Source organism: Clostridium sp. UBA2485 (assembly GCF_002341865.1).
GTDB lineage: Bacteria > Bacillota > Clostridia > Clostridiales > Clostridiaceae > Clostridium_J.
Window position 1 is genome coordinate 57,672 of the sequence record NZ_DDOV01000074.1, and the last position, 57,671, is coordinate 115,342.

Genomic DNA, 57,671 nt, shown 5'->3' on the forward strand with positions numbered 1-57,671 from the left:
AGTATATTTAATGTGTATTTAAATATAGCAAATTCAGAAAAATTAAGAGCACTTATGGGAAAAGATGCTTTAGGAGTTGCGAGTCTTCTATTTAATTTATGTTCTTATGTAATCATTCTTTTTTCAGTAATATTCATGTGGAACTCCACTTCGTTTTTTATAAAAAAAAGAAAAAAAGAAATAGGCATATATGCTTTATTAGGAATGAAAAATAAAGATATAGCAAAGATGATGTTTATGGAAACTTTAATAATAGGAATATTTTCATTAGGTATTTCTATAGTAATAGGAACATTATTGTCACAAATATTTGCTAGGGTATTTATGAGTTTTATAAAGGCTACAGGAGATATAGGAATAGTATTCAGTTTTAAGGCACTAAAAAATACATTAGTTAATTTTAGTATAGTATTTATTATCATTTCTATAAGAGCTTATAGAATAATATATAAGTTTAAACTTATTGAGTTATTTAAAGGGGAAGAAATTAATGAAAAAGAGCCTAAAAATAAAACTTTAAAAGGCATATTATCAATAATATTGCTTATCTTAGGATATTTCTTTGGAAGTTTAACAGGAATAAAAATTTTAGGTGCAGCATCACTTTTTTTAGCTTTAATATCAGTAATAGTAGGAACATATTTATTTTTTAATAGTTTCTTTGCTCTCTATGTAAGTTTAATGAGAAAAAGAAAGAATAGTTATAAAAATGTGGAGAAACTGCTTGCATTATCTAATATTAGAAGCAGAATAGGAAGCAATGCTAAATCTTTAGCAGTCATATCCATATTAAATGCATCTATAATAGTTGCTGCTAGTACTACAATGATTGTAACTGGATTATTAGAAAAAGATATTTCTAATCATAGGTTTTCTTATGTTTATCATTCTAATAAAGGAGCAGATGAAATTGTAGATAAGGTTTTAGAACAACATAAAGATAATAAGATAAAAAATGATATTTTCATTCATTCTTTAAAATTTAATGAAAATGAAATTTTAAAGGATGGTAAAGAAGGCAAAAATATTTATGTTATTAAGGAAGAAGATTATAACAAGCTTTGTGCCATAGCAAATATAGAAGAAAAATTAAAACTTAAAAATAAAAATAATATAGCAATACTAGATGAAAATGAGATTTCTAGTGAAAGAGTATGGAAAATAGGCGCAAGTAAGATAAAAAGTGTAAAAGTAAATGAAAACATAAATATGCTCTTTGGAGACAATGAAGAATCTATGAATTTACTTGAGTATAGAGAAGAAATTATAAATCCAGAGGTAGGAGGAAAAACTGTAGTTGTAACATCAGAATCTTTTGAAAGATTTAAAACTTTTGGGAAGCCTCTTAGCCTTAGATTTATCAATGTAGAAGATCAAAATAAAAGTAAAGAACTAACAGAAGACATAAATAATAGTTTACATGAGAAAACAAAAATATCCAGCTATTATCAGTCTTACGAATCAGTAAGTAATATCAGTGGTACTTTTAAATTTATAGCACTTTTTACATCACTTATATTCATGATATCTAGCTTGAGCGTAATTTATTTTAAAATTGTGATGGAATGTGATGAAGAAATTAAGAGATATTCCATAATGAAAAAGATTGGTTTCTCATATAAAGATATTAAAAAAAGTATGGGAAAGGAACTCGCTATAATATTTATGCTTCCATTAATTCTATCAATACTTCATGCTCTAGCTGCATTAAGTACAATAATTTTTCTTCAAGTTGAAGGGGCTATAATATCAATAATTATATTTATAATAATATATTTAATCTTTTATACAGTAAGCAATAAATCACATTTTAAATTTATAATAGGTATGATATAGAAGAAAAGGCACTTTAGTTATTGAAGTGCCTTTTGTAATAAATCAATAAAAATATGAAGAGAAATACTTATATATAATTTAATTTAAAATATATTTAACTTTAGATAAGTTTATTTTCATGATTATAATCAAACTCTTCAGGATTTTGATTATAAACGCCTTCTTTGAAATTATCTAACCCTAATCTTTCTATGAAATCACTGATTTTTTCACCAAAATTTGCTGTCTTTTGATAGAAGGTTAAAATCTTCTCTACTAATTCATATGCTTCATTCTCAGTAATATCAATAGCTATTATGTCTGCAATTCTAGGATTAAACCCAGAGGACCCTCCAGCAGTTACTCTAAAGCCTGTAATGTCTGCAATTACACCTACATCTTTTGAATAAACTCCTCCACAAGCATTTCTACATCCAGCAACTCCTATTTTAGTTCTATTTGGCATAGAGGCGCCATGAAATTTATTTAAAATTTTCATGCCTACATTCATAGTATTAGCTTTAGATCTTTTACAAAAACCAGCAGGGCAAATCTCTACATTTTTTACTGAATAAATATTTTTAACAGCAGGTTCCATTTCAAGCTCAGCCCATATATTTTCAAGATCCTCTTCCTTTAAATTTGTTATCATAATTCTTTGGCCAGAGGTCATCTTCAGAACTCCATTATATTTTTTAGCTACTTCACCTATCTTTATAAGCTTATCAGCACTTATAAATCCACCGGGGATGTGAGGCGTTATAGCAAAAGTTCTCTTGCCATCTCTAACCTTTTGCAAATTACCGTAATGTGCCATAAATAAACACTCCCTATCTATGTAAATTTTATATTTTCTTATTAATAAATATATTTTAATATTTAATAGAGCTTTTGTCAGTAACAAAGGTTACAGATAAATTAGTTAGATAATAAGTTATTAACCATTGAAATTGGATATTTTTATATAAATAGTTAAAAACACTTGTCCAATTTATATTTTAGTATCTTAAAAAATAATAAGCCGGTAAATTAATCTACCGGTTTATTATTTTTCAAGATGCCTTAAATTAAATTTTCCGCTGTAAAATTCTTAGCTATTTTCTGTAATAATATATAATCTATTATAAATATAATGGTTCCAATTATAATTAGCACCATATTAGTTAAAAGTAATATACCAGTTATTTGACCAACTGCTAAGAGAATTATAGGGAGAACAATAAGACCAGCTAACTGCTGAGCTTCTTGAAAGGTTTTAGACTTTGCCGATATTAGAACAGTAAAAGTTAATCCAAGAATTGCTACAGCAGGAGTAAGATATAATATAAGAATTACCCATTTTATATTAGGGAAAATAAGCTTATGAAAATATAATAATCCACCTATATTTATAATTATTCCAAATATTATGCTGCATATTAAAGTTATTACATAAGTAGGAATGAAAACTCCTAAGAGTTTAGCTTTAAATAGTTCTTCTATTGAAATTGGCGTATATAATAGTGTTTCCATAGTTTTATGCTCTTTTTCTCCCACAAAGCTACTGGCACCAAGTAAAGTCGAACACATTATAGGTATTAACAGAAAAAAAGAAGGGAATAAATAATTAGTAAGTATAGTTAATACCATTTGCTCAGTGGTAAGAGCATTATAAGTTTGCGGCAATCTGCTTATTAAAGAATCAAAATCTTTTAGAGTTTTTGCTGCGTCAGAGGAAAAATGAAGAAGCAACAATACTATTGTCGGAAGTATAATCACAAAGATTAATGGAACTATAATCATAGGTATCAATACTTGTTTTGAAGACGTTATATCTTTTACATCTTTATAAATTAATGCTTTGTTTATTTTATTCAAATTTATCACCTCTTACATAGCTGAAATATAAATCTTCTAAAGAAGGTTTTTCCCTTCTAACTTCATATATTTTTCCATTACCACTAAAGATATTGTGCAAAAGCTTAGCTACTTCCTCATCGCTAGATATATGCTTTCTATAGATATTTCTATCAATTTTATTTAATCCAACATTATTAGGAATATTTTCTCCTCTGATTATAATAGAGTCATTAAAATTTTTATCATTGCATAATTTTTCAAAACTACCAAAGCCAAGCAAAGTTCCTTTATTTATAAGAGCATAAAGTGAGCATATATCCTGTGCATACTTCAATTGATGAGTACACATGAATACGGTGCTCTTATTTTCAAATGTCATATTTTTGATAAGTTTAGTAACATTTTCAGCACTTTCAGGATCAAGGCCAGAAGTAGGTTCATCAAGAAATAATATTTTAGGATTATGAATAAGAGCTATAGCAAGAGATATTCTTTTTTTCATTCCAGTACTATAAGCTTTTACTTTTCTATGCTTTACATCCTCTAATTCTAATCTATTAAATAGTTCATCACTTCTCTTTTTTATTTCATTATTGTTAAGACCATGCATTTTACCAAAGAAAATAAGATTTTCTTCACCACTTAAATTTTCATAGCTACATGCTGTTTCTGTCATTACTCCTGATAAACTATGAATTTTTATTTGATCTTTAGTAACATCATGTTCAAATATTTTTACTTCGCCTTCTGAAGGGGTTAGTATTCCATTTAATATCCTTACTGTAGTGGTTTTGCCTGAACCATTAGGACCAAGAAATCCTACAATAGAGCCTTCAGGTATTATAAAATTTATATTATCTAATGCTTTATTAATACCATCATAAGATTTAGTTAAGTTTCTTACCTCAATAGCATTCATTATTATCACCTCTTATATATTAAACTTTAAAGGGATAGAAAAAGTTCACATAAATTAAGAAAAATTTATAAAAGTATACCTTAATAAAAATAGTGAGTGACAAATAATCTGTATGTTTATTATAATCAATATGTAGATTCATAATACTTTGTCATAAGTTTAGATTTCTAACTTTAAATAGGGGAAGAGAAGACTGCTTTATAATGAAATTATAGAATATGGTTATAAATTTAAAATGCTATTTTAAGATTAAAAGTATATTGAATTTTTAAAAAGTGATATATTAATTACATAAGAAGATAAAAATACTGTAAAAGCTAATTATTTTTAATTAACTTTTACAGTATTTATTACTATAGCTTAGAAATTTAATCTATTTCATATATATTTTTTATAAAGAACATTAATGCAGCACTAATGGCTATTTCGTTATCTTTAAATATTCCACCCTTTATTATTTCTACTTTTGTTGAAATATCTTTATTTCTTTTAGACAATGCTTCTTTTACCATATCAAAAAAAATATCAATATTTCTTATAATAGGGCCATTTAAAATAATTATATCTGGATGAAGTAAATTTATATAATTATATATGCCAATAGCAAGAGCTGATGAAGCTTCCTTTATTACAGATATACAAAGAGAATCTTCTTTATTAGCTTTGGCACATATATCACTAAAGGATATGCTACCAGAAGTGTTTATTTTAAAATCTAAATTATTTAGTTTACATAAATTCATATATTTTTTAGTGATTGCAGGAATAGAAGAATATGTAGCTACACAGCCATAATTACCACATTCACATTTATCACCTTGGAAGTTAACTATTTGATGGGAAAAGGAATCAGCCCTATCAATTTTACCTCTTAAAATTATTCCATTACTTATGAAACCAGAAGCTAATTTAGTTCCACAATTAAAATAGGCAATATTTTTATCACCCTTACCATTACCTAGAAGGTATTCACCTAAAACAGCGGTATTAACACCATTATCAATTAGTACTGGTAAATGAAACATATTTTCTAAAGTCTTTTTTAATGGAAAGCCACACCAACTTTTATTATTGAAGTATTCTATATTGCCATAGGTTCCATCTTCCATATTAATAGGGCCAATACTTCCAACACCTATGCCTATAAGATTTTCTTTTTTTATATTTAAGTTTAATATGTGTTTATCTACTATCAATTTTATTCTATTTATTGCATCTTCAGGTAAACTATTAGGTTTTAATGGGAACTTTTCTTGAACTAACATTTTCATTTTTAAGTTAGTAATTACTATATTAGTTCTAGTGCCAGATATATCAATACCTATAAGATAAAAGTTTTCATCATCTAGGCTATATATTCTTGGCTTTCGTCCACCTGTAGATTCAGCTTCACCTACAACTTTAACTATCTTTCGCTCCAATAAGGAATCCATCATTCTATTTAGAGTGGTTAATTTCACATCATATTTTTTTATGATATCATTTTTTGTCATAGTTTCATTTTCTACTAATAGTTTTAAAATTGTTTTTTCTCCATCACTAAATTTGCCTAAAAAACTGTTCATAATTAATGCTGTTCTCCTCTCAGCTTTGATATAAAACCTTAGATTTTCTATTAGTCTTTTTAAATAAAATAACAATTCAAAGATATAATAAATAGTTTGCTTTAGACAAGGTAATACAAACCGCTGAAATTAGAATATGTTGACACAGTATTATGCAAAACACATTATCATATCGGCTAGCTATTTTTTAAAGATGTCTTATAAAACATAAAATAGAAAAATTCCTAAAAAACCAGATACTAATATTATTGTAATAGGATTTAGATTTTTTTTAAAGATTAAATACATAGCTAAAATGGAGATTATTGCCGTAAAACAGTTTTCTATTGAAATTATTTGTCCATTTCCATAAGTTTCTTTCCCAATACAGTAGGCCGCTGAAATTATCATTGCAATTACAATAGGTTTAATGAAATATAATATGTGATCTATAAATTTATTAAATCTTTTATTTTTCATCAGTCTTGATAAAAGTATGGCAAATAAAAATGACGGAAGTATTACTCCTAATGTAGATACTAAACTTCCTAAAAATCCAAACACATTATAACCAACAAAAGTGGCTGAGTTTATTGAAAGTGATCCAGGAGTCATTTCAGCTATTCCTATCATACTAAAAAAATCTTTAGTAGTTATCCAATGATATTTCTCTATTACATTTTGTATTAGAGGAATCATAGAATATCCTCCACCAAAGCTAAGCAAACCGATTTTAATAAAATTAAATAAAAGTGTTAATAATCTTGTCAAGAAAATCCCCCCCTTTTTCTATAGCATTTCTTCTAAAAAAGAAAACTTTAATGTTTTATAGCAAAGCTGAAAGAACCAATGATTATGCCTATAAAAATTATTATCATTGGATTTATGTGAAATAGTATCATAGAGATAAGAGAAATAATCAATATAATCCAATTCAATTTATCTTCAATGGACTCTTTTCTTAAAGATATTGCGGAAAAAAGAATTAATGAAATGATGGCACTTTGTACTCCATGAAGAAAGGCTTGTATACTTCCTAATTGAGCAATGTTAGTAAAAAATAAACTAATGATTAATATAATTATGAATGATGGTAAGACTACACCTAAAGTTGCTATAATAGATCCTTCCAATTGTAAAATTTTATATCCAATCAAGGTTGCTGAATTAATTGTTACTGAGCCTGGAAGGGTTTGGCCTAAGGATAATAAATCACTAATTTCTTTTTTTGTTAGCCATTTATTTTTATTAACTACTTCTTTTTCAATTAAAGGAATCATTGAATAACCACCACCAAAGGTAAAAATTCCTATTTTGAAAAAAGTAAAAAACATTTGTAATTTCTCTCTTAAACTTAAACGTTTTTCTTTCATAAAATCACCACTTTCAACCAAAAATATATAAAGTTTAAGATTTTAATTATATTATATTAAATACACTATATGTTTGTGACTAATATTATATAATCTTTTAACCGAAATGGCAATAAGTTATAAGAATTTTTATACAATTAAGAAATATTATTAAAAAATAGCTATAATGTTCCATAAGTTAAAGACTTAAATTTAATATATTTTAGTATCAGGTTTTCTTTTATAAGAAATTAATAGGAGAATTGGTGAAAATCCACTAGGCTTACCGTTACTATAAAGATTACGAAGCTTTAAGTATATCACTAGAATTTTTCTGGGATGATAAAGAAGTAGATTAAAACTAAGCCAGAAGACATACATAAGGCTAGTTAAATCTTTTGGAGGAAAAGATAACACTATAATAAATTAATAAATATAGGGACTTATGGTTCTATATGTTTTTAAAATAGTGTTTAAATGTGTCTATTTGGAGCTTTTTTATTATATATTGAAAGCCATCTGCTATTAAGGTGAGTTCTGAAAAACTTTAGTAATGAGTAGGACAAAAAAGACCTTCTTTTGTTAAAATAGAAATGGTTTCGTAAGCTAAGTATAAATGCAAAAGAAGGTCATTCAAAATGGAGAGTAATAGTTTATTACATACAAAGTGGAGCTGCAAATACCATATAGTATTCACGCCAAAATTCAGAAGGGAAAAAACATATAGGAAAAAAGCAGAAATAGGGAAGAGATTAAGAGAATTATGTGAATAGAAAAGTGCTGAAATAATAGAAGTAAATACACGTATAGATCATATACATATGCTAGTTTTAATTCTAACAAAAAAGAATGCATCAAATTTTATAGGATTTCTTAAAGGGAAAAGTAGTTTAATGATATTTAAGAAATTTGCAAATTTAAAATATAGATATAGAAATAGTCACTTTTAGTATAGATAGTTTTATGTAGATATAGTAGAGAGTAATAAAGCTACAATAGAAGAATATATAAAAATCCGCAAAAAGAAGATATAATGTCAGATTAAATAAGTATAAGAGAATATATGCCCCTTTTAATGGTAACAAGTAATAAAAGATGAGCTGGTGGAATAATAAAAGCGCCTTAAGGCGCAATGCTAGTAAAATGTCCTTACTTATAGGACCATAGAAATACCACCAGCTAAGCTGGTGGATTCTTATTAAAATATCTTTATAATACTTTTGATAGAAAATCTTTAGTTCGTGGATGCTTTGGGTTTTCAAAAACTTCCTTTGGAGTTCCTTTTTCAACAATATTCCCACCATCAATAAAGAAAATTCTGTCTCCAACTTCTTTTGCGAATCTCATTTCATGAGTAACTATTACCATAGTCATTCCTTCTTTTGCTAAGTCTTTCATAACATTTAGAACTTCTCCTACCATTTCTGGATCAAGAGCAGAGGTAGGTTCATCAAAGAGCATGACCTCAGGTTCCATGGCTAAAGCTCTAGCTATGGCAATTCTTTGCTTTTGTCCTCCAGATAATGAAGATGGGTAGGCTTTAGCCTTATCCTTTAAACCCACTTTTTCTAGTAAAGCCATTGCTTTCTTTTCGGCTTCTTCCTTGCTTAAGCCCTGTACATTAATTGGTGATAGAGTTATGTTATCCAATACGGTTTTGTGAGGAAAGAGATTAAATTGTTGAAACACCATACCCATTTTTTCTCTTATTTTATCTATATTAATTTTTTTATCCGTTATTTCTGTGGATTTAAATGTTATTGTTCCAGCAGTAGGCGCTTCAAGTAGGTTTAAGCATCTTAAAAATGTGCTTTTTCCTGAGCCGCTAGGTCCTATAACCACAACTACTTCACCTTTTTCTATAGTCTCATCTATACCTTTAAGAACTTCATGGTGTCCAAAGTGTTTTTCTAATCCTTTAATGGTTATCACTTATCTTCATCCTCCTCTCAATTACTCCTAGTAATTTTGATAAAGTAAATGTTAATACAAAATAAATAATTGCAACAACAATTAATGGTTCGAAAGGTTGAGCGGTGTTTCCTCTTACTGTATCTGCTTTATACATAAGCTCACCGATTCCTATAACAGATACTATTGAAGATTCCTTTATTATTGTTATAAATTCGTTACCTAGTGCAGGTAATATATTCTTTAAAGCTTGAGGCATTATTATTAGTCTCATAGTTAAAGAATTTGACATACCTAAACTCCTTGCAGCTTCTTTTTGACCCTTATCTACAGCATCTATACCAGCTCGTACAATTTCTGCAATATAGGCAGCACTATTTAAAGATAAGGTTATTATCGCTGCTACCATATCAGGAAAATGAATACCTAATGAAGGTAATCCATAATAGACTATGTATAACTGAACTAATATTGGAGTTCCTCTTACGATTTCTATATAAGAAGATGAGATAAATTTTAAAAAATTATTTTTACTAAGTTTCATAAGGCTTAATATAGAGCCTAAAATTGTACCAAACACAACAGTAAAAAATGCCAGTATTATTGTAAATTTTGTTCCTTCTATAAAGAAAGGATAATATTTGCTTAAAAATCCAAAATCCAAAATGTCTTCCTCCTTTCAAAAGTTCTATAGTAGCAATTATTCGACCATTTTATTTGCTTCAACAATAAACTCAGATATTTTTCCTTCTTTTATAAGTCTATTTAAAGTTTTATTTATTTCTTCTATAAAATCTGCTTCACCTTTTTTAACTGCAATAGCTGCACCTAAGTCTTCCTCTGTTTTAAATTCACAAGTTGTCATTGCTAAATCAGGATTTCTTTCAGTATAAAATTCACCAACTGGTAATTCTATGGCAACTGCATCTACTTTATTGTTTTTAAGTTCCATTATTAAATCAGTGATTTTACTTAAACCTTTAAGATCTGCATCTTTTATTTGAGATGTAGCAAATTGTTGTTGTATGGAACCTTTTTGTACCCCTATCTTTTTACCAGCTAAACTATCTAAATCTGGGTATTTATCTTTATCTTCTTTTCTAACTATTATTCCATGCTGTGCTTTATAATAGATATCTGAAAAATCAACGCTCTCTTTTCTTTCCTCTGAAGGATTCATGCTAGCAAGAGCCATATCTATTTTACTAGTTTTAAGAGCAGGCAATAATCCATCAAAGCTCATATCACTAATTTTTAATTCAACGCCTAAATCTTTTGCAATTTCTTTTGCTATTGTTATGTCAAAGCCTACAATTTCATCCTTACCGTTTATTTCTTTATGAAATTCATAAGGTGGGTAATCGGCACTTGTACCAATAACCAGTTTCTTAGATTCCTTAACTTTCTCTAAAATGGATACTGTTTCTGTATCAGATTCTTTTTTAGTGCATCCTATTAGAGTAAATGTCATTGCACCTACCATAGTTGCTACTATAAATTTTTTAAATAAATTTTTATTCATTTTTAATCCCCCTAAATCAATTTTTACGTTGAGTATAATTATACATATATTTATTATAAATATGCAATACTTTTTTAAAAAAACTTTTAAAAATTGATTTTTGGCACAAAAAAGGGCTATTTTATACGGTTTTCAAGAAAAAATTCAGAAAATAATTTATATTTTAATAATATTTATACATATTATTCATAATTCTATACATTTATTATATTAGATAATTTAATTATAATTTTTATTTTAATCATATTTATATTGAAAATTTATATCTTATTTTTAGTATATTTTAGGAATTTCTCAAATAATTAAATTTATAGGTAGCTTAAATGGAATTTCATTTATGATGTAATATTTGACAATGATTATATTTACTTATAATATGAGGTTGTAAAATTCAATAATTGTTTATTTATAAAATAGTAAAAAATATTATTTGGGAGATAAAATATGAATAGTGAAAGTTTAGAGGAAATATTACATTCAATTAAAGATAACAAATTATCTTTAATTTTAGCTTCAACAAAAGATTGTGGAGTTTGTATTTCTATAGATCCAAGGGTACAATATTTAGTGAATAAATATCCTAATATAAATTATAAACATATATTTATTGACTCAATGATAAAAGCAAGTGGAAAATTTACCATATTTACAGTACCAACTATAATTATGTTTGCACAAGGTAAGGAAATTCATAGAGAAAGTAGATTTATTAACTTTGAGAACTTAGAGTTTGAAATTTCAAGATGGTATGATTATTTATTTAATTAATATTTTTATAAAGTTCTATTTAAATTTAGTTATAAGGGGAAATAGTATATAAACTATAATTTATAGCTCAATATAGCTGCACCTTTAAATATTTCAATTCACAGCTTTAATCAATGGACAATTGTGATGGAAAATAGTTTAATTAAACTATTTTCTTTAATAGACTTTTTTACTAGCAATATAATTGCTAGTTTTTTTACCTCTGGGGAACAGTAGTGAAGCCCTGAAAGGGTTCTCTTGAGGTGCAGTATATCTTGGAGCAAGAATCAATAAATTTAACTAATACTATGGAGAGACTATAGGAATTAAGTATTAAATATGAAGAATTTAAGTGGAATTTAATTCTTTAATTGTGAATTTCCCATTGTAAATTGAAAAAGTTGTGTTTTAAAATAGTTTATAGTAGAATATCATATAAATATAAGCAATTAAGTAAAAAATTACTACCGTTATTACCGTGTTTATCGGAGTTTTATTGTGAGTGAAGCTTTTATAAATATGTAAATACTGGCTTAAGGAGGAGGATATTTTGATAAAACCTAGAAAATTAAAAGAGGGGTCTCGTATAGCAATTATATCACCATCCAATGGTTTACCATTTTTGTTTCCAGATATTTATGAGCTTGGCTTGAAGAATTTAAGAGATATATTAGGGTTTGAAGTAGTTGAAATGAAAACTGCTAGAATGTCACCGGAAGATCTTTATAACAATCCAAGGCTAAGAGCAGAAGATATAAACAATGCTTTTAAAGATGACAGTATTGATGGAATCATAACATCTATAGGTGGATATGAATCTGTCAGAATTTTAAAATATTTAGATAAAGATTTAATAATAAATAATCCTAAATTTATTATGGGATTTTCAGATGCCACTACCTTTTTAACTTATTTAAATCAGTTAGGTATGATTACTTTTTATGGACCTTCAGTTATGGCAGGATTTGCCCAATTAGAAAACCTTCCAAAATCTTATATAAATCATATTAAAGCAATATTGTTTGAGGGAATAATACCTTATTCATATAGACCTTATGAAAAATGGGTAGATGGTTATAAAGATTGGAGAAATAAAGATACAATAGGGCAATGCACAGAATTTAATGATAATAAAGAGGGGTGGAGATTTTTACAAGGAAAAGAAGTTACGGAAGGTAGATTATGGGGAGGGTGTATTGAGGTTTTAGAATTTTTAAAATCAACAGACTATTGGCCAAGTAAAGAGTTTTGGCATGATAAAATCTTATTTTTTGAAACTTCAGAGGAGAAGCCTTCTCCAAGCCAAGTTGGATTCATGTTAAGAAATTATGGTATTCAAGGAATATTTGATAAAGCAAAAGCTATAATTTTTGGTAGAGCTAAAGATTATTCACAAGAAGAAAAAGAAGAACTTAATAATATTATATTAAGAGTTATTAGAGATGAGTTTAAGAATAGTTACATGCCAATAGTTGTAGATGTAGATTTTGGACATACTGATCCTAAAGTAATTTTACCTATAGGAACTAGTATTAGATTAAATCCTAATACTAATGAAATTACTTTAATAGAAAGTCCATTTCAGTCATAAACATATATTAAGATATTTAAAAGTCGTAAATCTTTTTAAGGTATATTGAAAAATAAATGCTAAATATATTCGTATATTTTACTAATTGTTTTCTTTATATACTTAAGTAAAGATATTGATTTCAAAGCATATAAATGTATTTAAATAGGAGGTAATTATGAATAAAGAATTTTTTGTAAAAAATAGAAAGAACCTTAGTGAAAAATTAGAAGATAATTCAGTTTTAGTACTTTTCGCTGGAGATGCTCCATATAAGTCTGCAGATGACAAGTACCCATTTGTACAAAATAGGAACTTTAACTATATAGCTGGTTTCCCAAGAGAAAAAGCTATATTTATGTTAGTGAAACAAGATGGACAAGTATCAGAAAGCCTTTTTATAGAGAGGCAAGACCCTGTTATGGCTAGATGGATTGGAGAAAAGTTATCTATAGAAGAATCTAAAGAGCTAACTGGTATAGAAAATATTAAGTATTTAGATCAATTCCATGAATCTTTCGGTAGAATTGGTGGAGATATGATTATTGAAAATATATATTTGGATCTTGAAAGACAAGAATATAATATGGTCAATAGTGAAGGAGTAAATTTCGCAAAGGAAGTTTTAGAAAGATATCCATTTTTTAAAGTGAAAAATGTATTTGATTATATTGCTAATTTAAGAGTTATAAAATCTGAGGAAGAAATCGAACTCATTAAAAAAGCTATTAATATAACTAAAGAAGGAATATATAACATGATGTCAAATGCTAGAGCAGGCATGATGGAATATGAACTTGAGGCATGTTTTGATTATACTTTAAGAAAAAATGGAGTTAGGGATACGGCTTTTAATACCATAATAGGATCAGGAAAAAATGGTACAGTACTTCATTATGTAGAGAATAACTGTAAAGTTCAAGATGAAACTTTAGTTTTACTTGATTTAGGTGCACAATATGAACTTTATAATGGGGATATTTCTCGTACTTTTCCTATAAATGGTAAATTTACTGAAAGGCAAAAATCTGTTTATGATGTAGTGTTAAGAGCTCAAAAAGCTATTGAAGCAGCTGTAAAACCAGGAGTTATGTGGAAGGATATAAATGAGTTATCTAAAAAAGAACTTGCAAAAGGATGCAAAGAACTTGGATTGATAAAAGAAGATAATGAATTATCGAATTATTATTTCCACTCCTTTGGACATTTTTTAGGATTAGACACTCATGATGTTGGACATTATAATATTCCACTACAACCAGGTATGATTTTAACCAATGAGCCAGGTCTTTATATTTCAGAAGAAGGCATTGGAATTAGAATAGAGGATGACTTACTTGTGACAGAAGATGGCTGCATAAATCTATCTAAAGACATTATAAAAGAAATAGATGAAATAGAAGAATTTATGACAAAAAATAAAAGATAATAAGAGATAAAAATAAAGTATAAAATCGGCTTACTTACGGTAAGCCGATTTTATATTTACATATTAAGCTATATTTTTATTTTTAACATAATAATATACAGGTAATCCTAATAAGGTTATTATACTTCCATAAATTGCAAAAGAAGTGTTAGTTATCAATGTACTTATTATTATATAACTACTTCCAACTATTCCTACAAGAGGGATTATAGGATAAAGAGGTACGCGATAAGGTCTCTCTATATCCTTAAATTTACTTCTTAAGATAAATATTCCTGCAACACCCATAGTAAAGAATATCCATAGTACAAACATTACTAAATCAGTAAGCATATTAAAAGAACCTGATAAAACATAAAGACAAGATAAAAATCCTTGGAATATAAAGGCATTTGTTGGAGTTCCAAACTTAGTATTTATTTTGCCGAAAAATGAACTGAAAGGTGTTAGATTATCTTGAGCCATAGCAAAAGGAATTCTTACACCGGTCATCATGTATCCATTTAAAGCACCAAAGATAGAAACAAATATACCGATAGAAATAAATTTAGCCCCATTATTTCNNTTATTTCCGAATAAAACCATTGCAGCATCAGAAGCTGGTTTTTCTGAAGTTATAACCGCTTCTATTGGTATTATTTTAATTAATGCTAGGTTTATAAGTGCATAAACTATAATTGTTATAGATAATCCTAATATAATAGATTTTGGAAGATCTTTTTTAGGGTTTTTTAGTTCTCCTGCCATATTTCCTACACTAATCCATCCATCATAAGCCCAAAGGGTACCTAATATAGCTGCACCAAAACCAGATACACTACTTGAATCTCCTAGATTAAAGCTAAAACTTTGAGCTGTTCCTTTCATAAAGCCAAGTACTATTATAATTATAATCGGCAAAAGCTTTGCTACAGTTACTATTCCTTGAATTTTACTTCCTAACTTTGTAGAAATTATATTAACTATTGTAAGAAATATTATAAATCCCATGGCTAATAGCTTTTGAGAAGTACTGCTTAAATTAATAAAATCTGTAGCTTGAGTTGATAATACAATAGCTAAGGCTGCAACTGCTCCAGGCAGGTAAACAACAGTTTGTACCCAGCCAAATAAAAATGCCCATTTTTCTCCATAAAGCTCTTTAAGATACACGAATAACCCGCCGGTTTTAGGGATAGCTGCTGCAATTTCTGCAATGGTTAGGCCTGACGCCATAGCTATTATTCCTCCTGATACCCAAGCTAATATACCTAATAATGGTGAACCAGCATTTTTAAAAACTATAGCAGGTTTGAAAAAAATACCTGAACCTATAACCATACCTAATACAATAGTTATGGCATCAAATAATCCAAGTTCTTTTTTTAAGACTTTTTCATTTGAATTCTCCATCAATTTTCATCCTTTCTAAGTATATAAATTATAATATTTTACGAAAATATTATTATATTGATTCTTTTGTACATATTTAAAAAGTTTGCCCATATATAAGTTTACTATTATATATAAAAACTTCTTATAATTATGTATATTCAAAAATAACTAGTGAAGACTGAGATATGTTTTATGCTACTTAATATATTCTATAAAAATTTATTATGACTAACATATTATATCATTAAATTTATTTAAATAAAGGAAATATTGTGTAGATTGGACTAGTTATTTATATTTTATTTTATATAGGGTAAAATTTATATGATTATTTAGGAAAAATCTAGCTTAAGAACATAATATTATGGCCATCATTTCAAGGTTGTAATAATCTTAAGTAATAATGAAATATATTTAAATTTTGATTATTTATAATCAGTCTTATTGAATTTTTATTTTTGATATAATATTTCGAATAGGGTGAATAATTTTACAATACTGGTTTACATTGTCTATTCCTATTGATTATGGTAAATTTATTCTAGGATTAAACATGTTTAAACCAAATTTTTCATTAAATAACAAAATTTAATTGAATGTTTCTAATGATAGAAAAGAGTTATTAGAAACATGTAAAATAATTAAGGCATTTTTAAAAAATATTTAATCAATGTTCAAGTATATATTTACAAAATACTGCATTATAAGAAACAGTAAATAGAATGACTATATTAATACTATTTGTGAAAAAGGATGAAATTATATCGGCTTATACATTAAGTCTTAAGGCGGTTATAAAAGTGGATTTTAATATACTTAAAATCTTTGATTAATTAATTTTTTTACATGTCTAATAAAAAAGTATTCTTGTGGGAAATATATTTTTACATGAATAAAATTAAGTAAAAATATTATTATATGAAATGTTTTTACATAAGAGGAGAATGATATTATGGGTAACAGCGAAGCTAAAAGGCTTACATGGCAAAATCTTGCGCTAATGGCCTTTGTTACAGTATGGGGTTTTGGTAATGTTGTTAACAATTTTGCTAACCAAGGATTAAAGGTAATAGTATCTTGGATATTAATTATAGGATTATATTTTGTGCCTTATGTTTTAATGGTAGGAGAGTTAGGAGCTACTTTTAAAGAAAGTAATTCAGGTGTAAGTGGATGGATTGACGCTACTATGGGTAAAAAATTAGCTTATCTAGCTGGATGGACTTATTGGGTTGTGCATATACCTTATTTAGCACAAAAGCCTCAATCAGTATTAATAGCATTAGGTTGGGGAGTATCACAAAGCGGAGATTTCATTAAAGGAATTAATCCACTAACATTGCAATTAATATCACTAGTAGTGTTCTTAGTATTTTTATGGATTGCTTCAAGAGGAATTACATCTTTAAAAAGAATAGGAACTTTAGCAGGTACTTCAATATTTGTAATGTCATTATTATATATATTATTAGTAATTGCAGCACCTGGAATGAGAGGAATTAAGCCTGCAACAACAAATATAACCTTTAGTTCAGTTATGCCAGAATTTAATTTTGCATATTTTACTACATTATCAATGTTAGTTTTTGCAGTTGGTGGTGCGGAAAAATTATCACCATATGTAAATAATACTAAAAATCCATCAAAAGATTTTCCAAGAGGAATGATAGTTCTTGCAATAATGGTAGCAGTATCAGCATTATTAGGTTCATTTGCAATGTCAATAATGTTTGATGCAAACAACATTCCTGCAGATTTAAAGATGAATGGCCAATATTATGCCTTTAAAATGTTGGGAGAATATTATGGAGTAGGAAACTTCTTCTTAATTCTATATGCTCTTGCTAATATGACTGGTCAAATTTCTGCATTAGTATTTTCAATAGATGCACCATTAAAAGTATTATTAGGAGATGCAAATTCAGAGTATATACCAAAGTCATTAACTAAAACTAACAAATATGGTGCACCAATAAATGGATATAAAGTCACAGCAATTTTAGTTAGTATTCTAATAATAATACCTGCACTTGGTATTGGTGATATGAATACTTTATTCAACTGGTTATTAGACCTAAACTCAATAGTTATGCCACTAAGATATTTATGGGTATTCTTAGCGTATATGTTTTTAAGGAAAAAATATACAGAAAAGTATCCTTCAGAATATAGATTTATAAAAAATTCTAAGGTAGCCTATGGTGTTGGATTATGGTGTTTTGTCTTTACTGCTTTTGCATGCATTATGGGTATGTTCCCAAAGGGATTAGAAGCTTTTACATCAGAATGGTATTTTCAAATATCACTTAATATATTAACACCTTTTGTTCTTATAGGATTAGGGTTAATACTACCTTTTATTGCTAAGAGGAAAAATAATATATCAGAACTTTAAAAAATATTTTTAATTATTGAATATTATTACAGAGAGTATAATTTATGAGTCCATCTATTTTATATGAATTTAAGTTTTATAATAAATATTTTATTAGAAACTTAAAATCTTTAAATAGGTGGACTTTAATTTTATATATTTTATAAAAAATTAACAATTTATTAAAAAGTTGATTTGAAGAAAATTTACAAATTTACAAATATAGGAACTAATAAATATAAATTTAATATTAATATAATAAAGATTTAATAGTTTCTAGGGAGGATTTGTAATGACTACATTTTTGCTTTATGGAGCTGTAATTGTACTTTATTTGATTTCTTTTTTAAAAGATAAGAAGAAAACAAAAAGTGCATTATTGATAGGAATAAAGTCCTTTGAAAATATAATGCCACAGTTTTTAGGAATTATATTTATAGTAGGGATTATACTTACTATATTATCACCGGAGAACATATCATCTATTATTGGTGAAGAATCTGGAATCATTGGTGTGATAACTGCAGCTATAATAGGTTCATTAACTTTAGTACCTACATTTGTAGCTTTTTCTACAGCAGCATTACTTTTAGAAAATGGAGCAGGTTATACTCAAGTTACAGCATTAATTTCTGCTTTCATGTTTGTTGGAATATTTACTTTTACTATGGAAGCAAAGTTTATAGGTAAAAAGGCAACAGCAGTTAGAAATATAATTTATTTTGTTTATTCTATAGTAAGTGCATTTATTGTAGGGACTATGATGAGGTGATTTTATGAAATGGCTAAAACGATATTCTTTTTTTATAATAATATTAATTATAACTTTAATAATAACTTTACTTGACTTTAATAAGGGTCAAAATATAGGGTTAATAGCACTGGATTCCTTTAAACAAATGCTAGCAGTATTGCCACCTATAATGCTATTATTAGGACTTTTAGATATTTGGGTTCCTAGAGAAACCATGATAAAATATATGGGAAACAACTCAGGAATTTTAGGAGTAGTCCTTGCTATATTATTAGGCTCATTAGCAGCAGGACCTGTATATGCAGCCTTTCCTATAACTGCTGTATTTATTAAAAAAGGAGCTAAATTTAGTAACATAATGGTCTTTATGGGAGCTTGGTGTACTACAAAAATACCAACATTTTTATTTGAATTATCAGCACTTGGATATAAATATAGTTTTACTAGACTTTTAGTAAATTTACCTAGTATTATATTTTTAGCATACTTAATAGAAAGGATATTAAGTAAAAATGATTTAGAAGAAATTTATAACAAATTTAAAGAATGAAGCATTATATAGATATGCTTCATTCTTTTTGTATGAAATGAATTGTTTTTCATTGCTTTAAAATTAATATGAAAAATTATTTAATAAAATAAATTGAAACGTATTGCATTATAGTAGAAAATATTAAAGTTGTTTTCTATAAAGGACATGGTGCATATTTTTAAAGTTATATAATTGTTCCTTAGTTATCTCTTCTATAGTATTGATTTTAATAACATTGTGTATAGTTCCTATCCTAAGTTTAGCATCCCCTAAATCTCTTGCTAGCATTATTCCACAATAAACTGCTACATCACTATTTATATTAAATAAAAACATTTTTAATTGATCTATTGGAACGACATCTTTCTTTAAAAATTCATCATCAAACTCAACTTCGCTATCTAATGAAATTAACCCGTCTCTTACAATATGCTTATCCCATCCCTTATACTCACACAGTCTGCCCCATAAGCCTAGATTAATAAGATTTTTAACAGTTAATTTTATCATCATAATTCTCACTCCTTACTTATAATTAAACTATTAAATATATTTTAATAGTTATTTGAAAATTTTTCAAATTTTATACATATATATATTTTAAACATTATGTTAAAATACTTTATAATATTTATAAAAAATTAATGTTAATTAAAATTTATAAATATATAATAAACATATAATTTTAGATATAGCTATAAGATTTATACTATTATAATTAATATATTTCCCAATTATAATAAGTTCATTATAAATAATAGAAAACTTTAATGTTAAATAAACTATAATTACTTTTCATATTTAAATATAAATTATATCATATTTTATGTTTTTATTATAAAAATATTTTATGAAAAGAAAAATATAATATACTTAAATATAAAATAATTATTACTTTGTAATATTTTTAATATTTAAAGAGTATATAAATTAAAAGCCGTGATCTTAATCACGACTTTCAATTTCTAAAGTTATAGGACAGTGGTCTGAACCTAGAACTTCATTTAAAATCTCTGCCTTTAAAACTCGATTAACCATGTTCCTTGAAACAAAGAAATAATCTATTCTCCATCCGGCATTTCTTTCACGAGCCTTAAATCTGTAGCTCCACCAACTATATTTTATTTTATCTGGATTTATATATCTAAAGGTATCAATGTATCCATTTGATATAAATTTGTCTATCCAAGCTCTTTCCATTGGTAGAAAACCAGAGGTCTTTTCATTAGCTTTAGCATTTTTTATATCAATAGGAGTATGAGCAGTATTATAATCGCCACAAATTATTAAATTAGTACCTTTTGATACTTCAATATTACAAAAATCTAATATAGCATCATAAAATTCCATTTTATATTCAAGTCTTTCTTCAGAAGATTGACCATTAGGAAAATAGATATTCATAAGAGTAAAGCCTTCATATTCAGCAATTAATATACGTCCTTCTATATCAAATCTTTCAATACCAATACCGTTTTTTATAGATTTTGGTTTTGTTTTAGTGTAAATTGCAACTCCGCTATATCCTTTTTTTATTCCATGAGAAAAATATGAATAGTAGCCTTCAATATTAGTTATGTTTTCATCTAAATTATTTTCTTGAAGCTTAGTTTCTTGAATACATAATATATCAGGTGATGATTCCATTATCCAAGGAATAAAATCTTTTTTTAACATGGCTCTAAGACCATTTATATTCCATGAGTAAATTTTCATTGTAAAACTCCCCTCATAAGTATTTGAGATAAATTTATAAAATATATCTCAATTTTAAAATATTTAATAAGATAAAATATAAATAATAATTAATAAAAATTTTGTTATAATAGTATATATAAATATTTTAATATTACTATAATGATTAATTTTCATCTTTTCTATCATTATATAGTTTAATAGTGTATTAATAAAGACAAATTGATAATTCTTATCAATATAAAAATTTAATCTCTTTTAAATAGTGTACTTATTCACTAGATTTATTGAAAGTTAAATTTTCATATGATAGAATTTAATTAAGTTAATATTTGCTGTTCTGTAAGGAATATGGTTTTAAGCCATAGCAGCCCCCGCTACTGTAATCGTGGACAAAGAGCAATAGTCACTGGAATTTATCTGGGAAGACGCTTTGAGGTTGAAACGAGAGCCAGGATACTTATTAAACAGTATATTCAAGCTTTTCTTCGGAGGGAAGAGTTGGTTTAGTTTTACAGAAAGCCACTCTCTTTCTTTTACCTTTAAAGAAAGAGAGTTTTTTATTTTGTAATACATAGAATTTAAATAAAAATATAGAAAGGAGCAATACACGAGTTGTTTCTATTTTAAAATAGAAACTATTATGGAATCAGCTAGGATATCTGAAAGAAAATATATCAAAATATTGACTAGTTATTTTTGAATATAGCTAAATAGAAATTGATTAGTCAGGGGCTTATATCGACTTAATTTATATAGAAAATATAGGAGGATATAGTTATGAAGAATAACAATAAAAGGATTATAACAACTATTTTAATTTTACTTATTGCTGTTGTAGGTTATTTCGCTTATGGAAAATTTGCAAAAGTTGAAACCGTTAAAGGAAATAAAAATATAACAGTAATTGTTAAATCTGAAAAAGATAAATATGAAAAAGAACATAAACATTCAACAGATGCTGAATTTTTAGGAAAGACATTGGATGAGATGAAGATAATAGATGCAGAAAAATCACAATTTGGAAGATATGTAAATAAAGTAGATGGAATTTTAGCAGATAAGAATAAACAAGAGTGGTGGAAACTTACAATAAACGGAGTGGATGCAACAGCAGGAATAGACGAAACTCCGATAGCTGATGGAGATAGATTTGAGTTTATATTTACAACAGGCTGGTAAATATTATGAATAAAACCAGAGAGTTAATTATAATAGTGTTATTATCTTCAATAATCACAGTATCAAAAATGTTTTTAAGCTTTTTACCGAATGTAGAACTTGTATCAATGCTTTTAATTGTTTATACACTTGTATTTAGGAAAAAAGCTATAATTATAGCACTATTATTTATTCTTATAGAAGGGTTAATCTACGGAATTGGATTATGGTGGTTTAGCTATGTTTCTGTTTGGCCATTATTAGTTATACTGACATTATTATTTACAAGGATAAATAAAGAAAACTTTTTACTTTGGTCTATATTTTCAGGAGTTTTCGGCTTAATCTTTGGTATGCTTTTTGCCCTTCCTTATATAATATTAAATGATCTTAGTTTTGCTGTTGCTTATTGGATAAGAGGAATACCTTATGATATAATTCATATGGTAGGAAATTATCTGGCAATGATGCTATTAGGAGAACATATTTATAAATTATTAGTAAGGCTAAATAAAGAAGAGTGCAAAAGTTATTAATTTTAAAATTTTATTGCTTAAATTTAGGTATCATATTAAAAGAGTAAAAAACCTTCTTGTAATTAAATGGAGTTACTAAACATCATTTACAAGAAGGTTTATTTTATTTAATTATAAAGATAATTCATCAATCAAAATGCTTTATTAATTATATATATCGGAAAATTCCATATATATCTTTTCTATAGGGTTAAAATTTATTTGTTTATTTTCACTATAATTACAATTTTTATTTTGTAATATAGGAATTTCCACTATAAATTCACTTCCTACATTTTCTTCACTTATAACAGAGATTTCACCATTATGCATTTCTACCAGAGATTTCACAATGGAAAGGCCTATACCACTACCTTCATGATTTCTGTTCATAAGAGGCTGTACTTGTCTAAACCTATTAAAGATTATCCTTTGTTTTTCTTTAGGGATGCCTATACCATTATCCTTTACCGAAATGATTAGGTTACCATTATTTTCAGAGATGTTCAGCTGAATTTTACCATGAGGCTTTGAGAACTTTGCAGCATTAGATAATAAATTTAAAATTATTTGCTCTATTTTTTCAGCATCACAGCTCATTATTTTACTAGTAATTGTACTATGATAGGTAAAGATTAAATCTTTACTTTCTATATAATTTTTAATAGAATTACAGATGTTTATTATTATGCAAATTATGTCTTGATCATGCATATTTAAAGATAAAAATCCAGCATCAATTTTTGTGGAATCGATGAGATTGTTGATTAATCTTAAGAGTCTATAGCAGTTTTGTTTCATTATATTAACATAATTATATAGTTTTTCTTTACTTTTTAAATTATCTTCATTATCAAGATATACCTTAAAGAGTTGAATAGAACTAAATATACTATTTAAGGGTGTTCTAAGTTCATGAGACATATTTGATAAAAATTCTGTTTTAAGATTACTATACTCTAAGGCTTCTTTTAAAAGAATATTATTTTTACCGTATGTATCTTTACTATATATGTATATATCATCTTCAATTATTTCTGATAATTTGTATTTTGAGTTATAACTTTTATTTTTTTTAAGTTTTTTACTTTTGTAATATAAATAAATTAAGTCACTAGGATGAATATGTTCATATAAAATTTCTAGTGCAGTTAACATGAGCTTTTTTTGATTACAACCAACTACCTTACTAAGTTCTTCTGAGAATTTTGCAACATTTTTTTTAAAGACATATTCATAATCACCTACTTCATTTAAATTTTCTAAGGCATTTAGCATCTCTGATAAGTCTTCATTGTTTAACATTAAATTTACATCATTCACATTACATCACCTTTTAGTATCAAATATATTTTATTATATCACCATTATTGTAAATATTATGTAAAATATTGCGCAGATTGAAAATAAAAGATGAACAATAAATAAATGCTGTATTTATAAGCATTTATTCTATTAAAGATAATATGCTATGGAATATTATTACATATATTCCCAAAAATTAATAGGTTTACTTTGTTGTATTAAAATTGTGTAAAGCTTAAATTGTTTTTACTTATTATAAATAAGATATTTGAAATATTGTATCAAAATTTAGTAGAAAATTTTTTTACATTTACTCTATTTTAAAATTTTGATTTAAATCACAGTTTATTAGAGAGATCTTTCTTATACTTGAATTAATAAATTAAGATATATTCTTAAAAAGAAGGTGAAGTATGAAGAACATATTAGATATGAATAAAACTATTTATGAGCTATGCAAGGAAAATTCTAGGCTTAAAGAAAGGTTAAAAAGTATAGGATTTGAAAATATAGCTGATGATAAAATGCTAAATACAGTTGGTCGAATTATGACCATTCCTAAAGGTGCGAAAATAAAAGGTTATGACATAAATGAAGTTAAAGAAAAGCTAATAAAAGAAGGTTATCATATAGTTTAATGGAAAAGGAGGTAGAGCATATGAGTGAGATTATAAATAATAGAGAGAATAAAAAAATAAATAAAAATAAGAGAGCGGAAAGGTTAAAGAAAATAATAAAAGATTTGCATAATGGAAAAAGTGTAGAAGAAGTCAAAGAAGAATTTGAAACTCTTATAAAAAATGTTTCTGTAAATGAAATATCTGAAATGGAAGCAGCCTTAATAAAAGAAGGAATGAAAGTAGAAGAGATTCAAAGATTATGTGATGTTCATGCTGAAGTATTTAAAGGCTCAATTGAAGAAATTCATAGAGATGAAAGACCTGAAAATAGTAAAGGACATCCTATCTATACTTTAAAAATGGAGAACCTAGCAATAGAAAACCTTTTAAATAAGAATATATTACAAGCTTTAGTATTATATAAAAAGGAAAATACCAATGAAAATTTACTAAAGCTATTAGAAGAATTTAATTTACTATGGGATATAGACAAACACTATAGTAGAAAAGAAAATATATTATTTCCTTACATGGAAAAATATAAAATTACAGTTCCACCTAAAGTTATGTGGGCTGTAGATGATGAAATAAGAAGAGATATAAAAGAGATAAAAGATATTTTGATTAATTTCAATGGTGATATAGAAGTGCTGGAAGAAAAAATTAATATCATTACAACAAAAATTTTAGATATGATCTTTAAGGAAGAAAATATATTATTTCCATTATTGCTAGAAACTTTAACAGAAGATGAATGGGTTGAAATAATGGAAGATAGTGATGAAATAGGATATTGCTTAATAGATGTAGTAGAAAAGTGGAAACCTCAGCGAATGGCTATGGAATATGCAAAAGAAGATAATAGATTTGAAAAAGAGTATATTAAATTAGATACAGGAATTTTGAATATAGAGGAATTATCAGCTATATTTAATCATTTACCAGTAGATATTACTTTTATTGATAAAGATGATGTAGTAAAATATTTTTCTCAAAGCCAAGAGAGGATATTTGCAAGAACTAAATCTGTAATTGGAAGAACTGTTCAAAATTGCCATCCACCTGCAAGTGTTCATATTGTAGAACAAATGCTTAAAGATTTTAAATCTGGAAAGAAGCACAGTGAGGAATTTTGGATTAAAATGGGAGAATTATATGTATATATAAGATATTTTGCAATCAAAAATGAAAAGGATGAATATATGGGGACATTAGAAGTAACTCAAAATATAAAGTCCATTCAAGAAATAACTGGTGAGAAGAGGTTATTATCACAATAATTTATATATAACTTTTAATAGTTATTGACATAGAAGAAAAAATTTTATATAATTCTATAGGAATTTAAAAAAATATATGAAATTTAATAATCTGCTTTATATATCTTTTACAAAAAAAGATATACAAGTGCTGAAGTTAAACACTTTGAAAATCTTCAAAGTGTTTTTTTTATCTAAAAACATAGAGAAAGGAGAGATAAAATTGAGTTTAAAGATAAACTTTAAAGAACTTTTTAACGACAAAAAATTCTATAAGAACTTATTTCTATTGTCCATGCCTATTGTATTACAACAGTTAATAGCATCTTCATTAAATATGTTAGATACAGTTATGATTGGTATGGTTGGAGAAACTGAATTAGCATCAGTAGGTATAGCAAATCAGTATTATTTTTTATTTAGTATATTTATTATGGGTATAAGTTCTGGTTGTTCCGTATTTATATCTCAACTTTGGGGTAAAAAAGACAAGGAAAACATAAGAAAAGTATTAGGTATTGGACTTATAAGTGGTATGATAATAACTGCATTATTTACCATTATAGCATTATTAATACCAAAATCAATTATAGGAATATTTAATAAAGATATAGAAGTTATAAGACTAGGAAGTGAATACTTAATTATAGTATGTTTAAGTTATGTATTTACGGCTATTAGCTTTAACTTTGCAGCAGCTTCTAGAAGCATTGAAAATACAGTACTTCCTATGGTGGCTAGTTTAGCAGGATTAATTTGCAATGGAATATTAAACTATGTATTTATATTTGGTAAACTTGGATTTGGGGCTATGGGAGTAAAGGGTGCTGCAATTGCTACCCTAATTGCAAGAATAGTAGAATCAATCATATTAGTAGCTCCTATATATTTTGCTAAAGGGATATTAGCAGTGAAATTTAAAGAAATCTTTAGTATAACTAAAGATTTAGTTAAGAGTGTTTATGCAACTATAATACCTGTTATGCTTAATGAAGCTTGTTGGGGATTTGGAAATGTAACTTATGCAATAATCTATGGAAGAATAGGTACTCAAGCTTCCGCAGCAATACAAATTTGTACAACTGTTCAAAATTTATTTATGATAATTACTTTTGGACTAGCTAATGCTTCAGTAGTTATTGTAGGAAAAGAGATTGGTTCAGGAAGGGAAGAAAGAGGTAAACTTTATGCAAGAAGACTATGTACAGTATCTGCATTGGTTGGACTAGCGTTATCCTTTATTCTTGCTTTAAGTGCTCCAATGGTATTATCACTATTTAATGTTTCACAGGCTGTATTAAATGATGCATTACTAATTTTGTATATCTATGCCGTAGTTATGACTGCAAAAGTATACAATGTTATGCTTATTGTAGGTGTACTTAGAGGAGGAGGAGATGCAAAGTTTGGTGCTATGGTGCAGGGTATTACACTATGGTTTATAGGAATACCATTAGCTTTTGTTGCTGCCTTTATATTTAAACTTCCTGTTTATATAGTTGCACTAATGACTGCTATTGAAGAAACTATAAAAGTAGTTATATTAGTTAAAAGATTTATTTCAAACAAATGGATTAACAATGTTATAAAAGATATAGAAAATGAAAGCGAAATTGCTATTTAAAATAAGCCTATTATGGGCTTATTTTATTTTTAATGAAATATTTACCTGCTATAAAAAAGAAAAATAAAGATAAATAAATGTAGGCTGTGATTAATAGAGAAAGATACATAAAAATTTTAAAAAATTCATATATAATATATTAATTGACTATTTTCCGGATTTGATTTTATAGAAAAATTTAATCTAAATTATAGAAGTTTTTATGCGAACTATGTTATAATAACAACATGAACTCCTATATACGTTACTCCATAAAGAAATTTAAGACTTATTTAAAGTGTAAAGATTTAAATAAGGAAATTAACGGCTTTATACAATAAAATCTTAAAACTTTTGGGGGTGAAAAATATGCTAACAGTAGAGAATATTTTACTTATAAGCTCTATACTACTTTTTGTTAGTATTTTTGCTAGTAAGATATTATATAAAATTGGAATACCAACTTTAATATTATTTTTAGTTGTTGGTATGTTAGCAGGTTCTGATGGTATAGGGAAAATTTATTTTTATGATCCCAAAATAGCACAATTTATAGGAACTGTTGCATTAAGCTTCATTTTATTCTCTGGTGGATTAGATACAAAATTCGATGTTATAAAACCGGTATTTAAGCAGGGAGTATTTTTATCCACATGTGGAGTTTTAATTACTGCTATAACAGTAGGATGCTTTGTTTACATTATAACAGATTTAAGTTTTTTAGAAGGAATGTTATTAGGTTCAATTGTTTCCTCTACTGATGCCGCGGCGGTATTTTCCATACTTCGTTCACAAAGTTTAAAACTTAAAGGGAATTTGGCACCATTATTGGAACTTGAAAGTGGTAGCAATGATCCTATGGCCTATATGTTAACTGTATCAATTCTTGGTCTTTTAACAGAAGGTGATATGGGTATAGCTAACTTTATTGCACTATTTTTTATGCAAATGGTTCTTGGTTCATTACTAGGAGTCTTTTTTGGCAAGCTTATGGTGTTTATAATCAATAAGATTAAGTTAGACATTGATGGGTTATATCCAGTGTTAACTATAGCTATGGCTATATTTACTTTTTCAATTACAGATTTAATTGGTGGGAATGGATTTTTAGCTATATACATTTCAGGATTAATACTAGGAAACAGTAGTTTTATACACAAAAAAACTGTGATGAAATTTTTTGATGGTCAATCTTGGCTTATGCAGATAATTTTATTTATAACCCTAGGACTATTAGTATTTCCTAAACAACTTACATCTATTAGTGGCACAGGACTTATGATATCAGTATTTATGGTTTTAGTTGCAAGACCACTATGTGTTTTTATAATACTATCATTTTTTGATTTTACATTTAAAGAAAAACTTTTAATATCATGGGTTGGGTTAAGAGGAGCTGCACCTATAGTTTTTTCAATTTATCCATTGTTAGCAGGTATAGATATTGCACCTATGATATTTAATATAGTATTCTTTATATCTGTTACTTCTGTTTTAATTCAAGGTACTTTTTTGCCTAAAGTAGCAAAGCTTCTGGATCTAGCAGAAGAAGATATGGGAAAACTAGATAAGGATAAGTTTGTAGATAGGTATGATAGTTTTAAGAATCAGCTATTTGAACTTAAAATTGATAAAGATTCTAAAGTTATAAATAAGCCTATTGTTGATATTCAATTTCCTAAAACTTCTTTAATCATTACCATTAATCGTAATGGAAAATATGTTACACCTAATGGTTCTACTGTGTTGGAAGCAGGGGACAAATTAATTATAACTTCAGAAAAAAAAGAGGACATATTTGACATAAGGAAATGTATAAAATAAAAAAATTAGAAAATTCATAATCTAAAAGTAAAAGACTATAGAGATAATTTTCCAATAAATCATTTAAAATAACATCATCATTTAACAGAAAATTATGGAGAAATTAGGAGTAAATATTGAGAGATTAGCTAACTTAAGTATATTTGCTAATGGAAAAATGAAGTGAAAAACTTATACTAAATTAGGTAATTTTGCTAGAAAAAATTGATTTCTAAAGAGGTATGGCCGTGGGTTGTTTAGAAATCTTATAAAATATAAAATTTTAATTATGATAAATAAAATGTTGGAAAATAAAGATGTTTAGTTAAAATATGAAAGACAGTAGTGAGAATAATCATTACTGTCTTTAGTTTTAATCTTTTGAGTAAAATTAGGTGTTATGCAAATAATATAAAAAAATTGAGGAGGTTTTTATATGTTTGAAATAATGCCATGGAAAAGACATAATTCTATAAGTAAAAGAGGGGATATTTTTAATCAGTTAATGAATCAATTTTTTGATGAAGATTTCTTAGAAAGAATAAATTATAATAGTTTTTTAGTAGATTTAAAAGAAGATGAAAAATCTTATATAATTGAAGCTGATTTGCCAGGAATAAAAAAAGAAGATATATATCTAGATTATAATAATGATTATTTAACTATTAGTGCTAAAAGAGAAAATCTAGTTGAGGATAAAAAAGATAATTATGTAAGAAAAGAGAGAAGTTATGGTACATTTAAAAGAAGCTTTTATGTAGATAATATTGACGAAGATAATATTGATGCAAAGTTTGATAATGGAGTATTAAACATAATTATTCCCAAACTAAATGATGGTAAAGTAGAAAAAAGAAGGATAGAAATAAAATAAATATTAAAAATTGTTGAAATATATATGTAAATAAATTAGAATATAAATAGTGTAATCTTTTAATTACAAAATATATAAATAATTAAGAAAAGGAGGGTAGAAAATGGAATTTAATATTAGCAATATGACAGACAAAAATCAAAAATATAGTAGTTCCGTTGCAAAAAATGGAAATATTAATTTTAACGGGAGTAGTCTGTCCTTTTTTAAGTATATTGCTAATATAAGTGTAAATCCATGAGTATATCTTTAGCTTTTTTATAAGGAAAAGTGTTTTTTTGAGCTCTATGGGTTTTCCATAGAGCTTTTAATATTTAAAAAAGAATAGCTATTCTTGTAAGCCAATATGTCCATAAGTATGAGCGAAAGCTTTATGGATATTATTAGGCTTATTTTATTTTATAAAAAATTAATATTAGAGAAATATATGGAGGGATTAATATGATAGAGTTAGCTTTAAATAAAGTTTTAAAGTACTATGGAGCTACAATGATTTTAGAGGATGTAAGTTTTGAGGTTCATAGCGGAGAAAGAGTAGGATTAATAGGAAGAAATGGATGTGGTAAAAGTACACTTTTGAAAATAATTGGTGGAATAGAAAGTAGTGATGGAGGCATGGTAACTGTAAGAAAAGATGCAACCATAGGATATTTAGATCAACTTCCTCAGTATAATGATGATTTTAGGGTAATAGATGTACTTGATTTAGCTTTTAATGAAGCTAATGAGATTGCAAGAGAGATGAAGGTACTAGAAAATAAAATGTCCATATTTCAAGGAAAAGATTTAGAAAAAATTTTATATAAATATGAGGAGTTACAAAAATCTTTTGAAATTTTAGGAGGATATGATATAGAAGAAAAACTAAGTAAGATTTGTAATGGCTTAAAAATTACTGAGGGTTTTAAAAATAGAATATTCAATAGTTTAAGTGGCGGAGAAAAAACTACTGTAATATTGGGTAAGATATTACTAGAGTCACCTGAGATTTTGCTCTTAGATGAACCTTCTAATCATTTAGATTTAAAATCTATAGAGTGGCTTGAGGATTATTTAAAGGAGTATAAAGGAGTATCAATTATTGTTTCACATGATAGATATTTCTTAGATAGAGTTGTTAATAAAATTGTAGAAATCGAAGATATGGTATCTACAGTTTATATAGGAAATTATTCTTCATATGTTAAAGAAAAAGAAGATAATATTCTTAGAATGTTAGAAGCTTATGAAAATCAGCAAAAGAAGATAAAATCTATGGAAAAAACTATAAAGGATTTAAGGGAATGGGGAAAAAGAGCTGACAATGTTAAATTTTTCAAAAGAGCAGCAAGTATGGAAAAACGGTTAGAAAAAATGGAAAAATTTCAAAGACCCAAAATAGAGAAAGAAAATATAAAATTATCACTAGAGGTAAAAAATCGTTCTGGTAAAGAAGTAATAAAAATTAAAGAGTTGAGTAAAAGATTCAATGATAAGATTTTACTAGATAAAGCTAATTTTCTTTTAACTTATGGAGAAAAAATAGCTCTTATTGGAGACAATGGTACAGGAAAATCAACACTTTTGAAAATACTTTTAAATAATTTTGATGAAAGCTTTAATGAAAAAGAATATTGTGGAGATAGTGGTATGGCAGAGTTAGGGGCTTCAGTAAAGTTAGGCTATTTACCTCAAAAGATTAAGTTTAACAATGAGGATAATATTGTTTTAGAGTGTTTTAGAGAAGACGTTTCAATAACTGAAGGTAAGGCAAGGGAGTATCTTGCAAAATATATGTTTTTTGGTGAAGAAGTTTTTAAAAAAGTCAAAAACCTTTCTGGTGGAGAAAGAAGTAGATTATGTTTATGCAAACTTATGTATAATGAGATTAATTTACTAATATTAGATGAGCCTACTAACCATTTAGATATTGACTCAAGAGAAGTATTAGAAGAGTGCTTAAAAGAATTTGAAGGTAGTATCTTCTTTGTATCTCATGATAGATATTTTATAAATCAACTATGCCATGGTATAGTTGAATTAAATAGTGGTAAATTAAATTCATATATAGGTGACTATGATTATTATAAAGAAAAGAAAAATGAGGAGAAAAATAAAGTAAAAGCCATAAATGAAAAAACTATTAGTAAAAAAAGTTATAAAAGTGTTAATGAAGATAAAAGGTTAAAAAATAAAGAAAAAAAAGTGGAAGATTTAGAAGAGGAAATATCATGTCTAGAGATAAGATTAAAAAATATTGAGAAAGAGATGGTATCCGACTCTATAGATTATGAAAGTTTAAATACTTTATATGAGGAAAAATTATTTATAGAAAATAGTTTAGAAGAACTAATAAAAAAATGGGAACAATTGATTTAATATAGTTTATTTTCAAGAGCAAAATATTTATTGTATATGTATAGTTATAACTTAATTAAAGGAGTGAGTTTATGAAGGAGAGAATGGGGCTTGCTCTAGCTGGTGGTGGAGGAAAAGGCGCTTATGAAATAGGAGTATGGAGAGCACTTAAAGATTATGGGATAGAGGATTCTATAGGTGCTGTAGCAGGAGCATCTATAGGAGCATTAAATGGGGTATTATTTGCTTTAGGTGAATATGACTTAGCCTTAAATCTATGGACTTCTATATCACCAGAAAAGGCATTTGGAAAAGAAAATAAAAAAGAAAATATCGTAGAAACTATTAAAGAAAACTATGATGATAAAAAAATGAAAAATACTAATGGTGAAAAAAGTTATTTAAAAGAAAAAAAAAATATTTATTATTTAAGATGTTTAAAGGAGAGCTATATAAAGTTTAGAGAAAGGAAAAGAAGTGTAAGTTTAAAGAAACGAATTGAAGATATGGAGGTTAATGGTATATTCTCTAAAGAAGGGATAATAAATATTTTAGATAATTTAGTAGATTTAGAGAGATTGTCTCATACGGATATAGAATGTTTTGCTTCTTGTTGCAAAGCTCCTTTAAATAAACCTAAAATACTTTGTTATAGAAGTAATATGAACACAGAATATTTTAAATTAAATAACTGTGAAAAAGAAAAAGTTAAAACAATTTTATTAGCAACTTCAGCCCTTCCACTAGTTTTTGGTACAGAAATTATTGATGATATTGAGTATGTTGATGGGGGGATTGTAGAAAATATACCAATACTACCTTTGTATGAAGCAGGATATAAAAAAATAATAGCAGTTCATTTAAAAAAAGGTTATATAATAGATAAAGAACCTTTTCCAGGTCTAGAAATTATTGAAATTATACCTAGTGAACCTATTGGAGATTTTTTTAATGGAACTTTAGACTTCTCATTAGAGAATGCCCTAAAAAGAATGGAGCTTGGATATAAGGATACAGTTAAAATTATAAAAGAACTAAAACTTTAATAATGAATAATTAAGAAATAACAATTATAGAAACTTCTCCCTTTGTGGAGAAGTTTTAACTTGTTTTTTGAAAAAGCTACTTAGATATTTCTATTATAAAGTAATTAAGAGGCTATTAAAAAATTAATTTAAATAAAGCTAATTTAATTTTTAATTGTCAACAGCCAGTTAATTAAGCTATTCTTCATTTATAAAGCTTAATGCCTTTCCTATACTTTCATTTATAACTAAGTGAGCATAATTATCATAAGGAGTAGAGGATTTATTTATTAATACTAAATTTTTTCCATTAAAATATCTTATAAGACTAGCAGCTGGATAAACAACTAAAGATGTACCGCCTACAATTAGAGTATCCGCATTTGCAATAGCTTCTATAGAGTCAGTTAAAATTTGTTGGTCTAGAGATTCTTCATACAATACAACATTTGGTCTTACAATGCCACCACAATTATCACAATAAGGTACTAATGTATCACTATCTAAAACATAATTTAAACTAAAATTTTTATTACATTTTATACAGAAATTTTTATGAACAGATCCATGAAGTTCGAAAACATTTCTACTTCCTGCAAGTTGATGTAATCCATCTATATTTTGAGTTATAACCGCTTTTAGTTTACCTATTTTTTCAAGCTTTGATAGAGCATAATGACAATTATTAGGAGAAGCATTAGGATATAACATTTTTTCTTTGTAAAATCTAAAGAAATCTTCTGGATATCTTATGAAAAAACTGTGGCTTAATATTTCTTCAGGATTATATTTCTTATTATTAGAAGAATTATATAATCCTTCAGCAGATCTAAAATCAGGTATAGAAGATTCTGTAGATACCCCTGCACCGCCAAAAAATACTATATTATTGGAGTTTTTAATAATATGTTTTAAATTTTCAATGCACATGTAATCACCTCATAATTATTATACCAAAGATTAATGGAATAAAAAGTCTTTTAAAGACAAAAAATGCTATAAAAATATAATACCTAAATTTTTTATTTTTAAATTAGTATATTTATTATAATTGTCAACCCAATTGTGATTTTAGTAGGTAAACATAAGAAAGCGAGAATGAACTATAATATTTATAAATAGTATGCACATTCATTATAAGCCATAAACTTTTATTTTTTGTTATAATAATGTATAGCATATATTTACCAGATAAAAATAGAGTATATTTAAGAAAGAGAGTGTTCAATATAGATTTAGGAGTTAAGATACATTAAAGAGATAAGCTTATAATAAAAGTAGTATAAAACTTAAAATTATAATAATTAAAAAAGGAGATAAATATGGTTGTTTTAAATAATGATTGGGATGAACTATTAAAAGATGAGTTTGAGAAAGACTATTATAAAAAACTTAGACAATTTTTAGTTGAAGAGTATAAGACTAAAACTATTTATCCAGATAAGTACAATATATTTAATGCTTTAAAGTTAACTTCATATAAGGATGCAAAAATAGTTATGTTAGGTCAGGATCCTTACCATGGACCTAACCAAGCTCATGGATTAGCATTTTCAGTAAAGCCAGGGGTACAAACACCACCTTCATTGCTCAATATGTATAAAGAGCTTCATAATACCTTAGGCTGTTATATACCTAATAATGGACATTTAGTTAATTGGGCAGAACAAGGAATATTATTACTTAATACAGCACTTACTGTTAGAGCAGGAGAAGCAAATTCTCATAGAAATAAGGGATGGGAGATATTTACTGATAGAGTAATCTCGATTTTAAATGATAGAGAGAATCCGGTGATATTTATTCTTTGGGGAAATAATGCAAAAGAAAAAGTTAAGCTTATAACAAATAAGAATCATTTTATATTGAAGGCAGCCCATCCAAGTCCATTATCTGCCAGTAGAGGATTTTTTGGATGTAATCATTTTATGAAAGCTAATGATATATTAAAAAGCTTAAATAAAAATCCAATTGATTGGCAGATTAAAAATATATAAATGGGCTACAATTGATTTATTTTTGAAAGAACTACATAACATATTTTTAAAAACTAGCAATGAATTTGCTAGTTTTTAAAATTTATCCATTATTTTAAATTATAATTTGAATAATAATTTTAATAGTGATTTCTTAGTTTCATTAAGACCTAGGAAATGAAATATTTTTTAAGAATATTTAAATATTCTATGGGAGAAGCTAAAATTGAGAAAGGAGTGGTTAGAATGAGTAGTAAGATGAGAAACACCAAAAATAATAAAATGCAGGACGGAAAATTTAAAAAGAAAAATATAAAGCATGATCCTCAAGCGGAGAGCGCTAGAGCAGTGTTTGGTGAGCCTAAAGCTAAAGAATATGATCCAACAGATTTTAAAATATAGTATTAGAAATACATTAATGTACGCTTAAGATTTATTAAGTTTTATTGATTTTATTATATTTATGGCATAAACTTATATTAGTTTAAGTAACAGATGATATATTTGTCATCTGTTTATTCTATTTGATAAGGGGAGAAGCTTCCATGGATATATTAAACAATGCTTTAGAAAGTATAAAACCTTCATATAAAGAAGTGGAGGAGAAAGCTTGGGTAAGATTAGATTCATTGTCCAAGCCTATAGGTAGTTTAGGAATATTAGAAGATATAGTATCAAAAATCGCTGGAATAACAGGTGATATCTATAATGAGGTATATAAGAGAAATATTATTATAATGTGTGCTGATAATGGTGTAGTAGAAGAGGGTGTAAGTACTTGTCCTCAAAAAGTAACAGAAACAGTGACTTACAATTTTACTAAAGGGATTACAGGAGTATGTGTACTTTCGGATTTTACTAACACTGATTTAACTATAGTAGATATTGGGATAAACTCTGATATAAAAAGTGATAAAATAATAAATAAAAAAATTTCTTATGGTACAAAAAATATGACTAAGGAACCTGCAATGACTAGAGAACAAGCAATAAAAGCTATAGAAACAGGAATTGAAGTTGTAGATGAACTAGTAAGTCAAGGTTATAATATTTTAGGTACTGGAGAAATGGGAATAGGAAATACTACAACAAGTGCAGCGGTATTAAGTGTGTTATCCGGGATTGATGTGGACAAAGTTACTGGAAAAGGTTCTGGACTTACAGATGAACAGCTAAATCATAAAATAGAAGTTATTAAAAAAGCTATTGAGGTAAACAAGCCTTCCAGTAATGATGTAGTAGATGTGTTAAGCAAAGTAGGAGGATATGATATTGCAGGACTTTGTGGATGTTTTATTGGGGCAGCTAAAAATAGAGTGCCTATAGTTATAGATGGATTTATTGCCTCTGCAGCAGCACTTTGTGCACAAAGATTAAATCCACATGCTAGAGAATTTATGTTTCCCTCTCATTTATCTGCTGAACCAGGAGCTTTATATATGATGAAGGAATTAAATTTAGAACCTATATTAAATTTAAAAATGCGATTAGGTGAAGGTTCAGGATGTCCATTAGCTTTTAATATAATTGATGCAGCACTATATACCATGAAACACATGGCAACCTTTGAAGAAGCTAGTATATGTAGAGATGACTATGTTGATATTAGAAAGGAAAATTAAGAGGAAGATTTTTTAAGCAATTTAAAACTTAGTAATGAATTTTAAATTAATAATAAAGAATTAACTTTTTAATGGATTTTTTTAACTAGCAATTTCTTTGCTAGTTAAAAAAATCAATTATAAATTTAAAACTAAAGAAAGAACATTTTAGCATAGGATTAAAATAGAGTTTAAAGATTCATATACAATTCAATATAAGACTTAATGAGGAGGAAATTATGAATGATATAAATTTACAACAACCGAAGATAAAAGAAAAAATTCCTCAAAGAATATCAGATGTATTTATTGATTATAAATATTATTTTTTTACTGTCTCAATTCTTTTGATAAAAACAATTCTTTTCATGGCAGTAATAGATTCAGTAGGAGCATCTTCTATTAATTTAAATAGAGTGATAACTAATCTACCAGTAATTCCAATCTATTTAAGTAGTATAATATTACTTTTATCAATAAGTTTGTTGTTTAATAAGAAAACACAATTTAAGATACTATTTATTTTGAATACATTAATATCAATTATCATGATAACAGATTTATGTTTTTATAGAAGTTTTTCAAGTTATTTTAATTTATTTGTACTTCAAATGGGATCTAATACAGAAAATTTAGGAAGTTCTATTTTAGCTATATTTAGACCAATAGACATTTTATTTTTAATAGATATATTTGTAGTTATTTTCTTATTTAAAAAGAGAAAAACAATAAATTCTAATAGAAGAAAAAGTAAAAAGTTATTTTTTACATTGACTATACTTTCTATTTTATATTTATCTGTAAACTTCTTAAATATAAATAAAAACTTCCAAAGTTTTAGTGGAGAAAAATCTTTTAGTAAAAGTATGATGCCAAATAATAAAATGTTTTATTTAGGACCTATAGGATATCATGTATATGATTTATACAATTTTTATCTAAATGTAAAACCTTATGAATTTTCAAAGGAAAAATTACAAGAAATAGATAATTGGTATAAAGATAATGATGAAAATATAATAGATAATAAATATAAAGATATGTTTAAAGGAAAAAATTTATTGTTTATTCAAGTTGAATCTCTTGAAAATTTTGTTATAAATAAAGAAGTAAATGGTCAAGAAATAACACCTAATATAAATAAAATGATAAGTAATTCTCTGTATTTTGATAACTTTCATGAACAGGTATGGAATGGAAATAGTTCAGATAGTGATTTAATTATGAATACATCAATTCATCCAGTAAGAGAAGGTTCAACATTTTTTAGATATCCTAATAATACGTATCCATATTCACTTCCAAATTTAATGGAGGGGTTGGGCTATTCTTCTATTGCCATTCATCCAGATAGTGGAGATTATTGGAATTATAAAAAGGCATTAGCCTCTATTGGATTTGATAAGTTTGTTTCAGCAGAAAATTTAGATACCAGTGAAAAAATAGGATTAGGTATTAGTGATAAATCTTATTTTAATCAAGCTATTAATTTTATAAAAGAACAAAAACAACCTTTTTATGGCTTTACAGTAACTTTAACTAGTCATACTCCTTTTAAGCTTCCTAAAGAATATAGAAATCTTAATCTTGATGAGGAGTTTGATAAAAATGAATTAGGAGATTATTTTCAATCAGTTAATTACACTGATAGTGCTATAGGAGAATTTATACAAAAATTAGATGAGGAAGGTATACTTGATAATACAGTGGTAGTACTTTATGGAGATCATACTGGCGTTCATAAGTATTTTCAAGATAAAATTAATCAAATTGAACCTAAGGAGCAATGGTGGTTAGATAATGAAAATAAAATACCTCTATTAATTTATAGCAAGGGATTAAAGGGCGAAGCTATTTCTACTTATGGAGGACAAATAGATACGCTTCCTACAGTGGCTTATTTAATGGGAGTAAATAAAGAAAACTATAAATATGCCATGGGGAAAAATTTATTAAACAGCAATAAAAATAGTGTAATACTTTCTGATTTTAAAGTTAAAGGAGAGGTAACAGAAAGTGATGTTGAACACCTTGAAAATAGTATAGAGCTCTCTGACAAGATTATAAGAGGAGATTATTTTAAGAAAATTTCTAAATAATAAATAGAAAAACTGCTAGATTTAAATTAATAGTATATAAGCAATAAGAGTAAGGTAAGTTATATTAGATATAATTTACCTTATTTTTATATCTATAATTATATACAAATAATATATAGTAATTATAGAATAAATTAAGTCAGTATAGTAGGGATAGCGCCAACATTTCTGACAAAACCCCCGTTAAAGGCAAAAGTGGGTAGATTAATGATTTTTTACCCACGCTAAGCATTTTATGGATTGGCATTTAAAGGTCTTGATTGAACAAATTCATATTTTAGCATAATAGACTCCTACTTAATTTAATATATGTAATTTATATATAAATTTTATATATAAATATTTACAATGTAAATATATTACTTTATTATTTATATAATATGTTTCTTTAAATAAATTTAAATTGTGGTAATTTCACGAAAAAAATTTAAAATCAGTGAATCTTTTTTGTATGTTTTCTTTATAAGTTCTTAATCGCCAATATATTGTATATGTAAAATTTAATAATATGACAATCTTTAGAGAAAAAGATTATTTTGATAGTGTCTATAGTCAATATTTAGAGCCTGTATATGGTTATTAAAATTTTCATCACTTAATATATTTATATTAAATAGAAAGAAGGTATTATATGAAAAATATTATTTATAAAATTAAAATGTTTATTATTAATCATTTTTCTATACTTATTTTATTACTTTTTTTAATTTTATCTGTTTTTTTAAATATAAATATGCGAAATAAATTGAGTAAATATGAAAATACAATATATGGAACTTATATAGGACAAGGCCAAAGCATGGATGAATTAGAGTATTTTGTGTTTGAAAAAGATAAATTTTATCATTATATTCCATTTAAATTATTAGATAAAGGAGATTATAATGAAGTATATGAAAACGTTTATTTTTTAAAAGGTGATAATGAGATAAATGATTTTATTATTAAAGGTGTTATGAAAGATAACGAAGTTATTTATTTTAAGGATAAAAATCTGAATAATATTAATATCTATTCAAAAATTTCCGATGTGCCTACATTTATAAATATAGAAATAAAAAAATAAGGAGCTATCTCAAAATTTTTATTTTGAGATAGCTCCTTATTTTTTTATACTCTTTTAGCAGAAGCAACAGTAGACATATGGAGCTTAGAATATCCAGAACTCCATTCTTTCCATTGATACCCAACAAAATCGTCAACATATGTTCTTCTATATATTATATAAGGTTTTACTTCGTATTCGAGTTTTTGAGCTTGGTGATGGCTACTGTAAACACCCTTATAAAATGCCTTCTTGCCATCATATGGCTTGTAAAACCTGTGTTAAGAAAAAGATATATCCAAGGCATTTACAGACTGTTAAAGACACTATAGAAAGTGAAACTATACATAGAGATAATGCTCTAAAAATGAGACTGGATGAAAAAGCAGAAGAGTTTGATAAAATCGTTAGGTTTTACACTGTTACTTTAGAAATAATTAATAAAGGTGAAACTTTTGAAGACTCAAAACACTTTTATGTTAAGGGGGTGGAATAATGGGTAATAAAAATCCTAATACATCAGAGATAATTAGATTAAAAAACAAACAGTTTTATCTGTTTTAAAAGAGTTAGAATTACTGGATGACCCTGTTAATAACTCCATCTCAAAGGCTGATATATGTCGCAGAGCAGGAACAAGTAAAACATTCTTATACACTTATGCTGATGAACTTATAACACCTATTAATGAGGCTATAAAGAGACAAAACAATAAAATGAGGGTAATATCTCAAAATCAGACATTCATAGAAACATCAAAAGATAGAGTTATAGAATCTCTTAAAAGAAGAATACAATCTTTGGAAGAAGAAAATAAGAAATTAAAGAATGACAATGCTATTTTGTTAGGAGAACTTGCTCAAAAGTAATTTTAACCTATATCTTGTTTTAATTAGTAATTTAAGATATAGGCTTTATTTTATAAGTTTTTAAGTTGATTATATATTTTTAAAGTGTATATAGTAGTTTTTCATTATTGGTAAAGAATAATTAATCAGAAACTCCTGCTCTTAAAGCAGTTATTAAATACATATGAGAAAATGAAAGCGATAGCTTATGTTGAGATATTCCTAAGAATAAGTTAATTATACCTAGCACTCCACCAGAAATAATAGCAAGTATAATAGAATCCAGTATTTCTTTAAAGGTTTTAACCTTAAAAATAGGAACATCAACACTACTATATTTGAACATACATCTTAATCCTATATATGCAATAGCAGTTATAAGTCCCATGAATGGAGATTTAACTCCAGCAATAATGCCAAAAAATATTCCTATAAAAATATCTTTTTTCTCAAGTTTCTTTGTTTTAAACATCATATAGATTGTGATTATTAATGTGGTTGTAAGACAAATCAAGAATAATCTTTGTGTATATGGATTTGTACTATTTTTATTAATTGGAATTATTAAATTTATAACAAATATAAACAAGAATATTAAGAATAGATAGATCAGCTTTAAACTTTTTCTCATAATCTTCCCTCATCCCATAACCTTTTAATTAAATTATAGCATTGATTTTAATATAATCTATATGAGTAAATAAATATTGACTTTCTTGATTGGATGTCCATTATTTTTTCAAGATGACTTATGTAAGGATAATTTAATATTTTTAAGGAATACTATTGTTATTGAAAATATAACAGAAGGTGAGAAAAATGAAGAATGTAAAAGGATTTATAGCATTAATTTTAACTTTTTTTCTATTGATACTATCTACTCCTGCTTTCGGATCAATAGAAGGTGATGATAGTACGTCAAATGAAAAGAAAGTTGCTTACTTAACTTTTGATGATGGTCCTTGTGAAGTTACACTAGAAATATTAAAAGTTTTAAAAGAAGAAAATATAAAAGGTACTTTTTTTGTTCTTGGTAAAATGGCGATGGAGAACCCTGAAATATTAAAACAAGTTCAAGGTGAGGGACATGGAATTTGCTTACACAGCCATTCTCATTTAGATAAAAATTACAGTTCGAAGGAAGCATATTTTCAAGACTATGAAAAATGCCATGTAGCTGTAAATGATATTACTAAAGAAGAGCCTAGTATTTATATGAGGATGCCGGGTGGATCAAGCACTAGAATACCTAATAAAGAGATATTAAAAGATATAAGAGCTGAATTAGTTTGTAGAGGATTATATTATGTAGATTGGAATGTATCTTTAGAAGATGCCATAGGAGTGAATATTCCTGTAGAAAAATTGATAAAAAACTTTACAATGGAAATGAATAAGAAAAATTTAGATAAATCTACACTAATGATATTAATGCATGATGGAAACAGCAATAAAACTACTCCTGCTGCCTTAAAATATGTGGTTAAAGCATTAAAAGAACAAGGATATGAATTTAAAGCCTTAAATGATATTTCTCAAGAAAATCACGATAGGCTTTTAGAAAAGAAAATTATAAATAGGCATAATGAGAGCCCTACTTGCGATTCATTTTGAATTAATTTTTACACTCAGGGAGTTATAATATAAAAAATCATGGCATAAGCCATGGTTTTTTTTAGTATAATATAGTATTAAAAATCAAAATGATAAAAAAGAATGAAATTACGTATAAGATTACATGATTAGAGTCTTACTATGAAAAGTTTGGTAAATTTTATTTTAAAAACCTGTTATATATGATATAGTATATAACAAAAAGATACATATACATTATTTAAATTTAGTTTTCATGAAAAATGTATATGTTCAACATAAAAAATAAGCAATAAAGCAATATTGGCAAAAGAAATGTATAAAGGTCCAATGTTACCTTTATTAGGGAGATGATTTTATGGTAAGTAATAGTTCTATGTTTTTTATGATTTTAACTTTTTTAGTAAGTACTGTATTGCCTATTTTATTAGTTATATTTTTTTATAAGAAAGAAAAAATTTCTTTAAAAGCAGTATTTATTGGTGCTATAGGCTTTTTTATAGCTACTCAAATTTTAGAAGCACCAATTCATAAAATGATTTTAATAAACAATAAAACCACTGCTGAACTTTTTAGAAATCCTTGGCTTTATATGTTATATGGTGGCCTTATGGCAGGAATATTTGAAGAAATCAGCAGATATTTAATGTTTAAATTTGTTTTAAAAGACAATAGGCAATGGAAAGACGGTCTTGCCTATGGCATTGGTCATGGTGGTATAGAGGCAATGTTAATAGTGGGAATAACTTTTTTAAATAATATTATAATGGCACTTCAAATAAATAGTGGGAGCTTTGAAAAACTATTACAAGTGGAAGGAGCACCAGTGGAAGCGTTAAAGACAGTATATATTCAAATGGTAAGTTCTCCAAGTTATATATGGGGCATAGCTTCAATTGAGAGAATTTGTACAATGATAATTCAAATTGCACTATCATTAATAGTTCTTTATTCTATAAAAGAAAGAAAAAAAATTTACTTATTCTTAGCTATATTGATACATGCATTAATAGATTTTCCAGCAGCTCTTCATCAAGCAGGAGTAATAAAAAGTATTGCTTTTATTGAAGAATTTTTAATTATAGTGGCGGTTATAGCTTTAGTATTTATAGTAAAGAGTAAAAAGTTATTTAGTGATAAGAAAATCAATGCTAATTTAATTGATTAATATACTATAGTTTATATAGGATAGATAGTAAAATTATTATTTAAAAGCTGACATATATTAAATGCTTAGGACTTAAGTCCTAAGCATTTAATAATTTATATAAGCTTATATTTTAGTAGTTTTAAAAGTAAATAGATGGTTTGAAATTTTTAATTTAAGCCTTAAAGTCAATCCTTACTTCTAATATCTATAGAACCCATGCTACTATTTGCAATAATTCTATTATTGCTATTATTAATATTTCCATCTATTTCAGAACCTTTATGGATAGATGTATTTAAAGGGAAATCGCAACTAACAGATCCCATACTAGTTTTTGCTGAAAGTGAAAACTCAGATTTTTTAGGAAGAGTTAGTCTTATAGAACCCATAGATGCTTCTAAATCTACATTATTATTAAATTCATCATATTCTATATCTATTTCTCCCATGCTATTTTCAGCTTTTAAATTTCCCCTAAAGTTTTTTATATTAGCTGAACCCATAGAAAGTTCAATTTCACTTTCTTTAGTATATATCTTATCTCCATTTAAATCACCCATACTATTATCATATTCAAAGTAGTTGCAATTAATATTATTTATAAGGGATTTACCCATAGATAGAGAGCATTCTAAATTATCTAAATCTAAGTTATTTAAATTTATATCTCCTAATTTAGTATCTAAAGATAGGCTTTTATTATAACTTTTAGGAATATAAACTTCTAAGGATATTCTACTATTTCCAAAATTTAATTTTTTTAGACTTGACTTATACTTAATTTCTATTTTTGCTTCTGTGCCGTAGGAATTAACATTTAGAGTTGGAACTGAATTTTTAAAAAAATTTTCATTGTAACTAAAAATTAATTTTACATCTTTTCTATCCTCTGAGGTAATCTTTATGCTTCCTAAAGCAGCATCAATATCAATATTATTTATGTTATCTATTGATAAGTTTTTTTCTGTTCTAAATTGAACTCCGGTACTATTATCACTATTATTTATTATAACATTTTTATTTGAACTAAATAAAAATATTATGCCACTTAGGAAAAAACAGAGAAACATCACTCCTAGTAAAATATAAATAATTTTTTTTGTCTTAGAATTATTGGCCATAATCCTCCTCCTAAATAAAGAATATTAAATTTTACATCCATATTATTCTTATATTGTATCATAATTTGAATTGCATATTATATAAATAAAATAATTGATAATATAGAATATTTAATAAAAATACCACATAATATAATTTATAATTTTATAATCCAAAATATAACTTTAGTATAGCAAATTTATTTAGGATAAAAGAATTTTTGGTTTAAATATTCTAAACTTTTTTATATAAATATTAAATTAATTACAATATTGCGAGGGGGATATTTATGAGAGCATTGTTGGTCTTAGATCTGCAAAACCATATATTAGGTCAAAAAGACTTTGAGAAAGAAAAAGATAAAATAAAAAATCTAATTCATATATTTAGAGAAAAGGGAGAAAGAGTGATATTTACAAGACATATAGAGAATGTAAAAGAAAGTACTTTCAATAAAAACAACAGTTCTTCAGAAATTCATGAAGAGTTTAATAATTTATATGATTATTTAATTGAAAAAACAACTCCCAGCGCTTTTTATAAAACTAATTTAGAAAAAGTATTAAAGGCTGAGAATATAGATGAATTAATTGTTACAGGATTTAATACAGAATATTGTTGTATGTTTACCTCAATTGCTGCTTTTGATAGAGGATATAATGTAACCTTTATAGAGGATGCTACTGGTACAGTAAATAGTGGAGGAATATATGGTATTAAAGGATTAGATATTAAGAATTTTATAGGTTCTGTAATGGATTTGTCTAATGTCATTAAAGTTTTATATTATGATGAATTTTTAAATAAAGAGAAATAATATATAGTTTTTCTAACAGCATTAATAGTATTATTAAGAATTTATTTAAATCATTAATAGATAATCTTATAAATGTATTCAAAAATAACTAGTAATCTTACTAGTTATTTTTGAATATAGTTAGGTTGTTTTCTCATTATTTGATGATATAATATTAATAAACAGATAGTTGCTAATATTTAAAATAGTATATTTATTTTTAATATTTAGAAATATTAATTTATACAAGGGGGCAAAAAAGAGGGAGTTATGGGGAAAGAAAAAGTGATTGTTGTGGCAGATATTCATGCTAATATCCATGCCTTAAATGTTTTTTTAGATTATTTACAAAATGAAAATGAAGATGTAAAATATATTCTTAACTTAGGAGATTTTATTCAAGAAGGTCCTAACCCAACAGAAGTTTTTGATATTGTTATGAATGATAAAAGATTTGTAAATATCTTAGGGAATAATGAGCATATATTAATAAATAGAAATTTTGAAGATTTTCCAAAGGGAGAAATAGAGCATCAAAATTGGAACATTGAACTTTTAGGGGAAGAGAGAATTTGTAGATTAAAAACTTTACCAACGGAAAGAATTATTAATATTTGCGATAAGAAGATACTTATGGTACATTCTAGAATAGATAGTATGACTGATTTACCTTTACTGTATAAGGAAGTTACTTTAGATAAGTACACAGAAGATTATGGAGATATTTGTGATTATGTGTTAATTGGGCATACTCATTATCAAAGTTTAGTTAAACATTGGAGTGGTAAACCAATAATAAATCCTGGTTCAATAGGATGTTCTAGAGATGGTCTTGTAAACTTTGCAATTCTAGAATTTGATGGAAAAGCTGTAGATATTAGTTTTAAAACTCTAAATTATGATTTAGATGCTGTAGTTATGGATTTTTTTAAATATGATGTTCCAGATAAGGAGCATATTCTAAAGTTTATGTATGGAATGAACTAAATGATAAGATGTGAAGCTTTGAAATTGTATATTAATTAATATACAATTTTTAATTATTAGTTCTCAATTATCTTTAGGAGGAGAAATTATGAAGCCGAAAGTATTTATAGCTCAAAATATATCAAAGGAAGTGGAGAAGTATATAGAAAAGTATTGTGATTATGAAATCTGGAATTCAGATGAAAAAATACCTAGCGATATATTACTAAAATCTATAGCTGATGTAGATGGTCTCATTCAATTTGGTGCTAGAATTGATAAAGAATTATTAGATGCAGCACCTAAATTAAAAGTGGTAAGTAATGTGGCAGTAGGATATGATAATTTTGACTTAGCGGAAATGAAAAAAAGAAATATAATAGGAACAAATACACCATATGTACTAGATAATACTGTAGCAGATTTAGTTTTTGCACTTATACTTGCTACTTCTAGAAGAGTAGTAGAACTTGATAAATTTATAAGGGATGGAAAGTGGAATAAAGATATAGATAAAGAAAATTTCGGAGTAGATGTTTATAATAAGACTTTAGGAATTATAGGAATGGGAAGAATAGGAGAAAAAATTGCGAAAAGAGGTAAGTTCGGCTTTGATATGGAGGTAATTTATTATAACAGACATAGAAACTTAGAAATGGAAGAAAAGCTAGATATAAAATATAGTACCTTTGATGAACTTTTAATAAAGTCAGACTTTATTGTTATTATGACTCCACTTAATGAAGAAACAAAAAATTTAATAGATTATAGAGAATTTAATCTTATGAAGCAATCTTCTATATTTATAAATGCTTCAAGAGGCCAAACTGTAAATGAAGATGCTTTGATAGACGCACTTGAAAAGAAAAAAATTCACGGTGCAGGATTAGATGTATTTTATAAAGAACCCATAGATAAAGATAATCCTTTATTAAAGATGAACAATGTTGTATTAGTACCTCACATAGGCTCAGCTACTATAAAAACCCGTAATGAAATGGCAATGTTAGCAGCTAAAAATATAGTATCTGCTTTAATTGGAGAACCTGTTCCTAATATAGTGAAAGAATTAAAGTTACTTTAAAAATAAATTAATTTGATGTATTTATAACTTACTATATGTAAGTTATTTTTAACTTATAATGAGTAAAACAGAATAATTAAAAACTATATAACTACAANNACATATCTTAAAGGAAAATAATAAAATTAGTAGAATATAACTGTAGGTAAAATATGGAGGTAAACAATTATGAAAGTATTTACTAGTCCAAAGGATTATTTAATTCCTATAACCAAGGATTTAGGTGGAAAATTTCAAAATGATTTTTATTTAAGATTAATTGCTATAGAAAATGATTTTAAGGAGAATATTGTTTTAAATTCAATCTCTTTTATTTTAGTTAATAATAAAGGAGAAGTATTAAAGGAAATAGGTTATAAAGGAAACACCCTTGAAAAGAGAGCAAAGGATAGTATTGAAGAATTAAATATTTATAGAGAAAATATAATTTATGAATGTTTAGGGTTAGAAAAATTTTGGAGTAATGATAGCTTAAGTGCAAATTTAACAATACCACCAAATAAGCAGTTTGTAATTATGGCAGAATATTTTAATTTAATTACCTATGATGAAATTGAAAAAGTGGAAATAGTTATAAATTATAATATAAATAATGAAAATATAAATCATATCCATAGTCTTTCACTTAAGGCTTATGAGGTAAAAAATTCTTATGTTTTTCCTGTAAAGGGAACTTGGATAGCTACAGATATCTATTCTTCTATTGATAGCCATAGATGGTGTTATAATTCAGAGTTTGCTTTTGATTTAGGTCAACTTAATGAGGATTTTATGCTTATAAGTAAAGAGGGAATGGAAAATGAAGAATATGTCCATTATGGAAAAGAAATAGTGGCTATTGGAGATGGAACAGTAATAGAAGCTTATAATGATTTTCCAGAGTATTCACTAGGATATAAGAATAAATTAGAAAGAAGTCATTATGATAATCTTGAAAAGATTCATGGACCGGTTCCACGTTCTGCAGGAAATTACGTTATTATAGAGCATGCAAATAGTGAATACTCTTTTTACTGTCATATGATACTGAATAGTGTTCAAGTAAAGAAAGGTCAAAAAGTTAAAGCCGGAGAAGTACTAGGTAAATTAGGGAATAGTGGAAATTCTAATTGTCCTCATCTTCATTTTCATTTAATGGATGGATCAAATAAACTTACAGCAAGAGGATTACCTTGTAATTTTACAAATATAAAAGATATAGCAAATGAAGAAATAAACTCTATTGATGAAGATTCTATGATAATAAAAACATTTTAATTTATTATACTATATAGGAGGACAGCATGATAAAAGATGAATTAAAGCAATGGAGTTTAGCTGCCATTGTAGGTATTATTTTAGCATTAGGTATAAATTATTTTTTATTTTTTATTTGTAAAATACCTTCTGCTTCAATGGAACCAACTATAATGACAGGAGATCGACTTATTGCTACAAGGGTCTATAATAAAGATAAAATAAAAAATGGAGAAATTGTGGTGTTTTATTCTGAGGAAGAGAAGCAGTTACTAATAAAAAGAGTAATTGGTATAGGTGGAGATAAAATTAAAATTCAAGATAATGGTGAAGTTTTTGTTAACGATAAAAAATTAGAAGAAAATTATGTTTTAAACAATGAAGAAGTAGGAGGAGAATACACAGTTCCTAAAGATCATTTCTTTTTTCTAGGAGATAACAGGATAAGATCTTTTGATAGCCGAAAATGGAATAATCCATATATTCATAAAAAAGATATTAAAGGAAAAGCAAGAATTATAATTTATCCTTTTAATAGAATTAAAGTTATGTAGTATAAATTACTTTTTATAATACAAAGTTTACAATTAAAGTAGAAATCTCTACAATTGTGCATTGAATAAATATTAATTAGGTCTACAATCTTATTGTAGGCTCTTTTTCTTTTATATATTTTTCTATATAATCAATATAGAGAATTATTTAATAATCATTATTAGATAATTTCATTAGCTAAGGGGTGAGAAAAATGACAGAAGAACAAATTATTGCTATGCTTGAAAGAGATCCAATTTTAATAAGGAATATTTCAATTCCTACAGAAGAAATGAAGTTTACGGCACTTAGAAAAAATGGAGCGGTAATAAGATATTTTAAAAACCCTACAGAAGAGATGAAAAAGGTAGCATTAAGAAGCAATATATGGGCAATAGAATTTATTGATAATCCTAGTGAAGAAATGTGCATATATGTAGTTAAAGAAGCTTGGAATACTTTAAAATTTATAAAAAATCCAAGTGAGGATTTAATTAAGTTAGGTATAGAGCAAAAAGGTTGGGCAATACAATATATAAAAAATCCAAGTGAAGAATTGCAACTTTTGGCTGTAGAAAAGGATTTTGATTCTATAAAATACATAAAAAACCCAGCTGAGAAAGTGAAACTTGCAGCGGTAACTTTGAATTATAATGCTTTAAGATTTATTGACAATCCTTCTATGGAGGTTGAACTTACAGCAGTTAAACAAAATGAAGCAGCCTTAAATTTTATAGAAAATATAGATGAAGAGAAAAAACTATTATTTTTAAAGGAAAATGTACTTGTAATGAAGTACTTTAAGGATAGTATTCCTATTAAAAAGGTGGAAAAAGTATTTATAGATAAATTTAGTGATGAAAATATAGATGAAAAATATGTAATAGATTTTTTAAATTGTAGTAGTATAAAAAAAAATAATAATAATATATCTATGGATAAAGTTCTTTTTATATATAAATATGGAAGTAAAAAATCAAAAAGAATTGTAGTAGATCAGAGGCTAAGCTATTAAGGAGGAAACTATGAATTTTGTAGATACACTATTAAGTGCTGAGCTGGTTATTAAAACTAATTCAGTNNTAATTCAGTACCTCTAATTATTGGAGAAAGCGGCATAGGTAAGACTGCTCTTGCCAAAAGTCTTGCTGAGGGGAATAATTACTATTTAATTATTATAGATGGGAATCTTTTGAAAGAGGGAGAGATAGGTGGTCTTCCTACAGTAGAGGATTATATAGAATTTAATAAAGAAGGATTGGAAATTAAAAAGAGAAGAACAGTATATGCTATTCACACAAAGCTTCAAGAAATTAATAATGCTACAATTAACGCTAGAAAAGTACTATTATTTATAGATGAAATTAATCGATGTGAACATACAGTACAACAGGAATTGATGAACTTAATACTAAATAGAGAGATAAATGGTTACAGCTTACCTGACAATGTTAGTATATTAGCTGCTATGAATCCTTCAAATAAATATAATAATTTTGAAGATACTGATTATCAAGTAGTAGATATGGATCCTGCACAAGAAAATAGATTTGTATGGTTAGAGATGGAGAGCGACGTTAAAAGCTGGCTCCAATGGGCAATTGAAAATAATTTAAATAATAAAGTGATAGAATTTATTTCAACTTTTCCAGAGTATTTACATACTCCAACTTTAGAAGAAACTGTTAAGGCTACACCTAGAAGCTGGGAGAGAGTTTCAAAGAGTTATAATCATTATAAAAATAATGAAGAAAATATACCATCAAGAATATTTTTTAATGTTTTAAAGGGAAATGTAGGTACTAAAATTGCACAAGAATATATTAGTTTTATTGAAAGTGGCAATGAACCTTTAATAAGCTATGAGGAAATATTTGAAAAGGAGAGTTTTTCACAGGAATTAAAAGATAAAGTGAAAAATGAAAGCCATTCTAGACTTTATTTAACATCAAAGAATGTATTATTTTATCTAGAAAATAAAGCTAATAAGGAAAGAGAAATAAGAATATTTTCGGATTTTCTTCAACTATATCCTGTAGATTTAAAAGTAGGAATAATGCAAGAAATAAAGGAAAATCATAAGAATTTATATTCTAAGTTTTTATATAATGATGATTTTGTTGAAGGGTATTTTAAGGCTTATAGTGAGGTGAAAAATTAGGAGGTGTTTTTATGGATAATAAATTTGAGAATTTAAGAAAACAACTCTATGAGGAAATAAGTGGATTAAAGACAAAAGATGATTTAAAAGAAAATTTTAATGATAGATTTTTTCAAATTATAGATATGGTAAACTTTTCACTGATGGAAGATAGAGATAATTTCTATGGACATTTTCTTCTTCATATGAAAAGAAATATCAATTTAGAAATAGCTACACCTACTGGAATAACAGCAAGCATTTCAGATTTTACTATACATTTTAATCCATTACTTTTTATTCAATGTAGCTTAGAACAGATGCAAGGTCAAATTAAGCATGAAATTCATCATATTTTATCATTACATTTAAATAGAGCAAAAGATTTAAAGAAAAAATATAGTACATTAGCTTTAAATATAGCCATGGATTTATCAGTTAATCAATATATAGATAATTTACCGCCATATTCTATTACTATAGATTGGATTAATTTAAAATACGGAATTAATTTAGAGCCTTTTAGTACTATGGAATATTATGCAGATAAAATACAACAGACATTGGATTTTTTAGATGAAGATAATGATTCTGAGGAAGATGACACCAAGGTGAATGATGAAATTGCTAACGAATATAATCCAGAAACAACTCATGATATATGGGAATTTTCAGAGCAAATAGATGAGAAGCTTTTAAAAGAACTTACTAAAAAATATGTTGATAAAGCATGGAAAGGTGATTTGCCCGTATTTATAGATATTATGATTAAAAATCTAAATGGAAAAACTGCAGAAATTCCTTGGAATGTATATTTAAAAAAAATTATGGGGAACGTACCTAGTGGATATAAAAAAACTATAACTAGAAGGAATAGAAGGCAACCAGAAAGATATGATCTAAGAGGAGTTTTATCCAAACAAATTGCTAAGATTACCATAGCAATCGATATAAGTGGAAGTATTAGTGATGAAGAAATAGAACAGGCATTTATAGAGATTTTTTCTATTGTAAAAAATTATAATCATAAAATAACAATAGTTGAATGTGATAGTGAGATAAGAAGAGTTTATACTGTGAAATCTATTAGAGACTTAAAGAAAAAAGTTGATACAAAAGGTGGCACAAAATTTTCTCCAGTTTTTGATTTTGCTAATAAAAATAAAAGTAATATACTTATATATTTTACTGATGGTGAAGGTGAGGAGAGACTTAGAGTTACCCCTAAAGGATATAAAACTCTTTGGATTATCAGTGGAAGAGGAGACAAGCTGTCACTAACAAAGCCTTTTGGCATTGTGAAAAAATTAAAAAGAATTGAAGTTGTAGATAATATAGATATGTATGATGTAAGAACTGATGGCTGGTCTATGAATAGTCAACAACCAGTTGAGGAATAGATTAGCCTATTCAATTCACAATTCACAATTCACAATGCAAAATTCACAATTATGGATATTTCTCAGCAGAAGCTGAGAAATTTAGAATTAATTCTGTAGCGGCGAACAGTGCATTGTGAATTATTTAAATTTCAATCCCTGCCATTTTAAGCAGATATAATGCATTTTTAGTTTTACTTACACCTTCTCGTAGCTTATAGTCAAAATGAATATTGTTATCAACATAGTATTCTCTAAAATTATAATTTTTAATTTTAGAGTTTTCTACAGCAAGATCACAGAGCTCTAGATCATGAGTGGATACCATTCCTAAAGTATTTTTCTTGCTTAATTGATTTATTAAAACCTTAGCACCTATATGCCTATCTGTAGAGTTGGTACCTTTAAATATTTCATCTAATAAAAAGAAGATAGGAATATTATCCTTTGAGGCTTCAATTAAAGATTTCACTCTAAGGATTTCTGCATAAAAAGAAGAAATACTTTCTTCAAGATTATCAACGATTCTCATGCAGGTATAAATTTTCATTTTGCTACATTTAAAGCTAGAAGCAGCTACTTTAGTTCCACTATATGAAAGCACCATATTAAGCCCTATAGTTCTAAGTAAGGTACTTTTTCCAGACATATTGGAGCCGGTAATTAATGCTATAGAATTAATATTGTTTAAAGAAAAACTATTTGATACTGCTTTTTCTCCTAATAGGGGATGATGAGCTTCTTTAGTTTCTAGTATAAGATTGTTTTTTTCAAAAGATGGCAAGCTGTAATTAGGATTATCATGATTTATTAACGCTAAGCTGCAAAGAGCTTCAATTTCTCCAACGATTTCTACATACTTTTGAATATTCTTTCCATAAGATTTTTTCCAATTTTCAAGACCTAATATGGCCCTATAATCCATTAAAAATAATATATTTAATGGAAAATATAAAAAGTTTTTTCTATCTTGAATAAGAGAAATTATTTTAGAAAGTTCTTTTATTTGATGATTTACTTTTTTATTTTCATTACCCTTTAAATCTTGCTGAAGTTTTGCTAGATAACTGCTTTTAAAATGCTTATTTTCAAATTGCTCTATCATTGAGCCATAAGCATATATATCTTTCTTATATTTAAAAACTTCCCCTAAAAGAACTTCTCTGTTTTTTACATCTATTATTAAAAGAATAATTTGAAATGCTATTAATATCTTTCCTATATTAAAAGATAAAGTAGCTATAAACAAAGGCAATATTAAAAATATTGTTGTTATTAAAGGAAAAATTTTAATAGCTATAGATAATATAGGTTTTAAATAAGTTTTATTATAAGAACTTCCCCAAGCTATAAGTTTAGATGGATCTTTAAATTCATCTTTAATTTTCTCTCCTTCACTAACAAACCTTTGCATAAAACCTAAATTAGAGGCAATTTCTTCAATAGCAACTTGTCTTTCATATATTTCCTCAATGGAAAAATCCACTTCTCCACAAAGGATAGCTTTTAATCTATGCCGTCCTAAAAAGCTATTACAACAGTTTATCATTTGAAAAAGAGATCCTTTACCTAAGATGTCTAAATCCATAGCATAATTATGATTTTTTATCACTAAATCTTCTCCAGTGTCTGAAAAATCTTTCCATTTTCCCGAAACTCTAAAAATAGATTTTTCATTTATATTTTTAATAGCTGTTGTAAGAGTCTTTTTCATTTCAAGATTTTTATGTACACTTCCTAAAACAAAAAATGCTATTAAAAAAGCTATAAAAGTTAAGGAAGATAAAGTATAGATTTCTTTTCTGTATAGAAGAAAAAATACTAAAAGTGATATTACAACCAGCATAAGTCTTAAAGTGCTAATAAAATTCATTAATTTATATTGACGTTTTTCAAGATGCTCGAAAGCTGCTACTCTTCTTTCATATTTTTGTATAAGATTTTTCATCACACACCTCCTGTATCTATATATTACCATTATTTTTTAAATATACAACTTTAATCAATGGAAAATTGAAAATGGACAATTGTGGTGGAAATTAATTTTGTAAATTAATTTCTTAAAATAGATTTTTTAATAAAAGTGACTGTGTCACTTTAAAAAGAAATCAATTGATAATTCTCCATTGTATAAGGGTGCAGTATAGTTCGGAACAAGACTTGTTTACTTAAGTAGAATAATGAAGATAGGTAATACAACTAAACTATACTGAGCAAAAAAGTAACTACGTCACTTCAAAAAGAATTAATTCTAAATTTCTCAGCTATTGCTTAGAAATATCCAAAATTGTGAATTTTGCATTGTGAATTATGAATTGAAAAAGTTGTGAATTGAATACTTTCTAGTAATTAATAAATCAATAATTAAGTGGGAAGATTAATTGTAGAGAAGCTAAGGAATCTTTAAAAAATATAAGTAGAAAAGTTTATAAAGTTGACACTTAGTACAAATAAATATTAAAATATAACACTGTAGAAGATTTTAATGATTCATAACTGAGAATTAGAGATTTAAAGTTAGATAAAAATTTAGTTATAGCAAACTAAATTTAAACTTTTTCTTAAGATGAGAAGTAACCATAATTGTATATTTTCAACAATTAATTATTAATTGTATAGGTTATGGATTAAAATAAAGGTGGATGAAAAAATGGTTAGGACAATTGATTATAAGGAACTTCGAGGAGATTATGTTTTAGTTGATGTGAGGAGTCCAGGGGAATATAAGGAAGCAACAATACCTGGTGCAGTAAATATTCCATTATTTAATGATGAAGAAAGAGCTTTAATAGGCACTATTTACACTAGGGAAAGTACAGAAAAAGCTAAAAAATTAGGAGTAGATTTAGTATCTAAAAAGTTGCCTAAAATTTATGAAGAAATAAGCGATTTAGAAAAGAAATATAATAAGGTTGTCATGTTTTGTGCAAGAGGAGGTATGAGGAGTGCCTCTATAGCAGAGTTACTTGGTGCTTTAGGCATAAAGGTTGAAAGAATTAAAGGTGGATATAAGGGATATAGAGCAGTAATAAATCAAGAACTTCCAAAATTAAATGAAGAGGTTACTTATGTAGTGCTTCATGGAAATACAGGGGTAGGTAAAACCGAAATTCTTAAAAAACTTATGGAAAATAATCGTGATGTATTAGATTTAGAAGGATTTGCTAATCATAGAGGATCTATATTAGGCTCAGTTGGATTAGGAGAAAACTATTCTCAAAAGCATTTTGAATCTTTAATTTATGAAGGACTTAAAAATAGAAAGAGTAAGTATGTTTTTATTGAAGCTGAAAGCAGAAGAATAGGAAGAGTTTTAATACCAGAATATATCCATAATAGAATGAAAGAAGGCATACATGTTTTTATTGATGCAGATTTAGATTTTAGAAGCAATTTAATTATTAATGAATATACTAAAGGAAAAAATTGTAATGAAGAACTTTGTGATGCTATAATGAAGATTAGAAAGCATATTAGTGTGGCTAATTTGGAACAATATTGTGAAAGAATAAGAAATAATGATTATATAGACGTGGTAAAGGAACTTATGGTAAGATATTATGATCCGCTTTATATGCATAGTTCTAATCAATATAAATATGATTTTAAAATAATCGTAGAAAGTATAGAAGCTTCTGCAAGGCAATTAGAAGATTTTATTGATAACTATAAAAATGATGTGAATTAGCAAAAGGCAGAACATTTGTTTCTGTTTTTTGCTTTTTTATCTTTACTATAAATAAGTAACGTTATAAAATAACATTTGTAACCAAAAACAAAGTTAGTATGGAGGTAAGAATGATTTTAGAAAATAAAGATATTAACAGTTATGAAGTTACAGATTTAACTTCTTTAGAAAAACTAGAACCTGTTAGAGTTAGACCAGGTATGTATATTGGGTCAACAGGAACAAAAGGACTTCATCATTGTATTTGGGAAATCTTTGATAACGCTATAGATGAAATTGCGAATGGCTATGGAGATAGTGCAGAATTGATTTTAAATAGTGATAAAAGTGTAACTATTATAGATAATGGTAGGGGAATTCCTACAGGAATACATCCTATAAAAAAGAAGTCTGGTGTAGAGATGGTATATACAGAACTTCATACAGGAGGAAAGTTTAATAATTCTAACTATAAAACTTCAGGAGGACTTCATGGTGTTGGGGCAGCGGTGGTAAATGCTCTTTCATCTTGGCTTGAGGTTGAAGTTAGACAAAAGGGACAAATTTTTCGTCAGCG

52 protein-coding genes, 2 pseudogenes and 2 riboswitches (2 of these 56 cut by a window edge) are annotated in these 57,671 nt (G+C 26.5%); of the genes and pseudogenes, 37 read left to right on the forward strand and 17 right to left on the reverse strand.

Going from position 1 to position 57,671, the window contains the following annotated elements; all coding sequences use genetic code 11:
• Positions 1-1,836, forward strand: the 3' portion of a protein-coding gene (locus B3603_RS15145; protein WP_291566413.1) for an FtsX-like permease family protein. It extends 93 nt beyond the left edge of the window; the window shows 1,836 of its 1,929 coding nt (coding positions 94-1,929); the start codon falls outside the window, past its left edge; its stop codon occupies positions 1,834-1,836.
• Between the two features lie 100 nt (positions 1,837-1,936).
• On the opposite strand, the gene B3603_RS15150 is transcribed toward B3603_RS15145, so the two are convergent.
• The 6 genes from B3603_RS15150 to B3603_RS15175 all read right to left on the reverse strand — a co-directional run bounded on the left by B3603_RS15150 (position 1,937) and on the right by B3603_RS15175 (position 7,490).
• Positions 1,937-2,632, reverse strand: a complete 696-nt coding sequence (locus B3603_RS15150; RefSeq protein ID WP_291566414.1) for an NAD(P)/FAD-dependent oxidoreductase — start codon at positions 2,630-2,632, stop codon at positions 1,937-1,939.
• 245 nt (positions 2,633-2,877) lie between these two features.
• The gene (locus B3603_RS15155) at positions 2,878-3,672 is read right to left on the reverse strand and encodes an ABC transporter permease subunit (RefSeq protein ID WP_291566416.1); all 795 of its coding nucleotides are present in this window, start codon (positions 3,670-3,672) and stop codon (positions 2,878-2,880) included.
• On the reverse strand, positions 3,665-4,573 hold the full coding sequence (locus tag B3603_RS15160; protein WP_291566418.1) for an ABC transporter ATP-binding protein: 909 nt from the start codon (positions 4,571-4,573) through the stop codon (positions 3,665-3,667). The genes B3603_RS15155 and B3603_RS15160 overlap by 8 nt, the downstream gene beginning before the upstream one ends.
• 368 nt (positions 4,574-4,941) lie before the next feature.
• A complete protein-coding gene (locus B3603_RS15165; RefSeq protein ID WP_291566420.1) occupies positions 4,942-6,138 on the reverse strand; it encodes an ROK family protein in 1,197 nt (398 codons plus the stop codon).
• Positions 6,139-6,336: 198 nt separating this feature from the next.
• A complete protein-coding gene (locus B3603_RS15170) occupies positions 6,337-6,888 on the reverse strand; it encodes a chromate transporter (protein WP_291566422.1) in 552 nt (183 codons plus the stop codon).
• Positions 6,889-6,935: 47 nt separating this feature from the next.
• Complete coding sequence (locus tag B3603_RS15175) at positions 6,936-7,490, reverse strand: chromate transporter (RefSeq protein ID WP_291566424.1); 555 nt, start codon at positions 7,488-7,490, stop codon at positions 6,936-6,938.
• Between the two features lie 193 nt (positions 7,491-7,683).
• A riboswitch (cobalamin riboswitch) is annotated at positions 7,684-7,866 on the forward strand.
• 241 nt (positions 7,867-8,107) lie between these two features.
• Between B3603_RS15175 and tnpA the strand changes: the two are divergent.
• A pseudogene (gene tnpA, locus B3603_RS15180) lies at positions 8,108-8,558 on the forward strand (IS200/IS605 family transposase).
• 120 nt (positions 8,559-8,678) lie between these two features.
• Here the strand turns inward: tnpA and B3603_RS15185 are convergent.
• The 3 genes from B3603_RS15185 to B3603_RS15195 are packed head-to-tail and all read right to left on the reverse strand — an operon-like array spanning position 8,679 to position 10,902.
• Positions 8,679-9,401: an amino acid ABC transporter ATP-binding protein gene (locus B3603_RS15185; RefSeq protein ID WP_291566426.1), complete on the reverse strand. Its 723-nt coding sequence runs from the start codon at positions 9,399-9,401 to the stop codon at positions 8,679-8,681.
• Positions 9,388-10,044, reverse strand: a complete 657-nt coding sequence (locus B3603_RS15190; RefSeq protein ID WP_291566427.1) for an amino acid ABC transporter permease — start codon at positions 10,042-10,044, stop codon at positions 9,388-9,390. The genes B3603_RS15185 and B3603_RS15190 overlap by 14 nt, the downstream gene beginning before the upstream one ends.
• 36 nt (positions 10,045-10,080) lie before the next feature.
• On the reverse strand, positions 10,081-10,902 hold the full coding sequence (locus B3603_RS15195) for an ABC transporter substrate-binding protein (protein ID WP_291566429.1): 822 nt from the start codon (positions 10,900-10,902) through the stop codon (positions 10,081-10,083).
• Positions 10,903-11,346: 444 nt separating this feature from the next.
• Between B3603_RS15195 and B3603_RS15200 the strand changes: the two genes are divergently transcribed.
• The 3 genes from B3603_RS15200 (at position 11,347) to B3603_RS15210 (ending at position 14,648) form a co-directional block, all read left to right on the forward strand.
• Positions 11,347-11,670 carry a thioredoxin family protein gene (locus B3603_RS15200; protein ID WP_291566431.1) on the forward strand — a complete coding sequence of 108 codons (324 nt, stop codon included), beginning with the start codon at positions 11,347-11,349 and terminating at the stop codon, positions 11,668-11,670.
• A 529-nt stretch (positions 11,671-12,199) separates the two neighbouring features.
• On the forward strand, positions 12,200-13,240 hold the full coding sequence (locus B3603_RS15205) for a S66 family peptidase (RefSeq protein ID WP_291566433.1): 1,041 nt from the start codon (positions 12,200-12,202) through the stop codon (positions 13,238-13,240).
• Between the two features lie 157 nt (positions 13,241-13,397).
• On the forward strand, positions 13,398-14,648 hold the full coding sequence (locus B3603_RS15210) for an aminopeptidase P family protein (RefSeq protein WP_291566435.1): 1,251 nt from the start codon (positions 13,398-13,400) through the stop codon (positions 14,646-14,648).
• Positions 14,649-14,711: 63 nt separating this feature from the next.
• Here B3603_RS15210 and B3603_RS15215 read toward each other — a convergent pair whose 3' ends face one another.
• The gene (locus tag B3603_RS15215) at positions 14,712-16,040 is read right to left on the reverse strand and encodes an APC family permease (protein WP_291566437.1); all 1,329 of its coding nucleotides are present in this window, start codon (positions 16,038-16,040) and stop codon (positions 14,712-14,714) included.
• 934 nt (positions 16,041-16,974) lie between these two features.
• Here B3603_RS15215 and B3603_RS15220 point away from each other — a divergent pair.
• From B3603_RS15220 to B3603_RS15230, 3 genes are all read left to right on the forward strand, one after another.
• Positions 16,975-18,417, forward strand: a complete 1,443-nt coding sequence (locus tag B3603_RS15220; protein ID WP_291566440.1) for an amino acid permease — start codon at positions 16,975-16,977, stop codon at positions 18,415-18,417.
• Positions 18,418-18,688: 271 nt separating this feature from the next.
• Positions 18,689-19,168, forward strand: a complete 480-nt coding sequence (locus tag B3603_RS15225; protein WP_291566442.1) for a permease — start codon at positions 18,689-18,691, stop codon at positions 19,166-19,168.
• Between the two features lie 4 nt (positions 19,169-19,172).
• A complete protein-coding gene (locus B3603_RS15230; protein ID WP_291566444.1) occupies positions 19,173-19,700 on the forward strand; it encodes a permease in 528 nt (175 codons plus the stop codon).
• A 123-nt stretch (positions 19,701-19,823) separates the two neighbouring features.
• On the opposite strand, the gene B3603_RS15235 is transcribed toward B3603_RS15230, so the two are convergent.
• A complete protein-coding gene (locus B3603_RS15235; protein ID WP_291566446.1) occupies positions 19,824-20,195 on the reverse strand; it encodes a hypothetical protein in 372 nt (123 codons plus the stop codon).
• A gap of 432 nt (positions 20,196-20,627) precedes the next feature.
• On the reverse strand, positions 20,628-21,398 hold the full coding sequence (locus B3603_RS15240) for an exodeoxyribonuclease III (RefSeq protein ID WP_291566448.1): 771 nt from the start codon (positions 21,396-21,398) through the stop codon (positions 20,628-20,630).
• 279 nt (positions 21,399-21,677) lie between these two features.
• A riboswitch (cobalamin riboswitch) is annotated at positions 21,678-21,859 on the forward strand.
• 298 nt (positions 21,860-22,157) lie between these two features.
• Between B3603_RS15240 and B3603_RS15245 the strand changes: the two genes are divergently transcribed.
• Together B3603_RS15245 and B3603_RS15250 are read left to right on the forward strand one after the other, a co-directional pair.
• Entirely contained in the window at positions 22,158-22,559 is a 402-nt protein-coding gene (locus B3603_RS15245; protein ID WP_291566450.1) for a DUF4430 domain-containing protein, read from the forward strand.
• 5 nt (positions 22,560-22,564) lie between these two features.
• Positions 22,565-23,074 (forward strand): hypothetical protein, encoded by a 510-nt coding sequence (locus B3603_RS15250; RefSeq protein WP_291566451.1) that lies wholly within the window; start codon positions 22,565-22,567, stop codon positions 23,072-23,074.
• Between the two features lie 144 nt (positions 23,075-23,218).
• Here B3603_RS15250 and B3603_RS15255 read toward each other — a convergent pair whose 3' ends face one another.
• Complete coding sequence (locus B3603_RS15255; RefSeq protein WP_291566453.1) at positions 23,219-24,376, reverse strand: sensor histidine kinase; 1,158 nt, start codon at positions 24,374-24,376, stop codon at positions 23,219-23,221.
• A gap of 395 nt (positions 24,377-24,771) precedes the next feature.
• Here B3603_RS15255 and B3603_RS15260 point away from each other — a divergent pair, with 395 nt between their 5' ends.
• The 8 genes from B3603_RS15260 to B3603_RS15295 all read left to right on the forward strand — a co-directional run bounded on the left by B3603_RS15260 (position 24,772) and on the right by B3603_RS15295 (position 33,900).
• Positions 24,772-24,996 carry a DUF1858 domain-containing protein gene (locus tag B3603_RS15260; protein WP_291566455.1) on the forward strand — a complete coding sequence of 75 codons (225 nt, stop codon included), beginning with the start codon at positions 24,772-24,774 and terminating at the stop codon, positions 24,994-24,996.
• A 20-nt stretch (positions 24,997-25,016) separates the two neighbouring features.
• On the forward strand, positions 25,017-26,258 hold the full coding sequence (locus tag B3603_RS15265) for a DUF438 domain-containing protein (protein WP_291566457.1): 1,242 nt from the start codon (positions 25,017-25,019) through the stop codon (positions 26,256-26,258).
• A gap of 202 nt (positions 26,259-26,460) precedes the next feature.
• On the forward strand, positions 26,461-27,861 hold the full coding sequence (locus tag B3603_RS15270) for an MATE family efflux transporter (protein ID WP_291566459.1): 1,401 nt from the start codon (positions 26,461-26,463) through the stop codon (positions 27,859-27,861).
• Positions 27,862-28,209: 348 nt separating this feature from the next.
• Positions 28,210-29,664, forward strand: a complete 1,455-nt coding sequence (locus B3603_RS15275) for a potassium/proton antiporter (protein WP_291566461.1) — start codon at positions 28,210-28,212, stop codon at positions 29,662-29,664.
• Between the two features lie 415 nt (positions 29,665-30,079).
• Positions 30,080-30,517 carry a heat shock protein Hsp18 gene (gene hsp18, locus B3603_RS15280; protein WP_291566463.1) on the forward strand — a complete coding sequence of 146 codons (438 nt, stop codon included), beginning with the start codon at positions 30,080-30,082 and terminating at the stop codon, positions 30,515-30,517.
• 103 nt (positions 30,518-30,620) lie between these two features.
• Positions 30,621-30,758, forward strand: a complete 138-nt coding sequence (locus tag B3603_RS15285; RefSeq protein ID WP_291566465.1) for a hypothetical protein — start codon at positions 30,621-30,623, stop codon at positions 30,756-30,758.
• A 200-nt stretch (positions 30,759-30,958) separates the two neighbouring features.
• On the forward strand, positions 30,959-32,875 hold the full coding sequence (gene abc-f / locus B3603_RS15290) for a ribosomal protection-like ABC-F family protein (RefSeq protein ID WP_291566467.1): 1,917 nt from the start codon (positions 30,959-30,961) through the stop codon (positions 32,873-32,875).
• Positions 32,876-32,946: 71 nt separating this feature from the next.
• Positions 32,947-33,900, forward strand: a complete 954-nt coding sequence (locus tag B3603_RS15295; protein ID WP_291566470.1) for a patatin-like phospholipase family protein — start codon at positions 32,947-32,949, stop codon at positions 33,898-33,900.
• A gap of 177 nt (positions 33,901-34,077) precedes the next feature.
• Here B3603_RS15295 and B3603_RS15300 read toward each other — a convergent pair whose 3' ends face one another.
• Positions 34,078-34,809 carry an NAD-dependent protein deacylase gene (locus B3603_RS15300; protein ID WP_291566472.1) on the reverse strand — a complete coding sequence of 244 codons (732 nt, stop codon included), beginning with the start codon at positions 34,807-34,809 and terminating at the stop codon, positions 34,078-34,080.
• Between the two features lie 392 nt (positions 34,810-35,201).
• Here B3603_RS15300 and B3603_RS15305 point away from each other — a divergent pair, with 392 nt between their 5' ends.
• The 7 genes from B3603_RS15305 to B3603_RS15335 all read left to right on the forward strand — a co-directional run bounded on the left by B3603_RS15305 (position 35,202) and on the right by B3603_RS15335 (position 41,469).
• The gene (locus B3603_RS15305) at positions 35,202-35,876 is read left to right on the forward strand and encodes a uracil-DNA glycosylase (RefSeq protein ID WP_291566474.1); all 675 of its coding nucleotides are present in this window, start codon (positions 35,202-35,204) and stop codon (positions 35,874-35,876) included.
• Between the two features lie 225 nt (positions 35,877-36,101).
• Positions 36,102-36,257 carry a CPC_1213 family protein gene (locus tag B3603_RS15310; protein WP_163247980.1) on the forward strand — a complete coding sequence of 52 codons (156 nt, stop codon included), beginning with the start codon at positions 36,102-36,104 and terminating at the stop codon, positions 36,255-36,257.
• Between the two features lie 143 nt (positions 36,258-36,400).
• Complete coding sequence (gene cobT / locus B3603_RS15315) at positions 36,401-37,477, forward strand: nicotinate-nucleotide--dimethylbenzimidazole phosphoribosyltransferase (protein ID WP_291566477.1); 1,077 nt, start codon at positions 36,401-36,403, stop codon at positions 37,475-37,477.
• 218 nt (positions 37,478-37,695) lie between these two features.
• Entirely contained in the window at positions 37,696-39,555 is a 1,860-nt protein-coding gene (locus B3603_RS15320) for an LTA synthase family protein (RefSeq protein ID WP_291566479.1), read from the forward strand.
• A gap of 733 nt (positions 39,556-40,288) precedes the next feature.
• Positions 40,289-40,621, forward strand: a complete 333-nt coding sequence (locus B3603_RS15325) for a hypothetical protein (protein ID WP_291566481.1) — start codon at positions 40,289-40,291, stop codon at positions 40,619-40,621.
• A gap of 139 nt (positions 40,622-40,760) precedes the next feature.
• Positions 40,761-41,096, forward strand: a complete 336-nt coding sequence (locus tag B3603_RS15330; protein ID WP_291566483.1) for a hypothetical protein — start codon at positions 40,761-40,763, stop codon at positions 41,094-41,096.
• Positions 41,097-41,202: 106 nt separating this feature from the next.
• Positions 41,203-41,469: a DUF6262 family protein gene (locus tag B3603_RS15335; protein WP_291566541.1), complete on the forward strand. Its 267-nt coding sequence runs from the start codon at positions 41,203-41,205 to the stop codon at positions 41,467-41,469.
• A gap of 121 nt (positions 41,470-41,590) precedes the next feature.
• Here B3603_RS15335 and B3603_RS15340 read toward each other — a convergent pair whose 3' ends face one another.
• A complete protein-coding gene (locus B3603_RS15340) occupies positions 41,591-42,079 on the reverse strand; it encodes a hypothetical protein (protein WP_291566485.1) in 489 nt (162 codons plus the stop codon).
• 188 nt (positions 42,080-42,267) lie between these two features.
• Between B3603_RS15340 and B3603_RS15345 the strand changes: the two genes are divergently transcribed.
• On the forward strand, positions 42,268-43,062 hold the full coding sequence (locus B3603_RS15345; protein ID WP_291566487.1) for a polysaccharide deacetylase family protein: 795 nt from the start codon (positions 42,268-42,270) through the stop codon (positions 43,060-43,062).
• 337 nt (positions 43,063-43,399) lie between these two features.
• Positions 43,400-44,209, forward strand: a complete 810-nt coding sequence (locus B3603_RS15350; protein WP_291566489.1) for a YhfC family intramembrane metalloprotease — start codon at positions 43,400-43,402, stop codon at positions 44,207-44,209.
• Between the two features lie 167 nt (positions 44,210-44,376).
• On the opposite strand, the gene B3603_RS15355 is transcribed toward B3603_RS15350, so the two are convergent.
• The gene (locus B3603_RS15355; protein WP_291566491.1) at positions 44,377-45,312 is read right to left on the reverse strand and encodes a DUF4097 family beta strand repeat-containing protein; all 936 of its coding nucleotides are present in this window, start codon (positions 45,310-45,312) and stop codon (positions 44,377-44,379) included.
• A 269-nt stretch (positions 45,313-45,581) separates the two neighbouring features.
• Between B3603_RS15355 and B3603_RS15360 the strand changes: the two genes are divergently transcribed.
• From B3603_RS15360 to B3603_RS15395, 8 genes and pseudogenes are all read left to right on the forward strand, one after another.
• Complete coding sequence (locus B3603_RS15360) at positions 45,582-46,109, forward strand: isochorismatase family cysteine hydrolase (protein ID WP_291566493.1); 528 nt, start codon at positions 45,582-45,584, stop codon at positions 46,107-46,109.
• Positions 46,110-46,358: 249 nt separating this feature from the next.
• Entirely contained in the window at positions 46,359-47,075 is a 717-nt protein-coding gene (locus B3603_RS15365; RefSeq protein ID WP_291566495.1) for a metallophosphoesterase family protein, read from the forward strand.
• A gap of 88 nt (positions 47,076-47,163) precedes the next feature.
• Complete coding sequence (locus tag B3603_RS15370) at positions 47,164-48,138, forward strand: 2-hydroxyacid dehydrogenase (RefSeq protein ID WP_291566497.1); 975 nt, start codon at positions 47,164-47,166, stop codon at positions 48,136-48,138.
• Positions 48,139-48,306: 168 nt separating this feature from the next.
• Positions 48,307-49,395 (forward strand): M23 family metallopeptidase, encoded by a 1,089-nt coding sequence (locus B3603_RS15375; protein ID WP_291566499.1) that lies wholly within the window; start codon positions 48,307-48,309, stop codon positions 49,393-49,395.
• 26 nt (positions 49,396-49,421) lie between these two features.
• On the forward strand, positions 49,422-49,928 hold the full coding sequence (gene lepB, locus B3603_RS15380; protein WP_291566501.1) for a signal peptidase I: 507 nt from the start codon (positions 49,422-49,424) through the stop codon (positions 49,926-49,928).
• A 194-nt stretch (positions 49,929-50,122) separates the two neighbouring features.
• Positions 50,123-50,923 (forward strand): hypothetical protein, encoded by an 801-nt coding sequence (locus tag B3603_RS15385; protein WP_291566503.1) that lies wholly within the window; start codon positions 50,123-50,125, stop codon positions 50,921-50,923.
• Between the two features lie 10 nt (positions 50,924-50,933).
• Positions 50,934-52,069: pseudogene (locus B3603_RS15390) on the forward strand (AAA family ATPase).
• Positions 52,070-52,080: 11 nt separating this feature from the next.
• Positions 52,081-53,448: a VWA-like domain-containing protein gene (locus tag B3603_RS15395; protein WP_291566505.1), complete on the forward strand. Its 1,368-nt coding sequence runs from the start codon at positions 52,081-52,083 to the stop codon at positions 53,446-53,448.
• Positions 53,449-53,572: 124 nt separating this feature from the next.
• Here the strand turns inward: B3603_RS15395 and B3603_RS15400 are convergent, their stop codons facing one another.
• The gene (locus B3603_RS15400; RefSeq protein ID WP_291566507.1) at positions 53,573-55,375 is read right to left on the reverse strand and encodes a MutS-related protein; all 1,803 of its coding nucleotides are present in this window, start codon (positions 55,373-55,375) and stop codon (positions 53,573-53,575) included.
• 702 nt (positions 55,376-56,077) lie between these two features.
• On the opposite strand from B3603_RS15400, the gene mnmH reads away from it, so the two are divergent.
• The gene (gene mnmH, locus B3603_RS15405) at positions 56,078-57,115 is read left to right on the forward strand and encodes a tRNA 2-selenouridine(34) synthase MnmH (protein ID WP_291566509.1); all 1,038 of its coding nucleotides are present in this window, start codon (positions 56,078-56,080) and stop codon (positions 57,113-57,115) included.
• A 110-nt stretch (positions 57,116-57,225) separates the two neighbouring features.
• Positions 57,226-57,671, forward strand: partial view of a DNA gyrase/topoisomerase IV subunit B gene (locus tag B3603_RS15410; protein ID WP_291566512.1) — the 5' end (the start) only. Its footprint extends 1,510 nt past the window's final position; only the first 446 of its 1,956 coding nucleotides appear in the window; the start codon lies at positions 57,226-57,228; the stop codon falls past the right edge of the window.

What these genes read in the sequence shown, in the direction of transcription:
- B3603_RS15345 (WP_291566487.1), top strand. Translation starts at nt 42,268, where the DNA reads ATGAAGAATGTAAAAGGATTTATAGCATTAATTTTAACTTTTTTTCTA.
- B3603_RS15325 (WP_291566481.1), top strand. Translation starts at nt 40,289, where the DNA reads ATGCGAAATAAATTGAGTAAATATGAAAATACAATATATGGAACTTAT.
- B3603_RS15285 (WP_291566465.1), top strand. Translation starts at nt 30,621, where the DNA reads ATGGAATTTAATATTAGCAATATGACAGACAAAAATCAAAAATATAGT.
- hsp18 (WP_291566463.1), top strand. Translation starts at nt 30,080, where the DNA reads ATGTTTGAAATAATGCCATGGAAAAGACATAATTCTATAAGTAAAAGA.
- cobT (WP_291566477.1), top strand. Translation starts at nt 36,401, where the DNA reads ATGGATATATTAAACAATGCTTTAGAAAGTATAAAACCTTCATATAAA.
- B3603_RS15340 (WP_291566485.1), bottom strand. Translation starts at nt 42,079, where the DNA reads ATGAGAAAAAGTTTAAAGCTGATCTATCTATTCTTAATATTCTTGTTT.
- B3603_RS15330 (WP_291566483.1), top strand. Translation starts at nt 40,761, where the DNA reads ATGTTCTTCTATATATTATATAAGGTTTTACTTCGTATTCGAGTTTTT.
- B3603_RS15300 (WP_291566472.1), bottom strand. Translation starts at nt 34,809, where the DNA reads ATGTGCATTGAAAATTTAAAACATATTATTAAAAACTCCAATAATATA.
- B3603_RS15150 (WP_291566414.1), bottom strand. Translation starts at nt 2,632, where the DNA reads ATGGCACATTACGGTAATTTGCAAAAGGTTAGAGATGGCAAGAGAACT.
- B3603_RS15375 (WP_291566499.1), top strand. Translation starts at nt 48,307, where the DNA reads ATGAAAGTATTTACTAGTCCAAAGGATTATTTAATTCCTATAACCAAG.
- B3603_RS15240 (WP_291566448.1), bottom strand. Translation starts at nt 21,398, where the DNA reads ATGAAAATTTACTCATGGAATATAAATGGTCTTAGAGCCATGTTAAAA.
- B3603_RS15350 (WP_291566489.1), top strand. Translation starts at nt 43,400, where the DNA reads ATGGTAAGTAATAGTTCTATGTTTTTTATGATTTTAACTTTTTTAGTA.
- B3603_RS15355 (WP_291566491.1), bottom strand. Translation starts at nt 45,312, where the DNA reads ATGGCCAATAATTCTAAGACAAAAAAAATTATTTATATTTTACTAGGA.
- B3603_RS15160 (WP_291566418.1), bottom strand. Translation starts at nt 4,573, where the DNA reads ATGAATGCTATTGAGGTAAGAAACTTAACTAAATCTTATGATGGTATT.
- B3603_RS15250 (WP_291566451.1), top strand. Translation starts at nt 22,565, where the DNA reads ATGAATAAAACCAGAGAGTTAATTATAATAGTGTTATTATCTTCAATA.
- lepB (WP_291566501.1), top strand. Translation starts at nt 49,422, where the DNA reads ATGATAAAAGATGAATTAAAGCAATGGAGTTTAGCTGCCATTGTAGGT.
- B3603_RS15385 (WP_291566503.1), top strand. Translation starts at nt 50,123, where the DNA reads ATGACAGAAGAACAAATTATTGCTATGCTTGAAAGAGATCCAATTTTA.
- B3603_RS15175 (WP_291566424.1), bottom strand. Translation starts at nt 7,490, where the DNA reads ATGAAAGAAAAACGTTTAAGTTTAAGAGAGAAATTACAAATGTTTTTT.
- B3603_RS15365 (WP_291566495.1), top strand. Translation starts at nt 46,359, where the DNA reads ATGGGGAAAGAAAAAGTGATTGTTGTGGCAGATATTCATGCTAATATC.
- B3603_RS15260 (WP_291566455.1), top strand. Translation starts at nt 24,772, where the DNA reads ATGAAGAACATATTAGATATGAATAAAACTATTTATGAGCTATGCAAG.
- B3603_RS15220 (WP_291566440.1), top strand. Translation starts at nt 16,975, where the DNA reads ATGGGTAACAGCGAAGCTAAAAGGCTTACATGGCAAAATCTTGCGCTA.
- mnmH (WP_291566509.1), top strand. Translation starts at nt 56,078, where the DNA reads ATGGTTAGGACAATTGATTATAAGGAACTTCGAGGAGATTATGTTTTA.
- B3603_RS15305 (WP_291566474.1), top strand. Translation starts at nt 35,202, where the DNA reads ATGGTTGTTTTAAATAATGATTGGGATGAACTATTAAAAGATGAGTTT.
- B3603_RS15165 (WP_291566420.1), bottom strand. Translation starts at nt 6,138, where the DNA reads ATGAACAGTTTTTTAGGCAAATTTAGTGATGGAGAAAAAACAATTTTA.
- B3603_RS15320 (WP_291566479.1), top strand. Translation starts at nt 37,696, where the DNA reads ATGAATGATATAAATTTACAACAACCGAAGATAAAAGAAAAAATTCCT.
- B3603_RS15400 (WP_291566507.1), bottom strand. Translation starts at nt 55,375, where the DNA reads ATGAAAAATCTTATACAAAAATATGAAAGAAGAGTAGCAGCTTTCGAG.
- B3603_RS15225 (WP_291566442.1), top strand. Translation starts at nt 18,689, where the DNA reads ATGACTACATTTTTGCTTTATGGAGCTGTAATTGTACTTTATTTGATT.
- B3603_RS15295 (WP_291566470.1), top strand. Translation starts at nt 32,947, where the DNA reads ATGAAGGAGAGAATGGGGCTTGCTCTAGCTGGTGGTGGAGGAAAAGGC.
- B3603_RS15265 (WP_291566457.1), top strand. Translation starts at nt 25,017, where the DNA reads ATGAGTGAGATTATAAATAATAGAGAGAATAAAAAAATAAATAAAAAT.
- B3603_RS15235 (WP_291566446.1), bottom strand. Translation starts at nt 20,195, where the DNA reads ATGATGATAAAATTAACTGTTAAAAATCTTATTAATCTAGGCTTATGG.
- abc-f (WP_291566467.1), top strand. Translation starts at nt 30,959, where the DNA reads ATGATAGAGTTAGCTTTAAATAAAGTTTTAAAGTACTATGGAGCTACA.
- B3603_RS15210 (WP_291566435.1), top strand. Translation starts at nt 13,398, where the DNA reads ATGAATAAAGAATTTTTTGTAAAAAATAGAAAGAACCTTAGTGAAAAA.
- B3603_RS15360 (WP_291566493.1), top strand. Translation starts at nt 45,582, where the DNA reads ATGAGAGCATTGTTGGTCTTAGATCTGCAAAACCATATATTAGGTCAA.
- B3603_RS15310 (WP_163247980.1), top strand. Translation starts at nt 36,102, where the DNA reads ATGAGTAGTAAGATGAGAAACACCAAAAATAATAAAATGCAGGACGGA.
- B3603_RS15200 (WP_291566431.1), top strand. Translation starts at nt 11,347, where the DNA reads ATGAATAGTGAAAGTTTAGAGGAAATATTACATTCAATTAAAGATAAC.
- B3603_RS15395 (WP_291566505.1), top strand. Translation starts at nt 52,081, where the DNA reads ATGGATAATAAATTTGAGAATTTAAGAAAACAACTCTATGAGGAAATA.
- B3603_RS15230 (WP_291566444.1), top strand. Translation starts at nt 19,173, where the DNA reads ATGAAATGGCTAAAACGATATTCTTTTTTTATAATAATATTAATTATA.
- B3603_RS15195 (WP_291566429.1), bottom strand. Translation starts at nt 10,902, where the DNA reads ATGAATAAAAATTTATTTAAAAAATTTATAGTAGCAACTATGGTAGGT.
- B3603_RS15370 (WP_291566497.1), top strand. Translation starts at nt 47,164, where the DNA reads ATGAAGCCGAAAGTATTTATAGCTCAAAATATATCAAAGGAAGTGGAG.
- B3603_RS15275 (WP_291566461.1), top strand. Translation starts at nt 28,210, where the DNA reads ATGCTAACAGTAGAGAATATTTTACTTATAAGCTCTATACTACTTTTT.
- B3603_RS15245 (WP_291566450.1), top strand. Translation starts at nt 22,158, where the DNA reads ATGAAGAATAACAATAAAAGGATTATAACAACTATTTTAATTTTACTT.